Source organism: Fodinicola feengrottensis (genome assembly GCF_039530045.1).
GTDB lineage: Bacteria > Actinomycetota > Actinomycetes > Mycobacteriales > HKI-0501 > Fodinicola > Fodinicola feengrottensis.
Map to the genome: position 1 here is coordinate 1 of NZ_BAAANY010000013.1, position 56,906 is coordinate 56,906.

Annotated in this window: 51 protein-coding genes and 1 riboswitch; of the genes, 30 read left to right on the forward strand and 21 right to left on the reverse strand. The window is 66.5% G+C overall.

Features of this window, described 5'->3' with window-relative positions:
• The first annotated feature begins 229 nt into the window (after positions 1 to 229).
• Together ABD301_RS42460 and ABD301_RS42465 are read left to right on the forward strand one after the other, a co-directional pair.
• On the forward strand, positions 230 to 802 hold the full coding sequence (locus ABD301_RS42460; protein WP_425551961.1) for a hypothetical protein: 573 nt from the start codon (positions 230 to 232) through the stop codon (positions 800 to 802).
• The gene (locus ABD301_RS42465) at positions 703 to 1,134 is read left to right on the forward strand and encodes a transposase (protein WP_425551962.1); all 432 of its coding nucleotides are present in this window, start codon (positions 703 to 705) and stop codon (positions 1,132 to 1,134) included. The genes ABD301_RS42460 and ABD301_RS42465 overlap by 100 nt, the downstream gene beginning before the upstream one ends.
• Positions 1,135 to 1,152: 18 nt before the next feature.
• Here the strand turns inward: ABD301_RS42465 and ABD301_RS18660 are convergent, their stop codons facing one another.
• The 4 genes from ABD301_RS18660 to ABD301_RS18675 form a co-directional block, all read right to left on the reverse strand.
• Positions 1,153 to 2,061: a 2-dehydropantoate 2-reductase gene (locus ABD301_RS18660; protein ID WP_344311528.1), complete on the reverse strand. Its 909-nt coding sequence runs from the start codon at positions 2,059 to 2,061 to the stop codon at positions 1,153 to 1,155.
• A gap of 18 nt (positions 2,062 to 2,079) precedes the next feature.
• Positions 2,080 to 3,756 (reverse strand): DUF4091 domain-containing protein, encoded by a 1,677-nt coding sequence (locus ABD301_RS18665; protein ID WP_344311530.1) that lies wholly within the window; start codon positions 3,754 to 3,756, stop codon positions 2,080 to 2,082.
• Positions 3,757 to 3,834: 78 nt separating this feature from the next.
• Entirely contained in the window at positions 3,835 to 5,181 is a 1,347-nt protein-coding gene (locus ABD301_RS18670) for a 6-phospho-beta-glucosidase (RefSeq protein WP_344311531.1), read from the reverse strand.
• Positions 5,178 to 5,936, reverse strand: a complete 759-nt coding sequence (locus ABD301_RS18675; protein ID WP_344311532.1) for a DeoR/GlpR family DNA-binding transcription regulator — start codon at positions 5,934 to 5,936, stop codon at positions 5,178 to 5,180. The genes ABD301_RS18670 and ABD301_RS18675 overlap by 4 nt, the downstream gene beginning before the upstream one ends.
• 136 nt (positions 5,937 to 6,072) lie before the next feature.
• Between ABD301_RS18675 and ABD301_RS18680 the strand changes: the two genes are divergently transcribed.
• The 6 genes from ABD301_RS18680 (at position 6,073) to ABD301_RS42470 (ending at position 13,834) form a co-directional block, all read left to right on the forward strand.
• Positions 6,073 to 7,194: a carbohydrate kinase family protein gene (locus tag ABD301_RS18680; RefSeq protein WP_344311533.1), complete on the forward strand. Its 1,122-nt coding sequence runs from the start codon at positions 6,073 to 6,075 to the stop codon at positions 7,192 to 7,194.
• A 20-nt stretch (positions 7,195 to 7,214) separates the two neighbouring features.
• Positions 7,215 to 8,585 carry an ABC transporter substrate-binding protein gene (locus ABD301_RS18685; RefSeq protein ID WP_344311534.1) on the forward strand — a complete coding sequence of 457 codons (1,371 nt, stop codon included), beginning with the start codon at positions 7,215 to 7,217 and terminating at the stop codon, positions 8,583 to 8,585.
• A gap of 7 nt (positions 8,586 to 8,592) precedes the next feature.
• Positions 8,593 to 9,552, forward strand: a complete 960-nt coding sequence (locus ABD301_RS18690; protein WP_344311535.1) for a carbohydrate ABC transporter permease — start codon at positions 8,593 to 8,595, stop codon at positions 9,550 to 9,552.
• A complete protein-coding gene (locus ABD301_RS18695) occupies positions 9,549 to 10,370 on the forward strand; it encodes a carbohydrate ABC transporter permease (protein WP_344311537.1) in 822 nt (273 codons plus the stop codon). Before ABD301_RS18690 ends, ABD301_RS18695 begins: the two co-directional genes overlap by 4 nt.
• 50 nt (positions 10,371 to 10,420) lie before the next feature.
• On the forward strand, positions 10,421 to 13,087 hold the full coding sequence (locus tag ABD301_RS18700) for a sugar-binding protein (protein WP_344311538.1): 2,667 nt from the start codon (positions 10,421 to 10,423) through the stop codon (positions 13,085 to 13,087).
• 123 nt (positions 13,088 to 13,210) lie between these two features.
• On the forward strand, positions 13,211 to 13,834 hold the full coding sequence (locus ABD301_RS42470) for an alpha/beta fold hydrolase (RefSeq protein WP_163569357.1): 624 nt from the start codon (positions 13,211 to 13,213) through the stop codon (positions 13,832 to 13,834).
• 49 nt (positions 13,835 to 13,883) lie between these two features.
• On the opposite strand, the gene ABD301_RS18710 is transcribed toward ABD301_RS42470, so the two are convergent.
• The 3 genes from ABD301_RS18710 to ABD301_RS18720 all read right to left on the reverse strand — a co-directional run bounded on the left by ABD301_RS18710 (position 13,884) and on the right by ABD301_RS18720 (position 16,186).
• Complete coding sequence (locus ABD301_RS18710) at positions 13,884 to 14,585, reverse strand: fibronectin type III domain-containing protein (RefSeq protein WP_344311539.1); 702 nt, start codon at positions 14,583 to 14,585, stop codon at positions 13,884 to 13,886.
• A 4-nt stretch (positions 14,586 to 14,589) separates the two neighbouring features.
• A complete protein-coding gene (locus ABD301_RS18715; protein ID WP_344311540.1) occupies positions 14,590 to 15,192 on the reverse strand; it encodes a hypothetical protein in 603 nt (200 codons plus the stop codon).
• A 100-nt stretch (positions 15,193 to 15,292) separates the two neighbouring features.
• Positions 15,293 to 16,186, reverse strand: a complete 894-nt coding sequence (locus tag ABD301_RS18720; RefSeq protein ID WP_279580989.1) for a glutathione S-transferase C-terminal domain-containing protein — start codon at positions 16,184 to 16,186, stop codon at positions 15,293 to 15,295.
• Between the two features lie 217 nt (positions 16,187 to 16,403).
• Between ABD301_RS18720 and ABD301_RS18725 the strand changes: the two genes are divergently transcribed.
• The gene (locus ABD301_RS18725) at positions 16,404 to 17,444 is read left to right on the forward strand and encodes an NAD(+)/NADH kinase (protein ID WP_344311541.1); all 1,041 of its coding nucleotides are present in this window, start codon (positions 16,404 to 16,406) and stop codon (positions 17,442 to 17,444) included.
• A gap of 63 nt (positions 17,445 to 17,507) precedes the next feature.
• Here ABD301_RS18725 and ABD301_RS18730 read toward each other — a convergent pair whose 3' ends face one another.
• Positions 17,508 to 18,272 (reverse strand): hypothetical protein, encoded by a 765-nt coding sequence (locus ABD301_RS18730; RefSeq protein ID WP_344311542.1) that lies wholly within the window; start codon positions 18,270 to 18,272, stop codon positions 17,508 to 17,510.
• Between the two features lie 123 nt (positions 18,273 to 18,395).
• Positions 18,396 to 18,539: riboswitch (cyclic di-AMP (ydaO/yuaA leader) on the reverse strand.
• A gap of 270 nt (positions 18,540 to 18,809) precedes the next feature.
• On the opposite strand from ABD301_RS18730, the gene ABD301_RS18735 reads away from it, so the two are divergent.
• The gene (locus ABD301_RS18735; protein WP_344311543.1) at positions 18,810 to 19,352 is read left to right on the forward strand and encodes a MauE/DoxX family redox-associated membrane protein; all 543 of its coding nucleotides are present in this window, start codon (positions 18,810 to 18,812) and stop codon (positions 19,350 to 19,352) included.
• Here ABD301_RS18735 and boxB read toward each other — a convergent pair.
• Together boxB and boxC are read right to left on the reverse strand one after the other, a co-directional pair.
• On the reverse strand, positions 19,349 to 20,770 hold the full coding sequence (gene boxB / locus ABD301_RS18740; protein WP_163569364.1) for a benzoyl-CoA 2,3-epoxidase subunit BoxB: 1,422 nt from the start codon (positions 20,768 to 20,770) through the stop codon (positions 19,349 to 19,351). The two genes, ABD301_RS18735 and boxB, sit on opposite strands and share 4 nt — an antisense overlap.
• Positions 20,771 to 20,772: 2 nt before the next feature.
• Complete coding sequence (gene boxC / locus ABD301_RS18745) at positions 20,773 to 22,443, reverse strand: 2,3-epoxybenzoyl-CoA dihydrolase (protein WP_344311544.1); 1,671 nt, start codon at positions 22,441 to 22,443, stop codon at positions 20,773 to 20,775.
• Between the two features lie 187 nt (positions 22,444 to 22,630).
• Between boxC and ABD301_RS18750 the strand changes: the two genes are divergently transcribed.
• On the forward strand, positions 22,631 to 23,488 hold the full coding sequence (locus ABD301_RS18750; RefSeq protein WP_344311545.1) for a PaaX family transcriptional regulator: 858 nt from the start codon (positions 22,631 to 22,633) through the stop codon (positions 23,486 to 23,488).
• A gap of 48 nt (positions 23,489 to 23,536) precedes the next feature.
• Here the strand turns inward: ABD301_RS18750 and ABD301_RS18755 are convergent, their stop codons facing one another.
• Positions 23,537 to 23,686 carry a hypothetical protein gene (locus ABD301_RS18755; RefSeq protein ID WP_163569365.1) on the reverse strand — a complete coding sequence of 50 codons (150 nt, stop codon included), beginning with the start codon at positions 23,684 to 23,686 and terminating at the stop codon, positions 23,537 to 23,539.
• A gap of 29 nt (positions 23,687 to 23,715) precedes the next feature.
• Between ABD301_RS18755 and ABD301_RS18760 the strand changes: the two genes are divergently transcribed.
• On the forward strand, positions 23,716 to 24,930 hold the full coding sequence (locus tag ABD301_RS18760) for an erythromycin esterase family protein (RefSeq protein WP_344311546.1): 1,215 nt from the start codon (positions 23,716 to 23,718) through the stop codon (positions 24,928 to 24,930).
• A 68-nt stretch (positions 24,931 to 24,998) separates the two neighbouring features.
• Here the strand turns inward: ABD301_RS18760 and ABD301_RS18765 are convergent, their stop codons facing one another.
• The gene (locus ABD301_RS18765) at positions 24,999 to 25,517 is read right to left on the reverse strand and encodes a CGNR zinc finger domain-containing protein (protein ID WP_163569366.1); all 519 of its coding nucleotides are present in this window, start codon (positions 25,515 to 25,517) and stop codon (positions 24,999 to 25,001) included.
• Positions 25,518 to 25,554: 37 nt separating this feature from the next.
• On the opposite strand from ABD301_RS18765, the gene ABD301_RS18770 reads away from it, so the two are divergent.
• Positions 25,555 to 26,235, forward strand: coding sequence for a hypothetical protein (locus ABD301_RS18770; protein ID WP_344311547.1), 681 nt, complete (start codon positions 25,555 to 25,557; stop codon positions 26,233 to 26,235).
• Positions 26,236 to 26,281: 46 nt separating this feature from the next.
• Here ABD301_RS18770 and ptsP read toward each other — a convergent pair whose 3' ends face one another.
• From ptsP to ABD301_RS18785, 3 genes are all read right to left on the reverse strand, one after another.
• Entirely contained in the window at positions 26,282 to 28,645 is a 2,364-nt protein-coding gene (gene ptsP / locus ABD301_RS18775; RefSeq protein WP_344311548.1) for a phosphoenolpyruvate--protein phosphotransferase, read from the reverse strand.
• 111 nt (positions 28,646 to 28,756) lie between these two features.
• Entirely contained in the window at positions 28,757 to 29,410 is a 654-nt protein-coding gene (locus ABD301_RS18780; protein WP_344311549.1) for a response regulator, read from the reverse strand.
• Positions 29,407 to 30,573, reverse strand: coding sequence for a sensor histidine kinase (locus tag ABD301_RS18785; RefSeq protein WP_344311550.1), 1,167 nt, complete (start codon positions 30,571 to 30,573; stop codon positions 29,407 to 29,409). The genes ABD301_RS18780 and ABD301_RS18785 overlap by 4 nt, the downstream gene beginning before the upstream one ends.
• 130 nt (positions 30,574 to 30,703) lie before the next feature.
• On the opposite strand from ABD301_RS18785, the gene ABD301_RS18790 reads away from it, so the two are divergent.
• The 8 genes from ABD301_RS18790 to ABD301_RS18825 all read left to right on the forward strand — a co-directional run bounded on the left by ABD301_RS18790 (position 30,704) and on the right by ABD301_RS18825 (position 39,730).
• Entirely contained in the window at positions 30,704 to 31,195 is a 492-nt protein-coding gene (locus ABD301_RS18790; protein WP_163569368.1) for a YbaK/EbsC family protein, read from the forward strand.
• Between the two features lie 67 nt (positions 31,196 to 31,262).
• On the forward strand, positions 31,263 to 32,417 hold the full coding sequence (locus ABD301_RS18795; RefSeq protein ID WP_344311551.1) for a DUF6923 family protein: 1,155 nt from the start codon (positions 31,263 to 31,265) through the stop codon (positions 32,415 to 32,417).
• 34 nt (positions 32,418 to 32,451) lie between these two features.
• Positions 32,452 to 33,216, forward strand: coding sequence for a bestrophin-like domain (locus ABD301_RS18800; RefSeq protein WP_344311552.1), 765 nt, complete (start codon positions 32,452 to 32,454; stop codon positions 33,214 to 33,216).
• A gap of 192 nt (positions 33,217 to 33,408) precedes the next feature.
• Complete coding sequence (locus ABD301_RS18805) at positions 33,409 to 34,614, forward strand: helix-turn-helix domain-containing protein (RefSeq protein ID WP_163569370.1); 1,206 nt, start codon at positions 33,409 to 33,411, stop codon at positions 34,612 to 34,614.
• A 248-nt stretch (positions 34,615 to 34,862) separates the two neighbouring features.
• Complete coding sequence (locus ABD301_RS18810) at positions 34,863 to 36,275, forward strand: family 2B encapsulin nanocompartment shell protein (RefSeq protein ID WP_163569371.1); 1,413 nt, start codon at positions 34,863 to 34,865, stop codon at positions 36,273 to 36,275.
• A 3-nt stretch (positions 36,276 to 36,278) separates the two neighbouring features.
• Positions 36,279 to 37,676 (forward strand): family 2B encapsulin nanocompartment shell protein, encoded by a 1,398-nt coding sequence (locus ABD301_RS18815; RefSeq protein WP_344311553.1) that lies wholly within the window; start codon positions 36,279 to 36,281, stop codon positions 37,674 to 37,676.
• Positions 37,673 to 38,713, forward strand: a complete 1,041-nt coding sequence (locus tag ABD301_RS18820) for a family 2 encapsulin nanocompartment cargo protein polyprenyl transferase (RefSeq protein ID WP_344311554.1) — start codon at positions 37,673 to 37,675, stop codon at positions 38,711 to 38,713. The genes ABD301_RS18815 and ABD301_RS18820 overlap by 4 nt, the downstream gene beginning before the upstream one ends.
• A 33-nt stretch (positions 38,714 to 38,746) precedes the next feature.
• A complete protein-coding gene (locus ABD301_RS18825; protein WP_344311555.1) occupies positions 38,747 to 39,730 on the forward strand; it encodes a 4-hydroxy-3-methylbut-2-enyl diphosphate reductase in 984 nt (327 codons plus the stop codon).
• Here the strand turns inward: ABD301_RS18825 and ABD301_RS18830 are convergent.
• The 3 genes from ABD301_RS18830 to ABD301_RS18840 all read right to left on the reverse strand — a co-directional run bounded on the left by ABD301_RS18830 (position 39,714) and on the right by ABD301_RS18840 (position 43,922).
• Positions 39,714 to 40,721, reverse strand: a complete 1,008-nt coding sequence (locus tag ABD301_RS18830) for a sugar phosphate isomerase/epimerase family protein (protein WP_163569372.1) — start codon at positions 40,719 to 40,721, stop codon at positions 39,714 to 39,716. The genes ABD301_RS18825 and ABD301_RS18830 overlap by 17 nt on opposite strands.
• Positions 40,722 to 40,744: 23 nt before the next feature.
• Positions 40,745 to 41,929 carry a Gfo/Idh/MocA family protein gene (locus ABD301_RS18835; RefSeq protein WP_344311556.1) on the reverse strand — a complete coding sequence of 395 codons (1,185 nt, stop codon included), beginning with the start codon at positions 41,927 to 41,929 and terminating at the stop codon, positions 40,745 to 40,747.
• Between the two features lie 127 nt (positions 41,930 to 42,056).
• A complete protein-coding gene (locus ABD301_RS18840; RefSeq protein ID WP_163569373.1) occupies positions 42,057 to 43,922 on the reverse strand; it encodes a glycoside hydrolase family 127 protein in 1,866 nt (621 codons plus the stop codon).
• A 71-nt stretch (positions 43,923 to 43,993) separates the two neighbouring features.
• On the opposite strand from ABD301_RS18840, the gene ABD301_RS18845 reads away from it, so the two are divergent.
• Positions 43,994 to 45,037, forward strand: a complete 1,044-nt coding sequence (locus ABD301_RS18845) for a LacI family DNA-binding transcriptional regulator (RefSeq protein WP_344311557.1) — start codon at positions 43,994 to 43,996, stop codon at positions 45,035 to 45,037.
• Here ABD301_RS18845 and ABD301_RS18850 read toward each other — a convergent pair.
• Positions 45,011 to 45,895 carry an SAM-dependent methyltransferase gene (locus tag ABD301_RS18850; protein WP_344311559.1) on the reverse strand — a complete coding sequence of 295 codons (885 nt, stop codon included), beginning with the start codon at positions 45,893 to 45,895 and terminating at the stop codon, positions 45,011 to 45,013. The two genes, ABD301_RS18845 and ABD301_RS18850, sit on opposite strands and share 27 nt — an antisense overlap.
• A gap of 233 nt (positions 45,896 to 46,128) precedes the next feature.
• Here ABD301_RS18850 and ABD301_RS18855 point away from each other — a divergent pair, with 233 nt between their 5' ends.
• From ABD301_RS18855 to ABD301_RS18885, 7 genes are all read left to right on the forward strand, one after another.
• Positions 46,129 to 46,998 (forward strand): helix-turn-helix domain-containing protein, encoded by an 870-nt coding sequence (locus tag ABD301_RS18855; RefSeq protein WP_344311560.1) that lies wholly within the window; start codon positions 46,129 to 46,131, stop codon positions 46,996 to 46,998.
• Between the two features lie 229 nt (positions 46,999 to 47,227).
• On the forward strand, positions 47,228 to 47,467 hold the full coding sequence (locus tag ABD301_RS18860) for a DUF397 domain-containing protein (protein WP_163569374.1): 240 nt from the start codon (positions 47,228 to 47,230) through the stop codon (positions 47,465 to 47,467).
• 496 nt (positions 47,468 to 47,963) lie between these two features.
• A complete protein-coding gene (locus tag ABD301_RS18865; RefSeq protein WP_163569375.1) occupies positions 47,964 to 48,266 on the forward strand; it encodes a hypothetical protein in 303 nt (100 codons plus the stop codon).
• Positions 48,267 to 48,374: 108 nt separating this feature from the next.
• Entirely contained in the window at positions 48,375 to 48,719 is a 345-nt protein-coding gene (locus tag ABD301_RS18870; RefSeq protein WP_163569376.1) for a YciI family protein, read from the forward strand.
• Positions 48,716 to 49,957, forward strand: a complete 1,242-nt coding sequence (locus ABD301_RS18875) for an RNA polymerase sigma factor (protein WP_344311561.1) — start codon at positions 48,716 to 48,718, stop codon at positions 49,955 to 49,957. Before ABD301_RS18870 ends, ABD301_RS18875 begins: the two co-directional genes overlap by 4 nt.
• Complete coding sequence (locus tag ABD301_RS18880) at positions 49,954 to 50,265, forward strand: hypothetical protein (protein ID WP_344311562.1); 312 nt, start codon at positions 49,954 to 49,956, stop codon at positions 50,263 to 50,265. Before ABD301_RS18875 ends, ABD301_RS18880 begins: the two co-directional genes overlap by 4 nt.
• 79 nt (positions 50,266 to 50,344) lie before the next feature.
• Positions 50,345 to 51,475 carry a hypothetical protein gene (locus ABD301_RS18885; RefSeq protein ID WP_344311563.1) on the forward strand — a complete coding sequence of 377 codons (1,131 nt, stop codon included), beginning with the start codon at positions 50,345 to 50,347 and terminating at the stop codon, positions 51,473 to 51,475.
• On the opposite strand, the gene ABD301_RS18890 is transcribed toward ABD301_RS18885, so the two are convergent.
• Positions 51,450 to 54,278 (reverse strand): AfsR/SARP family transcriptional regulator, encoded by a 2,829-nt coding sequence (locus ABD301_RS18890; protein WP_344311564.1) that lies wholly within the window; start codon positions 54,276 to 54,278, stop codon positions 51,450 to 51,452. The two genes, ABD301_RS18885 and ABD301_RS18890, sit on opposite strands and share 26 nt — an antisense overlap.
• A 100-nt stretch (positions 54,279 to 54,378) precedes the next feature.
• On the opposite strand from ABD301_RS18890, the gene ABD301_RS18895 reads away from it, so the two are divergent.
• The gene (locus tag ABD301_RS18895; RefSeq protein ID WP_344311565.1) at positions 54,379 to 55,614 is read left to right on the forward strand and encodes a hypothetical protein; all 1,236 of its coding nucleotides are present in this window, start codon (positions 54,379 to 54,381) and stop codon (positions 55,612 to 55,614) included.
• Positions 55,615 to 55,651: 37 nt separating this feature from the next.
• On the opposite strand, the gene ABD301_RS18900 is transcribed toward ABD301_RS18895, so the two are convergent.
• Complete coding sequence (locus ABD301_RS18900) at positions 55,652 to 56,905, reverse strand: aminotransferase family protein (protein ID WP_279581013.1); 1,254 nt, start codon at positions 56,903 to 56,905, stop codon at positions 55,652 to 55,654.
• Position 56,906: the final 1 nt, after the last annotated feature.

Consider the following 56,906-nt stretch of genomic DNA (forward strand, 5'->3'; position numbering starts at 1 on the left):
GCCGCATAAACATCTACCTGGCCGCCGGGCACCACCACGCCCGGCGGCCCACAACCCTGCAGACGAGCCATCGCCTTCACACCTTTGTTGTATGGGGCCGTTCCCTGGTGCGGCCAGACGGCTTCTGAGCGCCGGAGCCACCGTGCCAAATAGCAGACCGACCACTAGATGATCTATTCCAAGGGGTGGCGCCGTGCGGACGTGAAGCGAGGGTGTCCATGATCGTTTTGTGACGAACAACCTGGACACCGTCGCGACCACACTCTATGTCAAGGTCGATGACCTGCTCAAAGAGTCCCCTGACCTGGCGCCTTGGCGTCCTGTGGTTGGTATTGCTCCCAAGCTCAGCGATGCCGAACTGGTCACTCTGGCAGTTATCCAAGCTTTGCGTGGGTTCACCTCCGAATCCCGATGGTTGCGTTTTGCCCGAGCCCACATGAGGCATCTGTTCCGGTACCTGCCTCAGCAGTCTGGCTACAACAAGCGGCTCCGCGCGGCAGCCGAGCTGATCAGGTCGGCGATCCGCGTGTTGTCCATGGACACCACGCTGTGGACTGATGACGCGTGGGTCGTGGACTCCACCCCGGTGGAATGCGGACGCTCGAAGGAAACGGTGAAGCGCTCGGACCTGGCTGGATGGGCCGAGTACGGCTACTGCGCCTCACATTCGCGCTACTTTTGGGGACTGTGCTTGCATCTGGCGTGCACCCTGGGCGGTTTACCGGTCGGATTCGCGTTGACCGGCGCGAAGGCCGACGAACGCCAACCCCTGCTGGAGATCTTCCATCTCGACCCACCTTGACCGCCGATCGCCCCAACCAGACCCTGATCGGGGACAAGAACTACTTCGGCACCGAATTTCGACATCCTGCTCAGCCAAGCAGGGCTGCGCCTGCTATGTCCCGCGCGCAAAGGCGAACCCGAACGAGCCGGTTCAGCCCCCTACGCCAAACTGTCGAATCGATCAACCAGACCCTCAAAGGCCAGCTTGACCTGGAACGACACCGCGGCCACACCCCCAACGGGGTGATCGTGCGAGTCCTACAACGCATCCTGGCCCTCACCACCGCAATCTGGCACAACGACAAGGCCGCACAACCCATCAAACGATCTCTGATCGCATACGACCACTGAACCCTCGGAATAGGTCATCTAGAGATGCCGGCCTTGATAGACGCGCAGAGTCAACGTGGTCATTTCCAGCACTGGCACTGAAACTCCGAGCCCGCGCGCACGTTCGACAAGGTCTCCGAAAATAGCCTCGACCTCAATCGAATTGCCGTCAACCAGGTCGCGATAAAGCGATGACGTGAAGGACGAGCCGGCCTGGGTCAGCATCGTACGGGCAAAGGCGGGATCGGCCGGATAGCCGGCGACGGCCGTTATCGCGAAACATTCAGCGATGACGGCTTCGACGAAATCGATCCCGCCAGGTGCTGCCACCACGTCGCCCACAGTTCCCCGCGGCAGGCCGGTCACCGCGCCCGCAGCTGCGATGAATGCCCATTTCGCCCACATGTCGGCATTAATGGTTTTCGACAACCCGGTCGGAAAGCCAGCGCCGCTCAGTTCCTTGTGTACGTCCGCCAATCGCGCCGGTGCCGGCTCGCGCCGTGCGCCGTATTCCAGGCTCTGCAGGTCTGCCAGCCGGACAATGTCACCATCCGGGCTGATGCTGGTCGCGACTTTCGCGACACCGCCCAGAACCGCATCCTCGCCAAACGCCGCGACGAGCGCATCGATATGCCTCATGCCGTTCAGAAACGGGATGATCAGCGTGTCCGGCCCAACCGCCGGGTACATGTCCGCTATCGCCGCGTCAAGCGCGGTCGCTTTCACCGAAACCAGCACCAGGTCGTACGGGCCGTCGATCTCGCCCGCCAGCACCAGCCGCGGCGTCACCACCGTGTCCTCGCCGAGGCCGGTGATCCGCAGGCCGCGGCCATGCAGAGTACGCGCGCGAGCCGCCCGTACCAGGAACGTCACGTCCCGTCCCGCCGCGGCGAGCCGACCGCCGAAGAACCCACCGGTCGCACCGGCGCCTACCACCAGAATCCGCATACCTGTGACAAACCGCGATCAGCGCCGGATTCTTCCCGACCCGGCCGCGACCCGCAGGGCCTTGCTCTGTCGCACCATCAGGTCGATGTCGTCGGAGAAGTTGTCGAAGCTGGGCACCAGCGATGCCGCGAGGCTGTGCGCGGTCGCCGGATCGCGCTCTCCGAGGATCCGCAGAAGCTCGTAATCCTGCAGACCGTCGCGTGTGGACAGCCCGCGGACACTGCTGCGCACGGTGTTGTGCGCTGGGTCCGGATAGACGATATAGCCGTCGCCGGGGCGCGCCTCATTTCCACCGGTGCCGGTGTATCCCGTCTCCGCCCAAGCGTTGTAGCCCCAGTGAAAGAAGCCGGTCAGGCCGGCCGCGTAATTTCCCCACGAAATCTCCTTCGCCGCGTAATGCGGCATGGTCGACATTCGATCCAGCCAGCCAGCGCCCGGATCCGCACAGTAACCGCAGGTATAACTCCAAACCTGCTCGCCGAGCGCCTGCCGGTCGGCATAGAAGCCGGGGTCTGAGGTGTAGTTCTGCACGCTGGGGATCCAGATGTCGACGCTTCCCGCGTACGAACCCTCGTCCGCGTTGATCGCGTCCTGAGTAGTGGCGATGCTGCCAAAATACGATCGATAGAGGTTCACAGTGGATGCGAACGCGGCCGGGTTGGCCGGTTCGTCGCTGATCGACTGATACCACATCGCGGTCCAGCCTTTCGTGTCCAAATGACTTTTGAGCGCTGGGATGTACTGGTTCAGCCAGCGGTTCGCGGCGGTCGAGCCGACCGGCGCGAGCACGATGTGGCGGTTGGCGTCAATGATCCAGACGCTCGAGGAATTTCCGCCCGGCCCGGCATTGAGCAGCGATCCTCCGCGCAGCGACCGGATCGATCCATCGGCGAGAAACGTCTGCACGAATCTGTCGAAAACCCTCCAGTCAAAGGAATACTTCGAGCCCACCAGCCGGGTCTGTCCACCCAGGAGCGTGTCGATCGGTACGTGCACCTGGTTCTGTCGCTCCGACTTCATTTCCCGGGCAATATTGCCGATCAACGTCCACCACTGATCCGAGTAGCGGGTGTAGCCGTACTGATTGTGGATGTCGTCACCAATCACCGAGGCGTCGGCATCGCTGTAGTCGTCGAAAAACGCGCTCCAGGTGCCGGAGGTGTACGTGCTGTCAATCGCATCCGGGACCGTCACGTCGTAGACCGTCAGCGCGATCGGGAAAGTGGTGTTCCCGCTGATTGTGTTCACCGTGACCGAGCCATTGTACGCACCGGCGGCCTGGTTCTTGGGAACATAGACCGTCACGAAGATACCCTGTGTGGTGTTCCCCGGCACCGTGACCCAAGGGTCGTTGCTCAGCGGATCAGGCACCGCCGTACCAGAACCGGTGGGATCGTAATACTGCTGGAGCCGGTAAGTGAGGTCGCCGCTCCCGATCGTCCCGGCGCCCGTAAGATCGGTGAAGGTCACCGACTGGATCGTGAACTTCGACGTTCCGCGCAGCAGAATCTGATACGACTGGAATTCGTTGCGAGCCGCATCCCAGCTAACCATGGTTGACGCCGCCCGGGGCTTTGCGCTCTGTTGCAGGACAGTCTCGTAGGGCGTAGCGGTCCACGACACCATCGCGGTCTGTGGTTGCACGCCCGAGAGGGACACCGCCGCGAGCGCAGTGGCGATCAACAGTCTCGTCATGATTTCTCCCCACTGGCGGTTCAGTCGGGGTGGATCATGCCGGTAAGCGCGACTGCGGACAAGAGCAGTTGTCAGTTTTCAGCGAGAGCGCAACACAGCCGCCACCTCGGGGATCCGGTTCCGGTAGCCGGAAAGCAGAACTTTGGCCGTGGAGACCGAATCCACCAGTGGATGAACCGCGAACGCCGTCAACGCCACCGATGCCGAACCACTGCGGGCCGCTTCGATCGTCAACTGCTCGGCCGCCTTCACCTGTTGCACCAAGCCCAACTGATCTCCGGCCAATGGGCTGGTCGCGAGCGGGTGCGGACCGTTCGCGTCGACGGTGCACGGCACCTCGACGACCGCCTCGGGCGCCAGTCCGGGCACCGCGGATCCGTTGCGTACGTTCAGAATCATCGCGGTCCGCTCGCCGCGGGAAATGGCCGCCATCAAGGCCAGCGCGACGCCTTCGTAGCCGCCGCCAGCGATGTCTTCCTTGTCCCTGCCCGGATCGGTCTCAGCCCGACTCTCCGCCATGTAGGTGGCGTCTCTTTCTTCCCTTACGCGGCGCCATTCGGCCAGCGCCTTGGACGGTTCTTTCGCCACCGCGTTGTAAAAGTCTCGCTGCTGGCGGAGCAGGAATTCACCGCGAGTAGCCGGCGAGCCCTTGATCGAGGCGACCGCGTCCCGGGTGAAGTAGTAATAGTAGAGATATTCGTTGGGAATGCAGCCAAGCGCGGCGATCCAGTCAGCGCCGAACAGCCGGCCCTCCTCGATGGTGGCCAGCGCGTCCGCATCAGCCACCAGAGACGGCAGCACATCGGCGCCATCGAAGGAAAGCCGGCGCAGCCAGCCGAGGTGATTCAAGCCGACATAGTCCGCCGTGGTCAGGTCAGGATGGAGATCAAGCGCTCGGGCGGCCCGCCGGCTCAACCCGATCGGCGAGTCGCAGATGCCCACCACCCGATCGCCCAGGACCTGTTGCATCGCCTCGGTGATCATGCCGGCCGGGTTGGTGAAGTTGATGACCCATGCCCGCGGACAAAGGGCGGCGACCCGCTCGGCCACCTGCAGGGCGACCGGCACGGTCCGCAGCCCGTACGCGAGCCCGCCCGGCCCGGTGGTTTCCTGGCCAAGCAAGCCAAGATCCAGCGCCACCCGCTCGTCCGCGGTGCGCCCTTGGAGGCCGCCGACCCTGATGGCGGAAAACACGAAGGTCGCGTCCCGCAACGCTTCGTCCACATCCGTGGTCGTTCGTACGACCGGCGGCTTTTCGTATTCTCGACCCATTTGGTCGAGCACCTGGCCGATCGCGGTCAGCCGATCGACGCTGACATCGTACAAAGCGACTTCGGTGACTCGCCGCTCATGGGTGTCTCGCAGCAAAGCGCCGTAAACCAGCGGCACCCGGAACCCGCCGCCGCCCAGAATGCAGAGTTTCATCCGGTCACAACCTCCACGCCGGCCGCGGCACACGTCCGTAACGTGGAATCGTCGGCACCCTCATTGGTCACGATCATGTCGATGTCAGCGGCTCCACAAACCCGCAAGGCGCCGGTGCCGGGAAATTTGTGTCGGTCCGCCAGCAGCACGGTTTTCTTCGCCGCGGCCACGATAGCCCGCTTCACCGGCACCTCGACCAACGTGGTGTCCAGGATCTGACCGTCCGGCCGGACCCCGCTGGTGCTCAGGAACGCGATATCGGCACTCACCTGCCGCAGCGCGTCCTCGGCCAGCACCCCCACCAGCGAATGGTACGGCCGGCGGACGAGACCGCCGAGCAGGATCAGCTCGATGTTCTCCGCCTCCCGCAACACATCGAAGGCGGCGAGGTTGCCGGTGATCACGGTGATCCGGCGACACATGAGCAGCTGCGCCAAATACATCGCAGTGGTGCCCACGTCGAGCAACACCACGTCACCGTCGGCGACCAGTTCGACGGCTCGCCGGGCGACCGCCTGTTTGTCCGCGGTGTCCCTGGCGGCGACCGCCGCGAACGGCATTCGCTCGTCGACGTCGTCGGCCACGTGCGCACCGCCGTGCACCCGGATGAGCGTGCCTTCCCGGTCCAACTGGGCGAGGTCGCGCCGGACGGTGGACGAACTGACCTTGAGCGACCGGGCCAGCTCCCGCACTTCCGTGGTGCCTTCCGCACGCAGCCGGCGGACGATCTCCGCATGGCGTTCGTGCTGCAGCATGCCGGCGACCATACCAGTCACAAACGCGCACAACCAGCCGCAGTCGCGCATGTACGCTCAGCAACAGGTTGTCACATTGCACGTATCCGGTTAGTGTTGCGCAAGTTCAAGAACATGAATGGAGAGTTGCCGGCCGATGTCCGAAGGTGCGTACGATCCGCTGGGCGACAGCCGCCACCCGGACGACCCGGACATCGACGTTTTCCTGTCCGGAACGGTCTTTCTCGACATCGTCTTCACCGGTCTGCCCAAGATGCCCAGCGCCGGCACCGAAGTCTGGGCCGAGGGCATGGGGTCCTGCCCGGGCGGGATCGCGAACCTGGCGATCGCGGCGAGCCGGCTCGGCCTTCGGACCTCGCTCGCGGCAGCTTTCGGCGACGACGACTACGCCGACTTCTGCTGGCGAACGCTGGACGAACAGGAAAGCGTGGACCTGTCGCGGTCCCGCCGGTTCGAGCACTGGCATTCGCCGGTCACCGTATCGATGGCCTGTGCCGGCGACCGAAGCATGCTCACGCATGGCCACGAATCGCCGCTGCCAGCCAATCTGATGATTGGTCAGCCACCGCGTTCGCGTGCGGTCATCTGCGATCTGACCGCACCGGACACCCTGGGCAGCGCGGCGGAAAACTCGTGGGCGGAGTTGTCCCGCACCGACGGCGCCCTGGTTTTCGCCGACGTGGGCTGGGATCCAACCGGTATGTGGTCCAGCCAGATGCTGGATCAGCTCGGTTACTGCCACGCTTTCCTTCCCAACGCTGGCGAAGCGATGGCCTACACCCGTACGGACAGCCCCCAGGAAGCGCTTTACACGCTGGCCGACCGGGTTCCGCTCGCGGTGGTCACCAACGGCGCCGAGGGCGCGATGGCGATCGATTCCACCACCGGCGAGGAAGCGCACGTGCCGGCGCCACGAGTGACCGCGCTGGATCCGACCGGCGCCGGCGATGTTTTCGGCGCCAGCATGGTGTTGGGCACGTTGTCGGGCTGGCCGCTGCAAAATCGGCTCGCGTTCGCGTCGGCCTGCGCGTCCCTGGCCGTCCAGCAGTTCGGCGGATCGCTGGCCGCGCCCGGCTGGGGCGACATCGCGGACTGGTGGCACAGCGTAAGAGACCACGGCAGCCGGGACGCCTATCACACGTCTTTGGTGCGCCGGTACGGATTCCTCGACGAGTTGGTGCCGACCGTGCCGGTCGGCGCGGTCCGGCGGGCCGCCGCGACCATCGCGCGCTACGCCGACGTTGCTCAGGTGCCGTAACCGCAGACGAAGGGAAACCCATGTCGCTGCAGCGAAAGATGCGACTGGCCGTGGTGGCTGGCGCCGCGATGGCGATAGCGGCGGCATGTGCTCCACCCGGCTCCGGCGGCCCCACTGGGCAGTCCTCGGACCGCCCGGCCGGCAGCATTTCCACTGACCCGGCCAAAGCCGGCCAGGTGACCCTGAACGTCTGGGACCAGGAAGTCCGCGGCGGCCAGAACGCCGAGGTCGCCCAGTTGAACAAGGAGTTCCAGGCAAAATATCCCAACGTCAAGATCGTTCGTACGTCCAAAAGCTTTTCGGACCTGAAAACGACTCTCCGGCTCGCGCTCTCCGGCAGCAATCCACCGGACGTCGTCGAGGCGAACCAGGGCTATCCAGACATGGTGACCTTCGTCAAGGCCGGCATGCTCACCTCGATGGACGGCTACGCCGGCGTTTACGGCTGGGACAAGCGATATCCGAAAGCACTGCTTGACCTCAACCGAGTGAGCGCGGACGCGAAGCACTTTGGTACGGGCAAGCTTTACGGCATCTCGCAGCAGGGCGAATTCGTCGGTGTCTACTACAACAAGGCGCTGCTGACCAGCCTCGGCCTGAAGCCGCCAACCACCTGGGCCGAGTTCACCGCGGATCTGGCGACCATCAGGACAAAAGGCCAGCTGCCGATTCAGTTCGGCAACCTGGACAAATATCCGGCGATTCACACGTACGGCGTGATCCTCAGTCAGCTGGCTGGCAAACAGTATGTTCGCGACCTGGTTTTGGGCACCGGCAAGGCGTCCTGGACAGACCCACGAGCCATCCAGGCCGCGCAGGTGCTGCAGACCTGGGCGAAGAGCGGCTATTTGACGCCCGGCGCCAACGGCCTCGGATATGACGACGCCGCCAAACAGTTCGCCGCCGGTAAGGGCGTTTTCCTGCTCACCGGCACGTGGGAGGCGGCCGACCTGAAAGGCCCGATGGGCGACAAGCTCGGCCTGATGCCACCACCACCGGCCAGCGCCGGCGGCCCGATCACCACCATGGGCGGCGAAAGTCTCGCGTGGGCCATCACCAGCAAGTCCAAACACCCGGACGTTTCCGCCGCATACCTGAACTTCCTGACCAACCAACACGCGTCCGACGTGATGACCCAGACCGGCAACCTGCCAGCGGTGCCCGGCCCGGCCGCCGCCGCGTTGCCCGCCGGCAGCCCTGAAGGACAGCTGGTGGCGGGTTGGCAGCAGATCAGTGCGAACGACGGGCTCACGCCCTATCTGGACTACTCCACGCCGACCTTCTACGACACTTTGACCGCCGCGCTGCAAAGCCTGATCGGTGGCCAGACGACGCCACCGCAGTTCACCCAGACGCTGCAGAAAGACTACGGCACCTTCCACCAGTCGTAAGGCGGCCATGACCGACACCGCGATTCCGGTCGCCGACACCGCAAAACCGCCGGCCCGGCCACCAAAGCAGTGGCTGGGCGGGCGGTATCGTCGGCGTGCGCCAGGTGAGCCGCGAGCCATCGGCTACCTGTACGCGGCACCCGCTCTCGCGCTTTTCGCCGTCCTCATCCTGGTGCCGTTCGGGCAGGCCATCTGGTATTCGCTCTATAACTGGGACGGCCTGTCGGTGGCCACCTGGGCTGGCGTGAGCAACTACACCGCACTGGTCACCGATCCCAGCCTGCGCGGACCGTTCGTACACGCGCTGATTCTGTTGATTTTCTATGCTCTGCTCCCCATCCTGGTCGGACTGCTGCTGGCCGCGGCGATGTCCAGGGTGCGGATCCACGGCATGACCTTCTTTCGGACCGTGCTGTTTCTCCCGCAGGTGCTGGCGATGGTCGTTGTCGCGCTGTCCTGGCGGTGGATCTACGCACCGCAGGGCCTGCTCAACAATGTTTTGGACGCGATCGGCCTGGGTGCGTTGGCGCGACCCTGGTTGGGCGACTTCCAGCTCGCCCTGCCGGCGGTGGGTCTGGTCGGTACGTGGGTCGAGTTCGGCCTCTGCATGGTGCTTTTCCTGGCCGGCTGCCAAAAGATCCCGCGGGAGCTGTACGAGGCGGCCCGACTGGACGGCGCCGGCCCGTTCCGCGAGTTCCTGGCCGTCACTTTGCCCGCGCTGCGCCCGGAAATCGCGGTGGCCGCGACCCTGACCATCGTGGCCGGGCTGCGCAACTTCGACCTTGTCTACATCACCACCGGCGGCGGCCCCGGCGACGCGACCGCGGTGCCCGCCTTCGAGGTTTACCACCGTGCTTTCGAAACCGGTCAGGTTGGCTCTGCGGCCGCCGTCGGGGTAAGCCTCGCGGCGCTGATTTTCGTGCTGACCGTGGTGGTTTCCCGGGCGATCGAGGGACGGCAGTCGTGACGGGCAGATTCGAGCGGGTGATGACGTACGCGATTCTGGCGGTCTTCAGCGCGATCGCGCTCGTTCCGGTGCTCGGTGTGCTGTCCACCGCCTTTTCCGACCCCCAGTCACTGAACACCGGGTTCGCGCTGCCCGATGGGTTGCACTGGGCCAACTTCGCGCAGGCCTGGACGCGCGGTCACTTCAGCAGCTATCTGCAGTCGTCCATCATCGTCTCGCTGACCGTGGTGATCGCCTCCGCGGTGCTGTCCACCCTCGCCGCGTACGCCTTCGGGACCATGCGTTTTCCTGGCTCCTCGGCACTTTTCTATCTCTTCCTGATCGGGCTCACCCTTCCCGAGGAAGCACTGGTCATCCCGCTCTATTACGACCTTCGAGGCTTCGGGCTCACCGACACGTACTGGGCGCTGATCCTGCCGCAGACCGCGCAGTCGATCGCCTTCGGGACCTTCTGGATGCGGGCGTTTTTCCGCGGTTCGCACGGTTCGCTGGTGGAGGCCGCTCGCATCGACGGTGCCAACAGCTGGACAACACTGTGGCGAGTGCTGGTGCCGGCCGGTCGACCAGCCATCACCACCATGGTCGTCATCACTTTCATGTGGACCTGGAACGAGTTCCTGCTGGCCCTGGTGATGGTCACCTCGGACAGCCTACGGACCGTCCCACTCGGCCTGGTCTTCTTCCAAGGCCAGCACAGCTCCGACTTCTCGCTGCTGGCCGCGGCCGCCGTCCTGGTCGCCTTGCCGGTAGTCGTCGTCTACATAGCACTCCAGCGCCGATTCATCGAAGGCATGCTTTCCGGCGCTGTCAAGGAATAGGCACCGCAGTTTCATCCACATAGCAGCATTTCGGACGCTAGGAGTCTCGGATGCGTGTGCCCAAAAGCCTGTTGACGGCTGCCCTCACCACAGCTGTCCTCACCCTCGGCTTGCCCGCCGCGGCAACAACAGCGGCGGCCAGCCCCCACCATCCCGGCCACGTCGACGTGCTCTTCATCGGGGCACACCCCGACGACGAGGCCGGCAACCTGGCCACTTTCGGTCAATGGAAGGAAAATCAGCATGTCACGACCGGTGTCATCACCGTCACCCGCGGCGAAGGTGGCGGGAACGCGGTCGGCCCCGAAGAAGGTCCGGCGCTCGGCCTGATCCGGGAAGCAGAGGAACGCAGGGCGGTCGGGATGGCCGGCATCACCGACGTGCACAACCTCGACAAGGTCGACTTCTACTACACCGTTTCGGCGCCACTGAGCGCGACGGTGTGGAACGAGCAGCAGACCTTGGAGAAGATCGTCCGGCTGGTACGGGAAATCCAGCCAAAAGTAATCGTCACGATGAACCCGTCACCGTTCCCTGGGCAACACGGCAACCATCAGGAGGCTGGCCATCTCGCCATCGACGCCTTCTACGCAGCCGCTGACCCGACGGCGTTTTCCAGCCAGCTCAGCAAAGAGCGGCTCAACACGTGGCGGACGGCGCGGATCTTCAGCGCTGGCGGCGCTGGCAGCGGCCCAGCAGGTCCCAGCTGCGCTGCGACCTTCGTCCCGACGGATCCGACCGCACAGATTTTCGGTGTCTGGACAGGCACTCAGTCTCCGGCGCACCGGAAAAGCTGGGCGCAAATCCAGCGAGACGCTTCCCGCCAGTATCTGACCCAGGGCTTTGGCACCCAGCCACCGACCGTTTCGACCGATCCCACCCAGCTGGGCTGCGAAACCTTCACCCAGATCGACTCACGGGTGCCGTACGACCCGCACAGCACCGCGACAAGCGCGATGCTGCAGGGAGCTACCCAACCGGCGCCCGGAGGATTGCCACTGGGCACCGAGTTTTCCCTGACCACATCGACCTTCCAGGTCTCCCCCGGCAGGCCTTTCACAGTCACCGCACACTTTTCTCCGCTACCGCACGCGAAAGTGAGCCTCACCTTGCCGGCCGGTTGGACCGCGACCACCACCGGGGCGACGACTTTCACCGTTACCCCGCCGGCAACCGCGGCTGTGAGCACCCGGGCCACCATTGGCGGCACGCTGACTTCGGGGCGTACGAGCGGAACAACCGCCCGAGCCGTCGCGGTCACCGCGGCTGTCACGGCGACCCAACAACTGCTCCCCCAGGTCGCGGATTTCCAGGCCTGGGCCACCAAAACCGGCGTTCCGCAACTGCTCGGCTTCGTCAAGCCAGTGCTCACCCTGGCCAGCGGCGGCAGCCGGCCGGTGGCGATTTCGGTGACGAACAACAGCACCAGCGTGCAGTCCGGCACGGTGACCCCGCAACTGCCGGCCGGATTCACCGCGGACGTACCGTCCAAGCCGTACGGCAACCTCGCGCCAGGCGCCACTGGCACGGTCACTTTTGCCGTACGGAACAGCGATCCGAGCCTGCCCACCGCCAACCGGGGCGGTGTCGGTGGCGACTATGACTACCCGATCACCACGTCGTCGTCCGGTGCGAGCGACACCGCACACGCCGCGCTCGAGCTCGTACCCACCACGACAATCCCGCAAGCGAGCAGCACACCCACCGTGGATGGGAGCGCCGAACCGGGTGAATATCCAGGCGCCACACTGGATCTTTCTCGCCGCTGGGAAGGTGACGCCTGTACGTCCGCGGCCGACTGTTCCGGCAGCGCACAGGTTTCGTGGTCCAATGACGCGCTGTATTTCCTCGTCCACGTCACCGACGACACGCTCGGAAAACAAGTGGACCCCACCGACTGCAAGCGGCACTGGCGGACCGACTCGGTGGAAATCACCCTGGATCCGCGCGGCACCTCGGAAAACACGTCCACCACTTTCAAGAGCGGCATCTTCCCGGTCACCAGCGGTGGCCCGGCCTGCTTTGAGCGGGACGCCGACAACCATCAGGGGCCAGGGTCCGACACCGCGCCCGGAATGCAGGTCGCCGCGAAGATTTCCAGCCCGTACAACGGCTACACCCTGGAAGTGAAGATCCCACTGGCCGACCTGCCGGCCGCGGTGGACCCGGCGCACCTCGGGATGAACATTCTCATCTATGACTCCGACACCCAGGACCTCACTGGCCAGACCCGGCTGGCGTGGTCACCTTTCGGTGGCGTACAAGGAGATCCATATCGCTGGGGAGTGGCCACAGTGGACGGTTACACCGCACCGCCGGGCCGCCCGATCACCCCGACCCCGCCGGTGATCCCGGCCACCGCTGCCTCCAGCCTGGACTCACCGCAGTCGATCCTTCAGTCGGCCACCATCGGCGTCCCCCTGGCCGGCGGCCCGGCCGCGGCTCGCTCGCGATCCGCCCAGACCGCCTTCCTACGAAAAGACACGGTGACGGCGCTGCTGGCCCCCACCGGCGCGGGCACCGCACACATTTTCGTCTATGACCCCACGCACGGGACTCTCGCGTCGACGACGATCGCTGTTTCCGGTGCGGGCGTACGAACCGTCCGCCTCCCGGTCACGCCGGCCAAAATCACCGCGCAAACCCGTGTCCTTGTCGCCTTCGACGCCGGCACATCCGGCACCACCAGCAGCGCCCTCAGAATTTTCAGAACCTAGGGCGTGTCTCCTCATTCCAGGTGGATGAGGGTCGAGATCCAAGCGTCGTCTGCCGGTGCCGGGCGGTCGCCTTCATACCGTTGTTGTATGGGGTGATCGCCCGGTGCCGGGTAGCGTGGGGGCATGACCGACGTGATCATTCTGCATGGAGCTTGGCATCAACCCGCTCACTTCGATGCCCTTGTCGGGCTGCTGCGCTCACGAGACCTGAGCGTGGAGGTGCCTGACCTCTACGAACTTTCGCTGGACGACAGCACTGGCCTGGTCGAGGACATCGTCGCTGCCGCCAACCGGCCGCCGCTGGTGCTCGGACATTCTTTTGGTGGCGTCACCGCCGGAACGGTCAACGGTGCGCAAAAACTGATCCTGCTGGCCGGTTGGCTTCTCGATGTCGGCGAATCGCCGGCCCAGCTCATCGCCCAGGTCGCGGCGAAACCGGCGCCCCGCCGGCGGGACTTGTCGCGACGCCCGACGAAAACGGCCGGCTCCGGCTCGATGTCGCCGATGCCAGGAAGAACCTTTACGGCGACGTCGACGAACCCACCGCTCAGCGCGCGATCGAACTGCTCCGCCCGGAGCCGCCGTCCATTTTCGGGGCTACCCCGAGCCGCGTCAGTTGGCACGACACTCCGTCGCTCTATGTGGTGGGAAGCGACGACCGTGCATTGGCCGCGCCCCTTAGCAGCCGTTTCGCGGCCCGTTGCACAATTTCCGAGACCTGGGACACGAGCCACTCGCCCTACCTGAGTCATCCGGTCGCTGTCGCCGAACTGGTTCAGCGACAGCGGCAAAGGACCTAGGCCAATGTGATTTGGCTTGCCGTGTTGGACGAAGGGCCGTAGACAAAGGCGCGTACGCGATAGGTGGCGGTCTTCTCGTTCGGGAGGATCACCACCCCGCATGAGTTGATGTTCTCCTCGAGCACCTGGACGACCCGAAAATCGGCGCTGCCAGCGGGTTTCACCTCCACCAAATAGCCGGACTCGTCGCTGGCGCGGTCCGTCCAGGTGAGCTTGATGCCGTTCGCGTTCATCACGGTGGCCTTCAGATCCGTCGGCGCGCCGCCGCCCTGGACCGACCGAGGGGCCACCGCTGGCTGCCGCACGGTCCGTGGCTCGGCCCAGATGTGGTCCTGGGCTTGGGTTTTGTCGTCGTAGTCACCCGGCGGGAGCGTACGAGTGATCGCCGCGGTGGTCGGCCCGTAGTACGGCACAACGCGATAGTAAAACGCCGTCTGCGGGATGAGGTCCCGATGGTCGTACGACATTTGGCCGGGTGGCAGGAAACCCAGGATCGTGTACGGGCCGGCCGCCGCGTTCGCGAACTCGACAATGCGGCCGGCCGGGGTCGGACCACGGTCGCGCCAAGCCAGCTTGATGTCGACGGGCGGGACCAAAGTGGCGGTGAGCGACACTTTCGGTGCGGTGGTGGCCGTGTCGGCGCAGCCCGCCGTCACGGCCACCACCAGCACGAGGGCGACTGCCCAGAGTCGAGTCATGTCTTTACTGGTAGGCAAAAGCCAGGTTGCTCCACACCACGGTGATGGGTCCACTGCCGCTGGAAGTGCGGTAGGCACCGACCTTGTCGTAGTAATTGCCACCATCGGGCGCCGACTCGGTGAACTTCAACGATCCGTTGATGTAAACCTGAAGTTTGCTGCCCACCGTGTGAATCGTCTGCACCGCGACTGTGGTTCCCACGGTGGCGCCAGAAGCGACCGTGGCACCACCCTCCACGGAGTAGAGTCGGCCGCCGTTTTCCACCGCCAGCAGAAAGAACGGCCCAACATCGTCGTGGAAGGTCTGTTTCAGGCTGATCCGCGAACCACCCATGCTGGTGATCCGGAAGGAGCCCTGGAACCGGCGTTGGCCGCTGGAATAGTCGACATACCGCCGCTCGGCGCGATCGTATCCGCTGGTCGACGTGCAGCTGAGGTGGAAGGTCAGGCCGCTGACCGTGCCACAGCCCTGCTGCTGGACCGTGTACGACGGCGAATAGGTCGTCCAGGCAGGTGCGACCGCCGCCGCGGCGGCGGCTGGCGCGACCACCAGAACCAGACCAAAAGCCATCATGCACGCGACCACTGCGCGTTGCTTCACCGACATTCGTTCCTCCTTGAGCCCAGTAATGTTCACTTACGTGAATGGCTTCGCAGATAAGAACGTGTTCAATGGAGCATTAAGCTACTTGTGGCATATGCCTCTGTCAACGCCCAATAACCGCGTACGAGCGCTCGACCACCAGATCCCAGTCCGGCACGGTCGCTTCCGGGTCGGTGAAGGAGTCAAATCTTGTCGTCTGTTGGAAAGCCGGCAGTTGGTAGAGCTCGCGCGCGTACGCCCAAAGATGCGGATATTCCGGCAGTCCCGGGTTGATCGTACGAGCTGCGTTCGCGCCGGCGTCGTACCGAACCAGCGTCACCCACAGCCGGATGTCCGCTTCGGTGAGCTGGGATCCCAGCAGGTAGCGCGATTTCGCCAAGCGCGCGTCGAGTTCCGCGTACGCGTCAAGCAAAATCGTACGAGCGGCCGGGTCTGTGAGCGCCGCGCCAACGTTCTTGTTCACCGCTGGCCCGAGCCAGCGATCTAATTCCTCGATTTGTTCGCGAAGCGACTCCGGATAGGTTTCGACGCCATTCGACCACTGCCCGAACTGGGTGGCGAAGTCGACGCCGATCGTGGCGAAATTGTTGCTGACAAGGCGATTCGTGCGCCGGTCCCACAGCGCCGGCACTGAGACGTGCCCGTCGAAACCGGGTTCGGTCGCCTCGTACGCCTGCCGGAGCAGGGTGAATCCGTTGACTGGATCGGGGCCGTGCTTTTCCCGGAAGGCCCATCCCCGGGCGTCCCGCTCATCGTCCACATAGGACACGCTGACCACGTCCCGCAGGCCGAGCAGGGCCAACTCGATGGTGGTGCGCTGCGCCCAGGGACAAAACCAGCCGGCGTAGAGGTGATAGCGGCCCGGCTCGGCGGCGAAGCCGCTGGAGCCGTCGGCGGTGATGCGGCCGGTGAAGCGATACAACGGCCGGGCGCCACCAGGCGGCACGCGGTATTCCCCGTAAGTGGCGACATCGACCGGACTCGCGAACCCAGGCACGCCGTTCCCCTCCCAGTTGGGACCCCACCGACCACAACCCGGCCGACCAGCGCGGCTATTCCGGATCGCTACCACGATCGCGCGCCGACACCGCCGCCGCGGGTCCGACGCGCCGGCCGCTACCGAAGTCGCGGCGAGCGGGAACCACTTCACCCACCAGCGCCGGTCATCGGCAAGACTGGTGGGACCGTACGCACGCGCAGAGAAAGCGAGAACCATGGGAGACCGGCGCATCGGCCTGGTGGTGCACGAGGGCCGCGAGGCGGCGGTGGATGCCGCCCACCTGGTGCATGCGTGGGCGAAGAAGAACGCCATCGAGGTCATCGAGATCGACGTGTGGCGCCTGGACAACGGCCATCGGCCGCGCCGCAACGCGAAGGACGAGGTCGAGGCGGCAGGGCATCCGTCGCTGATCGTGACCATCGGCGGCGACGGGACGTTCCTGCGTGGCGTACGGGTGGCGGCGTCCGACGACGTGCCGGTGCTCGGCGTGAACGTCGGGCGGGTCGGGTTCCTGACCGAGGTCGAACCCGCCGAGATCGAGTCGGCGCTGGAGGCGTTCTTCTCCGGGAGCGCGCGCATGGATGAGCGCATGATGCTCACCATGCGAGCGTCGCGGCCGCTGGAGATCCCGGACGGGATTCAGGCGTTGCTGCAGTACGGGCGGGGTCCACTGCTGCCTCCGCCGCCGCGCCGGATGGTCAGCCAGGACAACGTCAGCCAGGACCAGGCCGCGGGCATGGAACTGGACGTGACCGCGCTGAACGACGTGGTCTTCGAGAAGCTCGCGAGGGACCGGCAGGCGAGCCTCGCGGTCTACCTCGGCGAGTCGGTTTTCGCGTCGTACTCGGCGGACGCGCTGATCGTGGCGAGCCCGACCGGCTCCACGGCGTACAACCTCTCGGCCGGCGGGCCGGTGCTGTCGCCGAGGCTGAAGGGTCTGGTGTTTACCCCGGTGGCGCCGCACATGATCTTCAACCGCAGTGTCGTGCTGGCGGCCGGCGAAGCCGCTTCGGTACGCGTGCTGGACCGCTCCGGCCAGGTCGCGGTGAGCGTCGACGGGCAGCTGCGCGGCGTGCTGGACCCGGGCGACTGGGTGACCGTCCATCCCGCCGAGCACCCGGCCCGGTTGGTACGCCTGCGCCCATCCGACTTCTACCAGCGGCTGCGCAACCGGTTCTCGCTGGCGGACGCACCGGCGGCGCTGGCCGACGGCGGCGAACCGGCCGGCTGCCCACCGCCCGCCGACATGTACTAGGCCCGACGTTTCAGGGCGAAATTGCCCCCATTTCGGACCTACAACGTCACCCTCGCGAGGGGTTTACATCGCGAAAGCGGGCCGGAAGCCGATCGTCATCGCGCCGCGGCGATGCCGGCCGGTGGTGTGTCGATGCTTGCCGGCCGGCGCGGCGATGCCGCCGGGCCGCCGGATGCGGACGAACATGGCCGCCGCGCCGATGCCGACCATCGCCGAGACCACGCTCGCCGGCGCGACCACCGGGTCGGCGACCAGCGCATGATGCGAGGCGACGCCGACCACGGCGCTGGTGTTGGCGTCCGCGACGACCGTGTGCTCGACCAGCGACTGGCTCTTGGCTGGGCCAGTGACCGGTGGCACCACGGTGGGCGCTGGCAGGTTCGGCCGGGAGTCGTGCACTCTCCAGGCGCCGGTGGAGAACGGCTCCGGCAGGCCCTTCACGCCGGTGCCGGTGCCCCACTCGGTGATCACGTACGTGACCTGGATGTGGCCCGGCCCGAAGCCGTCGACCAGGTGCGTCTCGGTGTTCCAGTGGCCGCCGGTGAGCTGCGCGTACGTCTCGCCGTCAATGTCCAGCATGATGCCGTGGTCGGACGGGAAACCGGGGCCGCGGTCACCGATCATGAAGTCGGCACGACGCCCGTTGTAGAGCACGTATCCCTGGGTGCCCAGCGGCCAGCTCGGGCTCGCGAAGATGCCCTTGTGCATGCCCTGCCCGCCGGCGGGGTTGCCGGTGTCGCCGGAAAGGCCGGAGCCGTCGTCCCAGAAGTACGACGCCATTGTCGAGCCCTGCAGGCAGGTGCTGGGTGGTGGAGTGGTGTCAGGCACGGCGTTAACCCACTACCCGCACGTCACCATCCGGATCCGGGGTCGGTCGCACGGCGGCCAGCGACGCTGGCCGACGGACGTGTTCGGGGCATGACCAAGAGCATGGAACAGCACCACGCGGTGCTCCTCTCCTTCGGCTGCCTACCGGGTTAGCTGACGGGTTCGGGCCAGGAGACGCCCTACCGCAGCGCGCGAACGCACTGCCGATTCACCCCAAGGACCTGGGTCCCCGGCTCCCTCCGAAGAGGGATTCGGCGGTCGTCCGGCTGCCTTCCTGGTGAAGCGCAGGTAAACCGAACGAACGCTAAGGACTCTAACCGGACCCCCGACGGATCCTTCGCGGGGTCAGCATAATCACAACCGTGTCGTTACCATTCAGTGCGTACCCCGGAAAACCGGCATGCCTATCGTGCCTGGTCAGAGCCTGAAATCACGCTTCGCGCCGAGGCTGTGACAGCGACCGCATGGGGGCAATTCCAGCCGCGCATGCTCCGGCGTGCCAAGGTGGGACGTAGGACACGACCGGGGAGAGACTGGATGCTGTACGTGGCATTGGCATGCCGGCTGCTGATCGGCGTGGTTTTCGTTGCCTCGGCGGCGACCAAGCTGGTCGGAACATCGGCATTCGGGGATTTTGTCGCGTCTGTCCGGCAGATGCGGGTGTTGCCCAGGGCTTGGTCGCGACCGGTCGCCCTGGCGGTGGTGATCGCCGAAGTCCTGACCGTGGTGCTGGTCGCGATCCCGCTCGCGGCCTCGGCGATGGCTGGTTTCGGCCTGGGGGCAGCCCTGTTGGCCGCCTTCGCGGTCGGCATCGTGATCAGCGTGCGAAAAGGCGAGCGCACCCCGTGCCGCTGCTTCGGGAAATCCACCACGCCGCTCGGGCCGCTTCATGTCGTACGCAACGTTTTCCTGATCTGCGTGGCGTTGCTGGGTGCCGCTGGGGCACTCTCGACCGGCAGTCTTGACCTGGGTGCCGCCGCGGTCGCCGCGGTCGCCGGCCTGGTGGTGGGCGGCCTGGTCATCGTGCTGGACGACATCGTCGACCTGTTCCGGCCGGTCAAGCCAACCCCTGCTCGTTAGGGAAAACGCACGTACTCGTAGTCGAATGGCTGGCCGTTGATGCCGTTGCGGGGTGGCGCGATCCAGGCGGCGATCTTGCCGCGCTCGTGCACCGGCCGCATCAGGGATCGTACGTGCGTCTTGTCCACCTCGGTCGGCAGCCAACTGCCCTTGCGCAGTGCCCATTCGTCGGTGGAAATCTTCTCGCCGTCCGGGGTCGCCTCGATGCCGGAGAAGGCGCCGACCTTGCGGTTGAAGGCCTGGTGCGGGAGCTTGAGTCGGTGCGAAAGCCCGGCGCTGTCCAGAATCTTGTTCCAGCGGTTGACCCCGCTTTGGCAGTCCGAGACATATTCGCGCCGCAGGTCGGCGTTTAGCCCCACCAGCGCGGAAACCTCGGCCTGCCCGATCTCGCCGTCCGGGTCGAGCGCGTCGACCATGATCGACTCCTCAGTGAGCCGGTGGTCGTCCTTGCGACGGTCCTCCATCCAGCGGCCCTTCAAACCCGCGGTGAAGTAGTTCGCCACGTTGGTGGAGGTCTCGCCGCCGAACAGGTCCAGCGAGACGCTGTAGTGGAAGTTCAGATATTTCTGGATGACTTTCAACGGAATCCCACCGAAGGACGCGATCTCCTCGGTGTCATTCTCCTTCATCAGCTGGACCGTACGCTCCACCACCCGGTCGATGCCGGTGGTGCCGACCATCATGTGGTGCGCTTCTTCCTTGAGCATGAACTCGCACGTACGGGACAATGGGTCGAAGGCGCTTTCCTTGAGCGTACCGAGCTGGTATTTGCCGTCCCGGTCAGTGAAATACGTGAACATGAAAAAGGACAGCCAGTCCGGCGTCTCCTCGTTGAAAGCGCTGAGGATGCGCGGCGCGTCCTCGCTGCCGGAGTTGCGGTGCAGCAGCTCTTCGGCCTCTTCCCGGCCTTCCCGGCCAAAATACGCGTGCAGGAGGTAGACCATCGCCCACAGGTGCCGGCCTTCCTCCACATTCACCTGGAAAAGGTTGCGCAGGTCGTAGAGGCTTGGCGCGGTGGCTCCGAGGTTTCGCTGCTGCTCCACCGAAGCTGGCTCGGTGTCGCCCTGGATGACGATCAGCCGCTGCAGCTCGGCCCGATACTCCCCCGGGACCTTCTGCCAGACCGGCTCGGTCCTGTGTTCCCCGAAGCCGATCCGCCGGTCCGCGTCGCGCTCGGCCAGGAAGATCCCCCAGCGGTAGTCCTTCATCGCCACATGACCGAAATTCGCCCAGCCCTGCCGGCCGACGTTGATCGCCGTCCGCAGGTAAACGTCGTGGGTGGGCAGGGTCGGGCCCATCGATTCCCACCAGCTGAGGAAGTTCGGCTGCCAGGACTCCAACGCGCGCTGCAGCCGACGGTCCTCATGCAGCTCGACGTTGTTGGGGATTTTCTCCGAATAATCTGCCCTGTCCGGCATGCTCAGACCCGTTTCCTGTCGAATTCCGCGCGTTGCCCGGTGCCGAACTTGCGAAGCGCCCCATACTCGCCGGACGCGTTCGGCCGTACGAAGATCCAGTTCTGCCAGGCCGTCAGCCGGCCGAAAATCTTGGTCTCCAACGTTTCCGGTCCGGTGAAACGATAGTTCGCCTCCAGGCCGGTCAGCGCGTCCGGACTGAAACTGCCCCGTTCCTCCACCGCGATCCGCACCTCGTCGTCCCAGTCGATGTCGTCCGGCGCGAAGGTCACCAACCCGAGCTCGGCGGCCGCGTCGGCCCGCAGCGGCTTGTCCATTTCCCCGCGAGCGGCTTCCAGCGCCGGCTCGTCACCGTAGAATCGCGTCTGTACGCGGGAAAGTCCGTTGCCCATCGGCAGCACGCCGAAGTTCATCTCGGTCAGGTGCAGTGCGGCCGGCTCGGCATCGGGGTCGATGTCCTCGAAAACCCCGAAAAGCTGGTATGACCGGTCGGCGGCCAGCGCGAGTTCGAGCAGGGAGCCAGCGAAACAACTGCCCGGGTCGATCAGGGCCAGCAGGCTGCGGCTGGTGACGTCCAGCCTTTTGAGCGTACGTTTCAAATAATGCAGGATCTCGTTGACCAGCCAGTCGTCCCGGTTCGCGAGCAGCAGCCGATCGTACGCCAGCACCTTGTCGCTTTCCCCGCGAGTCTTCAAAATCCACGTGCCGGCGCTGAGTTCGTTGGTCCGCAGGTCCAGAATCAGGTCGTCAACCTCGCGGGTGACCGCCAACGTCCAGAAATCCGCGCCCTGCGCTCGTACGCCAGCAACATCGGTTGGTGCGTCCGCGGTGGGGCCGGCGACGGTGATCTCGACCGTACCGGCTTCCCGGTCCAGCACCGCCGTCACGTGCTCGTACGAGATCCGGTCGTCCTCTCGCTGCTTTTCCAGCGGACTGAGCGAAATTCCGGTCGCGTCCGTCGGCCGACCAGAGCGCTCGGCCAGTTCCAGAGCGCGAGCGGCCACCGCCTGCAGCCACTTCGGCCGCGGCACGACTTCGTCGACGAGCCGCCACTGGACAGCCTTCTTGCCGCCAATTCCCTCCGAACGGGTGGAAAAGTAGTCGGCGAGGTCACGCCGCACGTGCCGCTTGTCGACGACCCTCGTCAGGCCACCGGTGCCCGGCAACACGCCCAGCAACGGCAACTCCGGCAACGAAACCGTGGACGAGCGGTCATCGATCAGCATCAGATGCTCGCAGGCCAACGCGATCTCGTACCCGCCACCGGACGCGGTGCCGTTCAAGGCCGCCACATATGTCTGTCCGGAATTCGCCGTCGCGTCCTCAATGCCATTGCGGGTTTCGTTGGTGAACTTGCAGAAGTTGACCTTCCAGGGGTGCGGCGAAGCGGCCAGCATCCGAATGTTGGCACCCGCGCAGAAAATCTTCTCCTTGCCGCTGGTGATCACCACCGTACGCACCTCGGGGTGCTCGAACCGGAGCCGTTGCACGGCGTCGTAAAGCTCAATGTCGACGCCCAGGTCGTACGAGTTCAGCTTCAACTCGTAGCCGGGGCGCAGGCCGCCCTGCTCGTCCACGTCCATGGTCAGCGTCGCCACCGGCCCGTCGGTGGCGATCTTCCAGTGCCGGTAGTCGACCGGCCGGACCCGGAACTCGACGCGGGCTGTTGCGGTCACGCCAGGGTGGATCGATGTCATAGTCGACTCCGCAGTGTTCACCCGGATCCTCCCAGCGACCGATGCTCTCATGTTCTACAACTCCATGTGAGCCTGTCAAGTTCTTGTAGAATATCGCAACTGGTGATGACCGACCACTCACCGTCAGGAAGAATTGGCCACTACGGCAAATCAGACGAAGGACGCGATGACCATCAGCGACCCGGCACCGGGCGAGCGGGCCCCCACGCTGTCCCGTCGGCACGCCGCCGGCGCGTCCAGCGCGCGCGGCCTGCTGTTCACCGTGTTGGGCGAGTTCGCGCTGGTAGCCGAGCGGACCGCCTGGACTTCAGCGTTGATCGAGGTGCTGGGGCAGCTCGGGGTGGACGAGAAGGCCACCCGACAGGCGCTGATGCGAACGGCCGCGGACGGCTGGCTGCGCGCTGAGCGAATCGGCCGGCGCACCTTGTGGCATCTGACACCGAACGCGGAGCGGCTGCTCACCGATGGCGCGCAGCGGATTTACTCCTTCACCGGCCCGGCGCAGGGCTGGGACGGCACCTGGCTGCTGGTGTCCGTACGAGTGCCGGAAAGCGACCGGCGAGCCCGGCACCTTCTTCGTACCCGCCTCAGCTGGGCCGGTTTCGGGTCGCTCGGCGCCGGCCTCTGGATCAGTACGCATCCAGAGCGCGAGGCCGAGGTCGCCGAGGTGCTGCGCGAGGCCCGGATCGCCGACGACGCGCACGTTTTCATCGCGACCCGGCCGGGCATCGGGGACGTACGGGCGATGGTCCAGCAGGCCTGGGACCTGGTCGCCGTGGAAGAGCAGTACGAGGACTTCATCGCCGAGTTCTCCGACCCGGCCCGCAAGAACGCGTTGATCGACCAGATCGAGCTCGTCCACGCTTGGCGGCGGTTTCCGGCAATCGACCCTGCCCTGCCCCGCGAGCTGCTGCCCAGCCGCTGGTCCGGCGTCAAGGCCGCCACCCTGTTCGGCCAGCAACACACCGCCTGGGCGCCCGCCGCACGTACGGCCTGGGAAGCCCTCAACCCACCGCGGACCTGACGTTTCACTGCCGACAGCAGCGAGAACGTCAGGTTCGCGGAGGTTCGGTCAGCCCGCCTTGGAAGCGGTCAGGTCGAACGAGCCAGCCAGCCTGGTCGCCGACCAGGTCCGGCCGCCGTCGGAAGACTTGGCGAGCCAGTAGTCGGCCGGCAGACCCGGGCTGCCGAGCCCGGGTGCGCGATAATCATTTCCGCCCATTTGCCGCGCAGAGACGAACAGAGGTCACCGTGACATTGCCCGACACGATTCGCCGGTTGCCGATGGACGATCTGTCCTCAGTCGCCGAGCTGGTCGGCGATGCGCACCTGGTGGCAATCGGCGAGAACAACCACCACATCCGCGAGTTCGGCCTCCTGCGCGACCGCATTCTGCGCTTCCTGGTGACCGAGCTGGGCTTCGGTGTCCTCGCCTTCGAGTCAGGTTTCGCCGAGGGCCAGCTGGTCGACGACTGGATTCGCGGCGGTGCCGGCGATCTCGAGACGATCGCGCGGGAAGGGTTCACGTTTCGTTTCGGCGAGGCCACCGAAGTGCGGGACATGCTCGGCTGGCTGCGCGCGCACAACGCCGACGGCGGCCGGGTCCGGTACGCCGGTGTGGACGTGCCCAGCTCGGGCGGCTCGGTGGTGCCGGGCCTTGCGCTCGTACGGGACTACCTCGAAAAGTACGCGCCCACCGAAGTGTCCTATGTGGACGATGCTGTCACCGCCACCGAACCGTACGTCGCGGCGAACAACGCGGTGGCGTCCGGGCGTTATGCCGAGCTGAGCACAGCAAGCCGCGACGCTGCTGCCGCCGCACTCTCCAGGCTGGCGCTCCGGCTGGACGCACTGGAGCCGGGTTCGGACCCGTACGACCACAAAATCGCCCGCCATCACGCTCTCGGAGCGCTGCGCCTGGACGAACAGCTGCGTGAGTTCGTCGCGCTCGGCCAGCCCAACCCGCCCGCTCTGGTGGCGTCCTCGCGCGACATTTACCAGGCGGCGACGGTACGTTTGCTGCGCGAGGTGTTCGGGCCGGACGAGCGGATCGTGCTGATGGTGCACAACGGCCACGCCCAGCGAGTCCCGATGGAACTGATGCCAGGGGTGCGAACACGTACTGCCGGCAATTATCTCGCCGCCGATTTCGGTACTGACTATGTCGTTCTCGGGATCACCGCCGGCACCGGCAGCACCACTGACCTTCGACTGGATGCGAAGGCTAACCAGGGTTTCGAGGTGTTTTCCCGGCCACTGGACGAGCCCGCCGATGGCAGTGTGGAGCAGGCCGTCCACGCCAGCGCGCCAGTCCTGCTGGATTTTCGTTCAGCGCAAGGGATCGCTGGCCCGTCGAGCATTCGACACGCGTACACGACCATGCGAGTCGACGTGCTGGCCGCCTTCGACGGCCTGATCTACCTGCCCACCATGAGCCCGAGCTCGTTCGTCGCTCCTGATCACTAGTGTGGCGAGGTCGCTTCTGGCGCTGGAGAAGGCAACGAACCTCGGACGCGGGACTCCAACGGACTTTGCTAGGAGTTTCTCGCCGCCCGGGCCCGATAAGCCGCGACCGTCGTCCGGCTCGCGCACGCGTTGGAGCAGAACCGGCGCGTCCGGTTCCGTGACTGGTCCACGAAGTAGTTTCCGCAGCCGGTCGCGGCGCACCGCCCCAGCGTCACCGCCGGATCCCCGGCCGCGACCAAAGCCAATTTGGCGGCGATCTGCTGGCCGAGCCACTGTTTGGCTGGGGCGCCGTTGCGGCTGAAGTGAATGTGCCAGCCGCCGAGGCCGTCGTGGTCGGACAGGTGCATGTCCGGCGGGTAGTCGCGCAGCAAGCGATGGACAGCGGCGGGGGCGACGCCGTCGACCAACTGCGCCAGGGCCGTGCGTACCAGGTCCGGCAGTGCGCCGAAATCGCCGTCCGGCGGCGGAGTGATCTCGTGCTCCGCGAAGAACGCGGCGACCAACTCGCCCTCCTGGTTGAGGGTGCCGGTATTGGCCAGCTCGACGGCGAGCCGCGTTACGTTGCCAGTGTAGTCATCGTAATTCATTTGACCACCTACATCGATGCTGTTTACAGTAGGTTCCATGATAACCGATGACACCTACATAGCTCGTCGCCTGCAGTTGCTCGGGGAGTGGGACGCCGCGCTCGCCGTCTTGGGCCCAGACGCCGATCTCGAGCTGCGCGCAGAAATTGCCGTCGATCGCTGGTTCTTCCAGATCCAGGGCCACGAGGAGGCCAAGAAGGCGGTCGCGGCGCTGGATCCCGCATCGTCGACCGCGCACTTGCTCACGGCGCGACTGGCCTACAGCCGCCTGTTGTTCGGCCGCGACCCCCGCGCTGACGACCGCGCCGTGGCCGAGGCCGAATACAGTGCGGCGGCTGAGAGCGGTGACGAGAAGCAGCGCGGTTGGGCCGAATACCACTGGGGTGTCCTGCTGGACAACATCGACGAGGACACGGCCGGTGCCCTCCCACGCTACGAAATAGCTCTCGAGATCGCGACGAAGTCCGGCGACGACTACTTCGAGTCCTACATCATCCGGCACCTCGCACATCTCAAGGAGCCCGCCGAGGCCACCGCGCTGCTGCGCCGCTCACTCCACCTGCGCGGCGCACTCGGCGCCCGGCCGCAGACAATCGCCGCCCAGGCCGCCCTCGCCGAGGACCTGCCCGAAGACGACCCCGAACGCGCCGAGCTCGTCCAGATTTCCCGCGCGGGTGCGCGAGAACTGCGCATCGGCTGGCTCCTGTCCGACAGCTAGGGTGGGTGTTTCCGGACAATCAGATCAAGTGAGCAGACGCAGGACACTAGAGGCGACCGCAAAGGCCGCGGACGGCCCGCGCGCTGGACTGCTGGAGAGCCCGTTGGGCAAGTGCGGTCGCGGCGGCCATGTCGACCCGACGGACCGCCTGTTTCACCAGTGGAATAGCCGCTGCGGCCACACTCAGCTCACGGACACCGAGGCCGACCAGCAAGGGGACCGCGAGCTCGTCCGCGGCCAGCTCGCCGCAGACCGCCACGTCAATCCGGTCGCCGGCGGCGCGGGTCACGCAGTCGATCAACCGCAGGACGGCCGGATCGTACGGGTCGGCGAGGCCCGCCACCGCGGCGTTGCCGCGCTCGGCGGCCAGCGTGTACTGGGTGAGATCATTGGTGCCGATGCTGAAAAAGTCCACGTGTGGGGCGAGCGCCCGGGCATTCAGGGCAGCCGACGGGACCTCGACCATCACCCCCACCCGCAGCCCCTGGGCGCGAGTCACCGCTGCCAGCGCGGTGGTCAGCTCGTCCACTGTGGACACCATCGGGAACATCAGGTCGACCGGGTGGTCGCTGGCCACCCGGGCGATCGCGTCGAGCTGGTCGTGCAGGAGTTTGGGCCGGGCCAGCGCGAGCCGGATGCCACGCAGGCCAAGGAAAGGGTTCGCCTCGGCGGCGGTGGCCACATAGGACAGTGGTTTGTCCGCGCCGATGTCGAGCGTACGGAAGGTGATGCGGCGGCCCTGGAAGGTCTCCGCGATGGACCTGTACGCGGCCTCCTGCTCGTCAACGGTCGGCGGCTCCATCCGACCCAGGAACAGGAACTCGGTGCGGATCAGGCCGGCCGCGTCGGCACCGACCTGGCGGGCGGTCACCGCGTCCGCCACCGAGCTGAGGTTCGCGGCCACCACGATATGGGTGCCGTCGGTCGTACGCGCCGGCTCGTCCGCCACCGCGATCGCGTCGGTCTGAGCGGCGTCAAATTTTCCGGCCCGCCAAACGAAACCAGCCAGGGTCTGGGCCCGCGGGTCAATCACCAACTCGCCCGTCGCACCATCCATCGCGACGATTTTCCCATCCGCGCGGGCCATTGTGTCCAGGCCAGCAGCGACCACCATCGGAATGCCACGAGCCCGGGCCAGGATCGCGTTGTGCCCGGTCGGACTGCCGGCGGCGAGCACGATGCCGGTGACCAGCTCAGGATCCAGGCCGCTCACGTCCGCCGGAGTGAGGTCCTCGGCGAGCAGAATGCCTGCCCTGGAAGCAAAACCAGTCGGAGTGCCGGCGAGCTGGCGCAGGACCTGGTCGCCCACTGCCCGTACGTCCGCGGCCCTGGCCCGCTGGTAACCGTCCGGCAACGCGGCGAGCTGGTCGCTCATCACCTGCACCGCGCGGTCCCACCCAACCTGCGCCGAACGGCCACCGTCCAGCTGCCGGCGAGCCTGGGCGAGCAACTCGATGTCCTCGAGAAAGAGCAGGTGAGCGGCGAAAATATCGGCCTGGCCGGGGCCTAGCTCGCGCTCGACCTGGTCCCGCCGGCGAATGGTGTCGGCGCGTACGGCCGCGACCGCGTCGGTCAGTCGCAGCCACTCAGCAGTCGGATCACCGGTTGGCTGCGCCGAGACCTGGGGCACCGGGTGCTGGGGCGTCCAGGCCGGGCCGATCGCGATGCCCGGCGCGGCAGCCAACGGTCCGGCCCGCTTCGTCCCAGCCCCGCCCCGACCGTCGGTTTCGTCGAAGTTTCGTTCCGCCAGCGCGACAACCGCCATCACTGCGTCGGCGGCCTGCGGTCCGGTGCCGGTGACCTCCAGCAAATCCCCCTGCGCGGCCCCGATCCCGGTCACCTGGCTGAGGCTGGCCGCCGGGGCCGGCGCGGACTCGGTGGTGAGATCACGGATCCGCAGGTCCGCCTCGAAACTGAGCACCAGCGCGACCAGCTTGGACGCCGGACGCAAGTGCAGGCCGTGCTGATTACGCAGCGCGAAAGTCCCGCGGGCCACTGGTTGCGTGTGCTCGGCGACAGGTTGTTTCGCCGCCAGTGCTCCCAACGCCTGGACCTCGACGGCGTCCAACGACAGCCCTGCGCCGGCCGCGGCGACCGCCACCACCAGCCCTTCCACCAGCGGCGCCGGACACAGCCTCACCCGTACGCGCGTGTCGTGTTCCAACAGCTCCAAGGCCACCTTCGCGGCGATCACGGCGCTGCCCAGATCCGTCAGGACCAGCACGCCTTCCGGGTTGTCCGCCTTCTCGATGGCGGCCGCGATCGACGAAGCGTCGGTGCCATAGGTGTTGTTGTCGAGGCCGGCGGCGATGGCGATCGTGACCGCCTGGCCGTTCGGCATCTCCCGGGCGAACGCCACCGCGGCCTCGGCCAGTGCCCGGCTGTGCGTGACAACGACGATGCTGATCATCACGATCAGCCTACCCAGCGCTACGGCGTCAGACGCGGCTGCCAATGACACGGGTTCGCGGCCCAGCCACCGACCGGTTCTGGGTCGCGGTACCGTCCAGGAAGCTTGAATCTAGTTCGCAAGACCTGACTGGTAGGCGAAAACCACTAGTTGGGCGCGGTCGCGGGCGCCCAGTTTGGTCATCGCTCGACTCACGTGAGTACGGGCAGTGGCCGGGCTGACGACCAACCGCTCGGCGATTTCCTGGTTGCTCAGGCCTTCCGCGACCAGGCTGACCACCTCACGTTCCCGGTCGGTGAGGGTGTGCAGGTACGGGTGCGGCTTGACTGGCCGGGAGGTGTGCGAGACAAACTCGCTGACGACTTTGCGAGTCACCGAAGGCGAAAGCAGCGCGTCGCCGGCGGCCACCAGCCGGATCGCCCGGAGCAGCTCGGCGGGTTTGGTGTCCTTCAACAGAAAACCGCTGGCGCCATGCCGGAGGGCCTCGAAAACGTACTCATCCACTTCGAAAGTGGTGAGGACGATGACCCGAGTGTGTTCCAGTGCCGGGTCGGCGCTGATCCGGCGGGTCGCCTCCAGGCCGTCGACGCCGGGCATCCGGATGTCCATCAGGACAATGTCCGGCCGGCTTTCCTTGGCGGCGCCGACCGCGGCCAGACCGTCGGCCGCCTCGCCAGCGCAGCTCATGTCGTCCTCACTGTCAATCAGCGCGCGCAGGCCGATCCGGACCAGTTCCTGGTCGTCGACGATCAGTACGGTGATCACTCTTCTCCTCCGGTCGGCAGGCTGGCGTGCACCTCGAAGCGGCCGTCATCGGTGGGCCCGGCGGCAAAACTGCCGCCAAGCGCGATGGCGCGCTGACGCATTCCCGGAATGCCCAGCCCGCCGCCCTTGCCCGGCGACCCGTTGACCGCGTTCGTGACGTCGATCACCAGTTCTTCGGTCTGGTAGGCAATCTTGACCGTGGCCTGCCCCGCGCCACTGTGCCGCAGCACGTTTGTCAACGATTCCTGGACAATCCGGTAGGCGGTCAGGTCGACGATGGCCGGCACCGGGCGCTCCGGACCGACGAGATCGACTTCCACGTCGATGCCCGCCTCGGCCATTCGCCGTCGCAAATCCGGCAACCGGGCCAAAGTCGGGGCCGGCGCGCGGGCCGCCTCGGCGTCGGTACGCCGTACGACTGCCAGCGTCGCGCGCAGTTCCTCCAGCGCCTCGCTGCTGGTCCGGCTGATCGCCTCCAACGCCAGCTGCGCCTGCTCGGGTTTCTTGGCCATCAAATGCAAAGCCACATCGGCCTGCATCTTGATGGCGGCGAGGCCGTGCCCGACAATGTCGTGCACCTCCTGGGCGACCAACAGGCGCTCCTCGTCGACGTGCTGTCGCAGCGCCTCGGCTCGGTCCCGTGCCACCGACTCGCGCCACTGCCGTACGACGAACCCGCCGGCGTACGGGACAACCACCCACGCCGACACCGGCATCAACCCGAGCAGGTTCTCAATAGCGCCCTGGCGTACGAAAATGTCCAACATCAGCAGCACGATCGCGGCCAGCGCGGCCGGCAGCGAGCGGACCAACGGCAAATGCCGGGCCACCGTGTAGACCACGACAAAAAATGACAACAGGATCGGCCCCAGCACGAAACCGAGCATCAGGTACGCGGAGGTCAGCACGGTGACCGCGGCGAACGTGATCAACGGCCACCGCCGCCGGACCACCAGCACCAACGCGGTGACGATCACCAAGGCGAGGCCGAGATGCCCGGCTGGTGCACCGATGGACGACCATGGGTCGGGGCCGGTGTGCGGCCACGGACCGGAGCCGCCCGGCCGGTGCGCCCCGCTGAGGATAGCCGTGACGGGGACCCCGACCAGGGTCAACGCAAGAGCCAGCGCAAGATCGCCGACCAGCGATCTCGTCACTCTCATGCCCACCCCGATCTCACCGCTACAGCCTGCCTGACGCGGTCGTCGCCGGCATCCTCTCGTGGGCGGCCACGCCCGTACGACACTGGGCGTAGTCGTAAGGTCGAGTGATCATCCAGAGAGAGGCAGCGCCGTGTCCGAGGAACCGACCGCGTACGACCGGCTGCTCGCACTGCTCGACGAGGGCGGCGCGCAGTATCGCGTGCTCGAGCACGCGCCGGAGGGGCGTACGGACGTGGTCAGTGGCTATCGTGGCAACCCCGTCGAGCAGGCCGCCAAATGCCTCGTCGTGATGGTCAAAATCGGTAAGAAGACCAGCCGCTACTTCCTCGCGGTGGTGCCCGGCGACGCTCGGGTGGACCTCGCGGGCCTGAAGGAAAGGGCCGGCGGCACGTACGTCTCCTTCGCTTCCACCGATCGCGCCGAGGCGCTCGCCGGCAGCGTCAGCGGGACCATCCTGCCGTTCGCCTTTCATCCTGATCTCGAGCTCCTGGTCGATCCGGCTTTGCTGGAGCATCAGGAAATCTTCTTCAACGCGGCCCGACTGGACCGGTCCCTGGCGCTGAACACAAAAGACTACATGCGGCTCGCCCAGCCGCGAGTCCAGACGATCACCGCGGCCTGACTCCAACTTAATTTGCCCACAACACAGTTGTGGCCGGTTACCGAGAGCACCCTTAGCGTGATCGACCGTGCCGCTTCACTCGTCATACCGGGTGGTGGCCGCGGTTGTGCTGCTGGTCGCGGTCGGGTTGTTCCCGCAGGCCGGCGTCAGCAGCACAACAGCGGTCATCGGTGACACCGCGCCAAAAACCAGCCAGCCGGCGGTCTGCGAAGGCGGCTTCTACGTGGTCCGCGGCCGGCAGCTGATCCGCTTCGGCTCGGACGGGGTGCAGCACCGGACGATCAGCCAGCTGCCACTGGAAGTCAACGCGCTCGCGTACGCACGAGACCAACACCTCTTCTATGCGATCGGCACCGATCGGCGCGGTGCCCGGGTCATCACCATTGACGAGGCCGGTCACGCCCGGGACCGGGGGCCGGCGCCGCGCGGCACCCGGGACGCGTACGCCGGCGCCATCAGCGGCAGTCATTGGTACGTCCGTGGCGGTGGCGACATGGCCGTGGTCAACATCCAACCGGGACACGGGTTTCTCACTGTCAGCAGGAAAGTACGCCTCTCGGCGCACCCCTATCTGGGCGACTGGGAGATCAATCCCGCGGACGGCGACCTCTATGGGATCGACACGGCCGGCTTTGGCGCCGGCCGGCTCGTCAAGGTGAGTACGAGCAGCGGCCGGGTCACCGTGGTGGCCAAGCCCCAAGGCCTGCTCGGCAACGGATACGGCGCGGTCGCGATCTACGGTGGAGTGCTGCACGCGTTGCACAACGCGACCGGTCGAATGGTCCATATTCCGTTGGGCAGCCCGCAAAAACTGACCTGGTCGACGGTCGGGCTGGCCGGCCTGAACGCGGACGCGGCGAGCTGCCCGCGACCGGCTGTGCCACCACCGCCGCCCGTACCACCGCCGGCCTCGCCCGCACCGTCACCGCACCCCAGCCCTTCCCCCAAGCCAAAACCGCGGCCCACCCCGACGCCCCAACCGAGACCGAATCCCGCGCAGACCTACTACCAGCCCGACCCGACCGAGCCGCCGGCCACCAGCCCGGCGCCGCCCAGCCCGAGTCCGAGCCACCGTTTTCTGGTACGGGTCACCAAACCGTTCCCCCAGCCGCGTTCCCAGCTGCCGCTGACCTTCGCGGTCTTCCTGGGCCTGTTGGTGCCGGCGCTGATCGTGGCGGCCCGCGGCGCGGCGCACGTGGCGTCCGCCCGGCACCGCCGGTGACCTCGCACCCCACCGACCCGAAAGGACGGCAGCCATGATCGTTCTGTTCACCGGCATCGGCGTCGTAGTTCTCGCCGCGGGCATCTCCGTCGTGGGTTTTCTGTTGATTTCCAAGTACGTTCCCGAGCGTTGGCTGGTCGCCGACGCGGACGCGGCCGGTGCGCTTTACGCCAGCATCGGCATGGTTTACGCGATCCTCATCGCGATCGCGGCGATCGCGGTCTGGGAGCCGCACACCGACGCGCGCGAGGCGACCAGTCAGGAAGCGGCTGACCTCATCGAAATCCAGCAGTTGTCGTCGCAACTGCCGGCCGCGAGCCGGCCGGCGATCCACCGGCTGACCGTCACTTACACCGAATCGGTAGTGGCCAGCGAATGGCCGGCACTGCACGACACGCATGCGCAGAGCCCGGAATCCGCCGCGCTTTTCCAGCAGCTACGGACAGCCATCGAGCAGGTCAACCCGTCCAGCAACCAGGAGCAGAGCGCGTACGACGCGGTGCTCGGCCGGATTTCGGACGCCGCCGACGCGCGTCGTACCAGGATTTCCGCGGCGGACAAGTCAATGCCGCCACTGCTGTGGCCGGTGCTGATTATCAGCAGCCTGGTCAGCGTCGGTTTCCTCTATCTTTTCGGGCTGGACCGGACTTTCCCGAATGGCATCATGATGGCCACGGTGGGTGGCATGATCGCGCTAGTGCTGTTCGTGATCTTCCAGATCGAGTATCCGTTCAGCCGGGCGCTGGCCATCGACCCGGCGCCATTCATCCTCGCCCTCCAGCAGATTGGCGGATCGTAGGACCATCCGATGATTACCCACTGGTATCGAACAAGTACCACAAGTGATGATTGATTACTACCGGCTATTTGGCGGATACGCCGTGGTACACCCAGCTCCTACAGTCGGTGGCGTCAATCGCCCACGACGTCCGAAACACAGCAAAGGGCGTGTATTGGGATATTTGCCGAAAATAGCCCCAGGGGTGAGAAGATGGTCTCCGATCTCGACGTGCCACTGGGGAAACGGATCGAGCTGGCACGCCGCCGGCGCGGCCTGTCCCGGGCCGTGCTGGCCGGGCTGGTCGGCCGCAGCGCGGAGTGGATTCGGCAGGTCGAGCGGGACGAGCGGGCAGTGGACCGACTGTCCATCCTGCTTCGGCTGGCCGAGGTACTGAAAATCTCCGACGTGTCCGGTTTTCTGGGCAGCGCGGTGCCACTGGCGCCCCGCCGGAACCTCCCGCGAGTGCCGGTGAACGAGCTGCGCGAGCTGCTTTTCCAGCCGGAACTGACCCACCAACCACACCATGCCGTGGACAACGGCCAGCTGGAAAGGCTGCGCCGGGACGTGATCGACACGTGGACCGGGTGGCAGGATTCGCCACATCGCTACACGATGACGCTGCAGCGGCTCCCGGGTTTGCTGCGTACGCTGGCAGAACTCGGCGAGGCACCGGCCACCGACGGGCTGGCCGCCTGCACGTACCGGCTGGTGTCGGCGGTGCTACGACGGATCGGCGACCAGCCGCTGGCGCTGCTGGCCATTGAGCGCTCGGTGCAGGCGGCCCGCCGGACCGGCGATCCGCTGGCCGAGATCGCCTGCGCCGGCGGCTTCGCGAGCACCCTGCTCAGCCTCGGTTTTCCAGACCGCGCAAGGCAACTCTGTCTGGAGCTGCTGGAAGAGTTGCGTACGAGGGTGTCGTCCGAGACCGTCGAGGAGATTTCGGTGTACGGCGCGATGCAGCTCACCGCCGCCGAGGCCACCGCGGCCGACGACGACCAGGTGGCCGCCGAGCGGCTGCTCGACCAGGCCAGGGCCACCGCCGGCCGGCTGACCGAGGACCGCAACGACCTGCGGACCGGTTTCGGGCCCACTGACGTGGAAATCCATGCCGTCCGGATCGCGCTCACCTTCGGCCGGGCCCGACATGCCTTACGGATAGCCGAAACCGTGGACACCGGGAAGATCCACGCCCGCGAGCGCCGGGCCCGGCACTACATCACCGTGGCGCAGGCGCACGGTCGGGAAAGCAACACGTTCGGCGCGATCTTCAGCCTGCTGAAGGCCGAAGAGGCGTGCCCGGAGGAGATCCGGTTCAGCGCCGAGGCCCGCGATGTGGTGCAGGACCTGCTGGCCCGCGACAATGCGCTCGTACGCACCGACCTGTGGGCTTTGGCGGAGCGTTCCGGCCTCGCCTGAGTTCCCACCGAAGTCGGACGACATGGCAGTCCATAGTGGACATTCATGGCAAGCCGACGATGTTAATGCCGTTTACCGACCGGTGCCGCAACTAAATTTGGAACCCAGCTCGCGCGCCAGCCGATCGGCAAACCGGCTTGTCTACGTACAGCTCCGCCCTCAATACGCTCCGTTTCGTCGTTGTTCCTGAATGGAGTCAGGGCGGCGGCGTCGATTTCGACTTCCGATCGCGATGGGTGGTGTCGGCAGTGACCGTGACGGACCCCGATCTGGGGACTGACCAGGATAAACCGCAGCTGAGTCTGGGGACCGCGGCAGCCCGGAATCTGGCTACCACGACCAAGTCCACGCCGCAGATGCAGGCGATCACCTCGCGGTGGCTGCTGAAAATGCTGCCGTGGGTGCAGGCGGCCGGTGGTGTCTACCGGGTCAACCGGAGGCTGAGCTACACGGTCGGGGACGGCCGGGTCACGTTTGTCAGCACCGGCGCGGACGTACGGGTGATCCCGCAGGAACTGCGCGAGCTGCCGGTGCTGCGGGCCTTCGACGACGAGGCCGCGCTGACCGCGCTGGCCGGGCGTTTCACCCAGCGGGAATTCGCGCCCGGCGAGGTGCTCGCCGAGTTCGGCCACCACGCCGACCAGGTTTTCCTGATCGCGCATGGCAAGATCAACAAACTCGGCACCGGCAAGTACGGCGACCAAACCGTGCTGGGCGCGCTTGCCGACGGCGACTACTTCGGCGACCAGGTGCTGACCGACGAGCAGAGCATCTGGGAGTTCACCGCCAAAGCGGTCACCACCTGCACGGTCCTCGCGCTGTCCCGGCAGGCGGTTTCCGAGCTGCTGGGCCAGATCCAGCCGTTGCGCGAGCATATCGAGCAGGCCAGCACGGTTACCGAGCGAGCACAGAACCCGCAGGGCGAGGCGGAAATCGAGTTGGCGTCCGGGCACGAAGGCGAGCCCGACCTGCCCGGCACCTTCGTCGACTACGAAACATCTCCGCGGGAATACGAGCTGAGTGTCGCGCAGACCGTGCTGCGCATTCACAGCCGGGTCGCCGATCTCTACAACGAGCCGATGAACCAGGTGGAACAGCAACTCCGGCTGACCATCGAAGCATTGCGTGAACGCCAGGAACACGAGCTCGTCAACAACCGTGATTTCGGCTTGCTGCACAACGCCGACCTCCAGCAGCGCATCCAGACCCGGACCGGCCCACCCACCCCCGACGACTTCGACGACCTTATTTCCACCGTGTGGAAGGAACCCACGTTCTTCCTCGCGCACCCACGGGCGATCGCCGCCTTCGGCCGGGAATGCAGCCGTCGTGGCGTCTACCCGTCCAGTGTGGACATGGGCGGGCAGCTGGTCCCGTCCTGGCGCGGCATCCCGGTGCTTCCCTGCAACAAGCTGGAAGTCAGCTCCACCCGGACCACCTCTATCATGCTGATGCGGGTTGGCCAGGAGCAGCAGGGCGTCATCGGCCTGCACCAGATCGGCCTGCCGGACGAATATCGCCCCGGACTTTCGGTACGGTTCATGGGCATCAGCGAGAAGGCGATCCTCTCCTATCTGGTGAGCGCGTATTATTCGGCGGCCGTGCTGGTGCCGGACGCGCTTGGCATTCTGGAGAACGTGGAAACCGGCCGGGAGGACTGACCCGTGTCGGTTTCCGAGTCCGACCTTGAGGTGGACGAAAAACCCAGACTCAGCCTCGGTACGGCTGGCGCCCGGGCCCTGTCCACGACCACCAAGTCCGTTCCGCAGATGCAGGGCATCACCCCGCGGTGGCTGCTGAAGAAGCTGCCGTGGGTGCAGGTCTCCGGCGGTGCGTACCGCGTCAACCGACGGCTCACCTACACCGTCGGCGACGGCCGGGTGACCTTTGTGAGCACCGGCGACCAGGTCCGCGTGATTCCGCAGGAACTGCGCGAATTGCCGCTGCTGCGTGATTTCACCGATGACGGCGTGCTCGGCGCACTGGCCAGCCGGTTCGAACAGCGCGCGTACGCGGCCGGTGACATCATCGCCGAGGCCGGCCAGCCGGCCGACCGGGTTTACCTGATCGCGTACGGCAAAGTCAGCAAGCTCGGGACCGGCCAGTACGGTGACGAGATGCTGCTGGGCGGGCTCGCCGACGGCGACTACTTCGGCGACCAGGCCCTCGCCGGCCCGGCGATCTGGGAGTTCACCGTGAAAGCGGTGACACCGTGCATCCTGCTGGAGCTGCCTTTCCAGTCCTTCCAACAGATGAACGGCCAGTCCGAACCACTGCGGGCGCACATCCAGGACGTGCTGTCCCAACCGCGACCGGCCCAGAATCCCCGCGGCGAGGCGGAGATCTCGCTCAGCTCTGGGCATTCCGGCGAGCCGGACCTGTCCGGCACGTTCGTGGACTACGAAACCTCGCCTCGGGAATACGAGCTGGCGGTCGCGCAGACCGTGCTGCGCATCCACACCCGGGTCGCCGATCTCTACAACCAGCCGATGAACCAGGTCGACCAGCAGCTGCGGCTGACTGTTGAGGCACTGCGGGAAAGGCAAGAATACGACCTCATCAACAACCGCGATTTCGGCCTGCTCTACAACGCGGATCTCAGCCAGCGCATCCAAACCCGCAATGGTCCACCGACCCCGGACGATCTCGACGATCTGGTGTCCCGGCGGCGCAAGACGCGGTTCTTCCTGGCTCATCCACGAACCATCGCCGCCTTCGGCCGGGAATGCACCAGTCGCGGCCTTTACCCCGACCCGGTGGAAGTGGATGGCCGGATGATGATGGCTTGGCGGGGTGTGCCGATCTTCCCGTGCGACAAGATTCCGATCACCGAACAAAACACCAGCTCGATTCTGGCGATGCGGACCGGCGAGGAGAGCCAGGGCGTGATCGGGCTGCACCACGCCGGCCTGCCGGACGAGCGCGAGCCCGGGTTGAACGTACGTTTCATGGATATCAGCGAGAAAGCCATCCTCTCGTACCTGGTCAGCGCGTACTATTCGGTTGCCGTGCTGGTCCCGGATGCCTTGGGGGTCCTCGAAAACGTCGAGTTGGGCCGATGACGATCGTCGAGGTCACGGCGGCCGGGCGGTCCGCGCACGAGATGCTGGACGCCGCCCGGCACACCGTCGAGCCGACCCTGCGGGCGGCGGTGGGGACGCTGCCCGCGTCGATGGCCCGAATGGCCGGCTATCACTTCGGGTGGTGGGACGAATACGGCACCGCGGTCCGGGCCGGTGGCGGGAAAGCGTTGCGGCCCGCACTCGTACTGGCCGCCGCCAAAACCGTCGGCTGCACCGGCCCGGACGCGGTGCCAGCGGCCGCCGCGGTGGAACTCGTCCATAACTTCTCGCTGGTTCACGACGACGTCATCGACGGCGACGAGACGCGTCGGCACCGAGAGACGGTGTGGAAGGTTTTCGGTGCCAGCCCAGCGATCCTCGCCGGTGACGCGCTGCTGATGCTGGCCCTGGACGTGTTGGCCCACTGCGAGCATCCGGCTACCCCGCAGGCGATGCGGACACTCGGCGCGACCGTCATGGAGCTGTTGGACGGGCAGAGTGCCGATCTCGCGTTCGAGTCACTGTCCAATGTGGACCTCAGCGAATGCCTGACGATGGCGGAGCTGAAAACCGGGGCGCTGCTCGGTTCTGCCTGTGCCCTCGGCGGTCTTTACGGCGGGGCAACGGCACCACAGCTCGGTCACCTCACCGCTTTCGGGCGGCAGTTGGGCCTGGCTTTCCAGCACGTCGACGACCTGCTCGGCATCTGGGGAGATCCGACGGTCACCGGCAAACCGGTCTTCTCGGATCTGCGCAACCGCAAGAAAAGCCTGCCGGTGGTCGCGGCGCTGACCTCCGGCACCCCGGCCGGCGACGAACTTTCCCAGCTCTACCACCGGGAGCGGCCACTGACCGAGGCCGAGCTGAACCGAGCCGCGCAGCTCGTGGACCTGGCCGGTGGCCGGGACTGGAGTCAGGACCAGGCGGACGACCTGCTCGTCCGAGCCCTGCACGACTTACACGCGTGTGCCGCCCAAAACCGGGCGGACGCGGACCTGACCGCGCTCGCCCAGCTGGTTGTCCAACGCGATCGCTGAAGAATATCGCTGAAATCCGGAAGAGGAGGGCCCATGCCCACGCTCGTCGACGTGGAAAGCCCGGCCTGGCAGGCCGTCGCTGGGCCGCGGACCGTGCTGCTGGCCGCACCGCGGTCCTTCTGCGCCGGCGTCGAGCGGGCCATCGAGATCGTGGAATGCGCGCTGGCGCAACGAAAAGGCCCGGTCTACGTGCGCAAGCAAATCGTCCACAACGCGCACGTGGTGGCCGATCTGCGGGAGCGCGGCGCGATCTTCGTCGACGAGCTCGACGCCGTACCAGACGGCGCCACGGTCGTCTTTTCCGCCCATGGCGTGTCCCCGGCCGTACGCGCCGAGGCCGAGCGGCGGGCCATGACAGTGATTGACGCGACCTGCCCGTTGGTCACCAAGGTGCACGCGGAGGCTCGCCGGTTCGCCGCCCGCGGCGACACCGTGGTCCTCATTGGACACGCCGGCCACGAGGAAGTCGAGGGCACCGTTGGCGAGGCACCGGACCGTACCGTACTGGTGCCCGAGGTGTCCGATGTGGACAGTCTGGAGGTCGAGGACCCGAGCCGCGTGTCGTATCTGACCCAGACCACCTTGGCGGTGGACGAAACCACCGAAGTGGTGGAGGCGCTGAAAAAACGGTTCCCGCAGCTGCGTGGCCCCGCCTCCGACGACATCTGTTATGCCACCACGAACAGGCAGGAAGCGCTGAAAGCGATCGCCGACGAGGCCGACCTGGTGCTGGTGGTGGGCTCGCTGAACTCCTCCAACTCACGCCGGCTGGTGGAGCTCTCGCTGCGCCGTGGCACCCGTGCCCACCTCATCGACGACGTGGGCGGCCTCAGCCCGGACTGGCTCGCCGGCGTACGGGTGGTCGGCCTGACCGCCGGCGCCTCGGCTCCCCATCACCTCGTCGACCAGGTCATCGACACTTTGTCAGCACTCGGCCCGACCACCGTCGAGGAACGCGAGACCACTCGCGAAACCGTCCACTTTGGACTCCCTCGCGGGGTCAGTCGCCCGAGCTGAAAGCACTGTCGAAGGAGGTCGCGGACGGCTCGATCTTGGTGAGTCTACGGACGAAAGCCAGTGCGTCCGGCGCACCCGCCAGCCGGTCCATGCCGGCGTCCTCCCACTCCACGCTGATCGGGCCGGTATAGCCGATCGAGTTGAGCATCCGGAAAACTGGCTCCCATGGCACGTCTCCATGCCCGGTGGACACGAAATCCCAGCCGCGCCGCGGATCGCCCCACGGCAGGTGCGAACCCAGCCGACCGTTGCGGCCATTCAACTGCTTGACCGACTCCTTGCAGTCCACATGGTAGATGCGATCCTTGAAATCCCACAGAAAACCGACCGGATCCAGGTCCTGCCAGACGAAATGACTGGGGTCGAAGTTCAGCCCGAAGGCTGGCCGGTGCCCGATCGCCTCCAACGTCCGTACGGTGGTCCAGTAGTCGTACGCGATTTCGCTGGGATGCACCTCGTGCGCGAATTTCACGCCGACCTCGTCGAAAACGTCCAGGATCGGATTCCACCGGTCCGCGAAGTCCTGGTATCCGCGCTCGATCATCTCCGGCGGCACCGGCGGGAACATCGCCACGGTGTGCCAGATCGACGAGCCGGTGAAGCCGATCACCGTGTCCACGCCGAACTTCGCGGCGGCCCGAGCGGTGTCCTTGATCTCGGCGGCGGCGCGCTGCCGCACGCCTTCGGGATCACCGTCGCCCCACAGCCGGGCCGGCAGGATGTTCTGGTGCCGCTCGTCGATCGGATGGTCGCACACCGCCTGCCCGATCAGATGGCAGGAGATCGCCCACACCTTCAGGCCGTGCTCCTGGAGCACGGCCTTTTTTCTTTCCACGTACGAATCGTCGGCGAGAGCCTGATCCACCTCGAAATGGTCACCCCAGGTGGCGATTTCCAGGCCGTCATAACCCCACTGCGCGGCGAGCCGGCAGATCTCGGCGAACGGCAGGTCGGCGAACTGCCCGGTGAACAGGGTGACGGGGCGCGGCATGAGCTCTCCTGTCGATGATTTTCTTACGTCAGCGGAATATCGACCCACAGCGATCGGCTCTCGGCACTGTCCTGGACCGCGGCGAGCACCCGCTGGATGCCCAGACCGTCCTCAAAGGACGGTGCCGGATCCGTACCGCTTTCCACCGCCAGCAGGAAATCCCGGATCTCGTGGGTGAAGGTGTGCTCGTAGCCGAGGCCGTGACCGGGCGGCCACCAGGCACCGATGTACGGGTGGTCCGGCTCGGTCACCAGGATCCGCCGGAAACCGGCCTCGGCGGCCGGCTCGGTGCCGTCATAGAAATGCAGCTCGTTCATGAACTCGAAGTCGAAGGCGAGACTGCCGGTCGACCCGTTCACCTCGATCCGCATCGCGTTCTTGCGTCCGGTCGCGAACCTGGTCGCCTCGAAACTCGCCAGCCCCCCGCCATCGAGCCGTCCGAAGAAAAGCGCCGCGTCATCCACCGTGACCGCACCCTTTTCGGTGCTACCGGTGCCAGACAGGCCAGTCGCCGCACTCGGCAACGGCCGCTCCTTCACGAAAGTCTCGGTGAGCGCGGAAACCCCGGTGAGCCGCTGCCCGGTGACGAACTGGGTCAAGTCGATGATGTGCGCGCCAATGTCGCCCAGCGCCCCGGACCCGGCCGATTCCTTCCGCAGCCGCCACACCAGCGGGAACTCCGGATCCACGATCCAGTCCTGCAGATACTGCGCCCGTACGTGCGCGATCCGGCCCAGTCGACCGGCCGCGATCATGTCCCGCGCCAACGCCAGCGCCGGCGTCCGCCGATAGTTGAACCCCACCATCGCCCGAACCCCACGCTCACGCGCGGCCCGAGCGGCGGCGACCATCTCCTCGGCCTCTTGAACGGTGTTCGCAAGTGGCTTCTCACACAACACGTGTTTCCCGGCCGCCAGCGCCGCGATCGCGATCTCCGCGTGAGTGTCCCCTGGCGTACAGATGTCCACGATGTCGACATCATCGCGGCCAAGGACCTCGCGCCAGTCCGTGCCCGCCTGCGCCCACCCCAGCTTGCCGGCCGCCGCCTCCGCCGCGTCCCGGGTCCGCCCGTACAACACCTTCATCTCGGGCACCACCGGAACGTCAAACGCCCGATGCACGGTGCGCCACGCCTGCGAATGCGCGGCCCCCATGAACGCATACCCGACCATCGCGACCCCGAGCGTCTTCTTCCCCGCCAAGCTCACTTGTCCTCTTCTGGTCGTCTTTCGCTGCGTTATAGCGGATTCCCGCTCTCATCGTTTCGCGCTGTACCGATCATGTCAAGGATTCCGCAGGGTCCGCGTCCAAAGTCCGCAACGCCCCGCACTTGCGTCACGTCACCGGAATCCAGACTCGCATGGCGCCCAGTTCCCTGTTGCCCCAAGCGAAATACGGCACCGCCAGGAGCGAGACCCGCTCCCCCAGCTGCGACCGCACCCCGTAGGGCCAGCCCGAAAAATCACCGCGCTCGCGCACCCATCCCGCGGCGGCGACCGTCACCACACCACCCAACACATCCGGCTGCCACTGCGTTTTCGTTGCCACATCGAGAACAACGTCGTCAAGTCGGACGCCTGGAGGCTGATCGACGGCTTCCAGGCAATAGACGATCGGCCCGCGTTCCAGCGCCGCGCATCCACGTACCGCATCCACCCGGGAGTCAGCCACCGTCGTACGCACCAAAAGCTGGAAATCAACGACCACGACATCGCCGGCGGTCCAGCCACGCGTGACCCGCAAATACCCGTCTACCGGCTCGATATCGAGAGGGACCCCGTTGACCACAATGGACGCTCGACGGCACCAGTGTGGCATCCGCAGGCTCAATGTCCACGGATCGTCGCTGGTGTGGGAAACCTCCACCGAAACCGTGCCCTCCCAGGGATAGCGCGTACGCACTCGCACCTGGGCAGGCCCTCCGCCGTACGAGCCGGTTGCGTACTGGTGGAGTTGCAGTCCGGACTGGTCCGAGGTGGCCGCGTAGTGGTCCACCGTGGACAGCAGCCGCATGATGTTCGGCGGGCAGCAGGCGCACTTGAACCACGGCTGACGGCCGGTGACCGGATGGTCATCCCGGACCTGCAGCGGGTTGACGTAGAAATAGCGTTTCCCATCCAGCGAAACACTGCCGGCGAATCCGTTGTAAAGAGTTCGCTCGATCAGGTCGCCGTAGCGAGATCGACCGGTCAGCAGCAGAAGTCGCCAACTCCACTGGATCGATGCGATGGCCGCGCAGGTCTCGCAGTAGGCCCGCTCCGGCGGCAGCTCATACGGATCGCCGAAGGACTCGTCGTCGTGGTGGGCGCCGACGCCGCCGGTGAGGTACGTACGGGTGGCGACCATATCCTCCCATTGCCGCTCCATCGCCTGCCCGAGCTCGCCGTCGCCAGTCTCGATGGCGATGTCGGTGACACCGGCATTGAGATAGAGCTGGCGTACGGCGTGGCCGGCCACGGTTTTGGCCGTACGCACCGGTTCATGGTCCTGGTAGTAGCTGGCCGGGAAGGACCTGTCGCCGATCAGCCCGTGCCCACGCCGGTCCACCAGGATCCTGGCCAGGTCGAGATATCGAGTCGTGCCGGTCTGCCGGTAGAGCTCAACCAGCGCGGTCTCGATTTCCGAGTGGCCGTCGATGCCTTCGCGGCCGTCCGGACCGAAAACCGTGTCGAGATGGTCGGCCAGCCGGCAGGCCACCGCCAGCAGTGCCATTCCGCCGCTGGATCGCGCGTCGGCCACCGCGGCCTGGATCAGGTGCCCCGCGCAATAAAGCTCGTGTCCGAAGTCGAGTTCGGCGAACCGCGCCTGCGGCTTGAAGACCTGGTAGTACGAGTTCAGGTATCCGTCTGGTTGCTGGGCTTGGGTGATCAGCTGGACGAGATGGCCAGCGTGCGTCTCAAGGCTGGGCCCGAACTCCCAGGCCGCCGCTTCCAGCCATTTGTGCACATCTGAGTCCTGGAACGGATATTTTCCGCGGTACGCCCCAGTCGTTCGGCCAGCGGCGAGCCGCAGGTTGGCCAGGTTGCCGGCCTGCTCCAGCTGGCGCAGCCCCGCCGGGATACCGACCTCGCGATTGGCGCGCTTTCGCCGCGACCAGAACCCCCCGAGGATCCGGGCCTCGGTCATCGGCCGTAACGTGGCACGGGCCGCCGGGCCGAGCAGCACCGGCCCTGTGCTGACAAAAAGATCGCTATCCGACATAAGCTCCCCTGTCGGGCGGTAAACTGGCGCGGCAAAGGTTTTCCGCAACGAACCTAGCAGGGAACGGACAGATGGCTGAGCGGCGGCAGCAGGCCACCATCACCGAAGTGGCCGCCAAGGCGGGCGTTTCGGTGGGAACCGCCTCGAAAGCGGTGAACGGGCGTGGCCAGTTGCGGCCAGAGACCCGGGCCCGGGTGCTCGCCGCGGCGGCCGAACTCGGTTTCGAACCCAATGCACTGGCCCGCGGCCTGTTGTCCGGTCGCAGCTACACGGTGGGGCTGCTGACCAACGACAGTTTTGGCCGTTTCAGCATGCCGGTGATGCTGGGCGCCGAGGAGGCGCTCGGAGCCGGCCAGATGTCGGTTTTCCTGTGCGACAGCCGAGGCGACGCCGAACGCGAGCGGCACTACATCCGTACGCTGCAAGCCCGCCGAGTGGACGGCATCGTGGTCACTGGCCGGCGGATCGAGCCGCGACCGCCGATCGACACCGTGGTGCCGGTCGTCTATGCGATGGCGCCTTCCACCGACCCGCGGGACGTGTCGGTGACCTCCGACGAGGCCGGCGGCGCGCGGCTTGCCGTCCAGCACCTGATCGACTCCGGCCGGCGCCGGATCGGGCACGTCACCGGACCGGCCGGCCACCTCGCCGCGCGGCTGCGGGCGAGCGCCATTCAGGAGGCGCTTTCGGCCGCTGGACTGCCATCGGGACCCGATCTTGTCCACTTCGGACAGTGGACCGAGGAGCACGGCCGGCGGGCCGCCGAGCGGCTGGCCGGTACCCATCCGGACCTGGACGCCATCTGCTGCGGCAGCGACCAGATCGCCCGCGGGGTGACCGACCACCTGCGCGAATCCGGCCGTCAGGTGCCGGCCGACGTGGCGGTCTGCGGCTTCGACAACTGGGACGTGATGGTGTTCGCCAGCCGGCCGCCACTGACCAGCGTGGACCGCAACCTGCACGCGGTGGGACGCAGAGCCGCGCAGTGCCTACTGGAGACGATCGCCGGCCAGCCGATCACCGGTCCGCGGCAGCTCCCGTGCACCCTGGTCGTACGAGAGTCGTCCCTGCAGCCGCTGCCAGATGTCCTAGGTCTTGCGGCCGACCGCTCCTAACAGGACTCGATCCACGTCGGTGGCTGGCTCCAGGCCCGGTCCTTCCGGCCACCACTGGCTCAGGTAGGTCAGGCCCGGTTCGACCAGCTTCAGCCCACCCAGCAGCGACATGATCTCTTCCCGGTCCCGGAACCGCAGCCGGGTGAAGAACGACCGCGCGGCCGTCTCGATCTGCCCCGCCCGCACTCCTTCGAGGCTGCTGTCGTGCGGGTTGTACGGGTGCGTGACGATCACGTACGACCCCACCGGCAGCGCCGCGACGTACGTCTCCATCACGTGGCGAGCCACCGCGAGGTCCGAGATTCCCTGCAGGGTGAGGCACTGCAGCATGACAATCGGCCGGTCGAAGTCCAGGTTTCGGCTCACCACCGGGTCCGCCAACACCTTCTCCGCCATCGACAGATCGGCCTGGATGAAGTGGGTCCGGTCGTTCTCCTCGAGCAGCGCCCGCCCGTGGGCGACCACCACCGCGTCACGGTCGATGTAGACGACGCTCGCCTCCGGGTTCACCTCCTGGACCACCTCATGGACGTTCTCGGTGGTGGGCAACCCGGAACCGCAGTCCAGGAACTGGTCCATGCCGACATCGCGGGCGAGCCAGCGGCACGCCCGAAGCAGCCACTTTCGGTTCGCCATAGCGGCCTCGGCGATCTGCGGCGCGATCGCCGACACCCGGTGGAAGACCTGCCGGTCGATCTCGAAGTTGTCCTTGCCACCGAGGGCGTAGTCGTACACCCGGGCGTCGCTCGGGCGACTGGCGGCAGCGACCGGGGCGGCATGGTCGATGTCGTCCGGCTGCCGGATCCCTGACATGTCGGTGGCCTCGCTCACGGTTGGCTCGGCGACGACGCTGAGCACCTAGAGTAGGGGATCGGGCAGCAGACGCCCAGTGCGACCCGCAAATATCCCGGTCAGGGAGTTCTGTCAGTTTCCGCATTCCTATCCAGCCGGTCAAAGACGTGCAACGAGGGGCACTGAGCGTGTACCTTGCGTGACCAACGAGGCTTCCAGGACTAGGATCAGACTCCGCCAGGTCCCTGGCGAGTCCGCAACTAACGTTGGTGTCGATTGGCTCGGGGAGGTTCGAGGCAGTGGCGATCGCTGAGTCCTCTGATGGCGGTTCCACCGCCCAGCGGATGATGCTCGGCAGTCAGCTGCGCAAACTCCGCGAGAGCAAGAACATCTCCCGCGGCGACGCCGGCAAGAAGATCCGCGGCTCCGAGTCCAAGATCAGCCGGATGGAACTCGGCCGGGTCAGCCTCAAAGAGATCGACGTCGAGGACCTGCTGACCCTCTACGACATCACCGACGAGAACGAGCGCGACGACGTTCTTCAGATGGTCCGCGACTCCAACCAGCCAGGCTGGTGGATCCGGTTCGGCGAGCTGGTGCCGAAGTGGTTTCACAACTATGTCGGCCTGGAAGAGTCCGCGTCCCGGATCCAGACCTTCGAGCTGCAGTTCGTCCCGGGTCTGCTGCAGACCGAGTCGTACGCCAAGGCCGTCATCGCTCGGGGCATCCCGGACTCCCCGCAGGAGGAGATCAACCGCCGGGTGACCGTACGGATGCAACGCCAGCGACTGCTGTCGCGGCCTCGCTCGCCCCGACTCTGGGCCGTCATCGACGAATCCGCGCTCTACCACCTGGTCGGCAACGAAGCGGTCATGCACGAGCAGCTGGAATACCTGCTCGAGGTGAGCCAGTCACCGACGATCGCCGTCCAGATCGTCCCGTTCAAGCGGGCCACCACCGGCGCCGAGGTGCCGTTCTCGCTGCTCCGGTTCGCCGAGCGCGAGCTACAGGACGTCGTCTACATCGAGTATCCGACCGGCGCGCTCTATCTGGACAAGCCCGCCGAGGTCGAGCTCTATGTCAAGGTCACCCACCGGCTCACGGCCGAGGCCGCCACGCCGGAGGAAAGCCGCGAAATTATCCAGGAAGCGCTCAAGAAGCACTACTGACCGTTTCCGGTCACAAGACTGCCCCACCATCGGTGTATCCGCCCCGATCGGGTTTCTAGCACCGTTTTTCCAGGTCACCTGCCCTCTGTCCCGGCAAGCTCCTCACTCAGAGTAGCTGCACGTGCATTGGCGCGTGCATTGACACGGGCGCCGTGCAAATGCACACTCAGATGCACGTGCAAATGCACGCTGTGTGGCATACACTCCTAAAGGCAAGGGGGGACCAGCAGTGAAAGAGATCAGCAACGGTGTTCCGGCCCAGGATCTGGGTGCGGTTGCTTGGCGCAAGAGCAAGTTCAGTGGCGCGCAGGGCAACTGCCTTGAGGTCGCGGGTCTGGACAGTGGACAGATCGCGGTTCGCAACTCGCGGGACCCGCACGGTCCGGCGCTCGTCTACACCGTGGACGAGATCGCCGCGTTCCTTGCCGGCGCCAAAGAGGGCGAATTCGACTACCTGCTCAACCGCTAGGCGTTCAGCACCACCAAAACCAGATATTTGCCCAGTCACGGATGCCAACGACTGACACGGAGGCAGGGATGACGAGACAGGAGTCTTCGAGACTCCGGCCGTACGGCCCCATGGCGGTGTCGTGCGGTTCCTCGTCCAGCCTGCGGTCGTGGGGGGCTCCGGGCCCAGCTGGGTTTCGGACCGGTCTTTCCGGTCCGAAACCCAGTTCAGGCACCGAAATCCGGGACGATAGCTCCACCGATCTTGACCTGCTCCATCAGTTTCGTCGCACGACCCGCCAACGACTGTCGGGCCGCCGGGCGAGACCAACCGCCGCCGCGCCGGATCAGCGCGGCGGTTCGCACAGGCCCGGGGCCGATCCGCAGCTGATCATTCGAATCCTGCGGATCGGCCCTGCTCCATTCCGTGTTGCCCGGGATGGATCGGTGCCTCGGGGAGACGGGCTTCAACCGCAGGTAATGGGTTCGATCGATGCGATGACGGGAGCGCTGCCGGCATGAGCCTGAACATTGACTGCCCGCACGACGTATGGCAACCGTGGCGGATTGACGCGGTCGCGATCGTCGAAGGCCACGCCGATTTGCTGGGCGGGGTTTGCCAGCTGTGCGGCCAAACCCTGGTGTGCGTGGATGCCGGCAACGCGCCCCAGCGCTGGCACCCGGTGTCGCTGGTGGTGGCTCGTACGCGCCGCTACAACACCAATCCGAGCCGGGCCGACTCGGACAGCCGCTCGGTGCGCCGGGACGGTGCCATCTACGCCGAGGCAGTCGCCGCCGAAATGGCCGTCAGCTCGCTCTGAGAAGCCCTGTGGCTGGCGTCACAGTATGGTGGTGTCGGTCTCGGAGACGGCCGTTCGTGACTCCTGTGAACGGCCCGACCGGGCCCGCAGACGCCAGGAGCCATCGCCATGGAATATCTGATCCTGATCTATTCAGCCGAGCTGACCGCCGACGCCCAGGCGGCGGCCATCACCGCCGCTGGCCTGACGGACTATGAGGTCTACTCCAACGATCTGGTGGAAGCGGGCGTGATGCGGGGCGGCAAACGTCTGCAGGGCACGTCCACCGCGACCACGGTTTCGGTACGTGACGGGGAAACCCTGATCACCGACGGCCCGTACGCCGAAGCCCGGGAACAGCTCGGCGGCTTCTACGTGGTGGAATGCGCCGACCTTGACGAAGCGCTGAAATGGGCCAGCCGCTGCCCCGGCGCCGGGCACGGGACCATTGAGGTTCGTCCAGCCTACGGATGACAGATCTCGCCCAGGTTTTCCGAGACCATCACGGCCGCGTGCTGGCCCGGCTGATCAGCGTCCTCGGCGATTTCGACCTCGCCGAGGACTCGCTCAGCGACGCGTACGCGACGGCCGCCGCCAAGTGGCCCGCGAACGGTGTTCCCGCCAGCCCGGGCGGGTGGCTGGTGACCACCGCCCGCCGCCGCGCCATCGACCGGATCCGGCGGGATCGTACGTACGGCGAGAAAGTCCGGTTGCTGGCGGCTACCCCGGTGACCCCGGCCGGTGCCGACGACGAGCCGGTCCCCGATGACCGGCTGCTGCTTTTCTTCGCCTGTTGCCATCCGGCGTTGGCCCGGACGGCTCAGGTGGCACTGACCCTGCGCTGCCTCGGCGGCCTTTCCACCGCCGAGGTGGCCCGGTTGTTCCTGGTCCCGGAGGCCACGGTCAGCCAGCGGATCGTGAGGGCAAAAGCCAAAATCCGGGACGCCGGCATCCCCTACCGGCTGCCGGCGGCAGAGGACCTGCCGGCCCGGCTGCCGGCCGTGCAAGCAGTCATCTACCTGCTTTTCACCGAAGGACACACCGCGACCACCGGTGACCGCCTGATCCGCGCTGAGCTGTGCGCCGAGGCGATCCGGCTGGCCAGGATCCTGCACCACCTGCTGCCCGCCGAGCCGGAAGTGCCCGCGCTGCTGGCGTTGTTGCTGCTCACCGATGCCCGGCGAGCGGCCCGTACGGACCGGGATGGCCGGCTGGTGACCTTGCCCGAACAGGACCGCGATCTCTGGGACCGGGCGCAGGTCGCTGAGGGCCGGGAACTGTTGGTCGGGGCGCTGCGCTCCGGGGCGGCCGGGCCGTACGGCCTGCAGGCGGCAATCGCCGCCGTACATGCCGACGCGCCGGCCGCGGAGGCGACCGACTGGAAGCAGATTTCCGGGCTTTACCAGCTGCTCGCGACGGCCACCGCCTCCCCGATGGTGCACCTCAACCACGCGATCGCGGTCGGCATGGCCGATGGACCGGCGGTGGGCCTGCGGCTGCTGGCGGATCTGGACGCAGCCGGCCGGTTGCCGCACAGCCACCTGACCGCGGTTGCCCGAGCCGATTTCCTGTCCAAAGTGGACCGCGCGGCCGAAGCGGCCGTCGCGTACGAAGAAGCTATTGCACAGGCCGAAAACACGGTCGAGCGCGACTTTCTGATCGATCGCCGGGATGCTCTCCTGCGATCCGCACCTGAGGGGAAAAATCCATGACCGCTGACGAGGTTTTCGATGACATCGTGGACGACCTGGCCGGCCGCGGGGTGAGCGCCGGCAAGATGTTCGGCGCCCGCGCCATCATGCTGGACGGCAAGGCCATCTGCTGTCTCAAGCGCGCCGAGTTCGGGGTCAAACTCGGCGCCGGCAGCGCGGCTCACGAGAAGGCGCTGGCGCTGCCCGAAGCGGTGCTTTTCGACCCGGCCGGCAAGGGCCGCCCGTTCAAGGACTGGGTCGCGCTGCCGGCCTCGCAGTCCGAGCACTGGCCCACTCTCGCCCAGGCGGCCGTCCAGGCCGCTCACTGAGTATCCAGAGAACATCCAGAATCCGGCGCCATCATGAGGCCGCGAGCAGTCCAGCTCGCGGACCGACATGGGGGTGTCCATGGGAAACAGAACTTCGTGGCGGATAGCCGCGGCGGCCGGCGCGGCCGCGATCGTGTGTGTAGTGGGAAGTACGCCGGTGCAGGCGAGCGTCCCACTGAGGTATTCGACCAGTTTCACCGCCAGTGGGTGGTTCAAACAGAACTGCCCTCCTCGCGGCAGCCAGGACTTCGCCGGCGGCAATCTGGAGGCCATCGGGGTCCAAACGTCAGCGGATATCGGCAGCTGGCAGTACGCCTATCCCGCCGGCAACACGTGGTCCGGGCCATCACCAGTCGGCATTCTGCCGCCCTCTGACCCGCCGGCGTCACCGCAGCTGATCATCACTGCGAGCTGCGCGAGCCACTTGGTGGTCTACCGCGGCCAGGCCAGCGGTGGGCTTTTCTTCCTGAGCGGCTATTCCGTCACCCCGACTTTGGTGACGTCCACCAAAACCGTTGGGTCCCCCGCATTCGTGGAAAGCGACTACGGCGACGGCGGCGGCGCGCGCCTGGAAGTGGTGGCACCGCTGGCCACCGGCGGCCTGAGCCACTGGAGCACCAGCGCGGGCAGCCCGGGCAGTCCGTGGACCTTCGACGAACATTTCGCCGGCGAGGAGAAATACGACGCGGTCGCGATGATCGAGAGCAGCTGGGGACATCTCGAGGTGATCGCCAGGACCACCGGCGGCAACCTGCACGAGTGGTACGAGCAAGCCGGGGTCTGGTACGACGACGGGCTCATGGTCGCGGACGGTTCCACCATCAGCGACATCAGCGGGCCGCCCGGGCTCATCCAGAGCACCTACGGGGCGACCAGCATCGATCCGAAAACCATCGGCAATTTCGAGCTGGTCACCCCATTGGCCAGCGGCGGGGTAGCCGAATGGTGGCGGGACAACAACACTGCCGGCTTTCCCTGGCATATCAACCGGATCGCCGACCAGGGTGCTTGGAAGAGCCTTAATCCACCGGTATTTGTGCCGCATCACTACACCAACGCGGCCATTATCGAGGATAACCGGGGCTTCGCCGGCGGCATTTATTACGTCGTAGGCCAGACAACCGGCGAGGTCAATGGTTGGTCAGACGTGACCCTCACTCCGTTGCCGAACACCAAGCCGGGATTCAGCGGACTGTGGCCCGGCTACTGAGGGCGTCCAGGTGATCGCGGAGGTCGGCGGCCAACGGGGAGTTGAGGCTCTCGGCGATAACCAGGGCCTGCCGCCAGTGGTCCGCCGCCTCCGCGAACCGATCCGTGACGCGGTAAATGCGCGCGAGGCAGTCCAGGATGACCGCCTCGCCGTACCGGTCGCCGGCCGCCCGGCAGGTGACCAGCCCCTGGCGCGCGTACGTGAAAGCGAGATCGAAGCTCCGCAACGAAAGGTACGCCCGCGCGAGGTTGTCCAGCGCGACGCCTTCCAGCTGCCGGTCACCGGCCGCACGGCACATCCGCAACGCCTGCTCCTCGCACCGCACGCTTTCCTCGAAACGACCGGCATCGCGGTAAATCTGGCCGAGGTTGTTCAGCGCGATCGCCTCGCCCACACTGTCGCCACCCTGCCGGCTGATCTCGACCGCCTGCTGATGACAGTCGACGCTTTCGGCCAGCCGGCCGACATGCCTATAGGTATTCCCAAGATTGGTGAGGACACCGGCCTCACCGCTGCGAAAACCCGCCGCCCGCATCAAAACCCGCGCGGCGAGATAGTGCTCGATCGCCTCGTCGTAGCGGCGCAGGTCCTTTTTCGCCACCCCGAGCCCGACCAGGATCCGGGCCTGCGCGAGCTGGTCGCCGACCTCGCGCGTACAGGACAGCGCGATCTCGTGGCTGGCGATCCAGTCCGCCCACAGCCCGCGAGCCTCGAAGAAACCCCACAGATAACGGGAAATCCGCCACGCCTGGTCCGGAAAACCGTGCTCGGCGGCGGCCCGCACCATCGGCACCAGGTTCGGGCGCTCGGAGTCCAGCCACCTGAGCGCGTCGACCCGGTCAGCGAGCGGTCGTACGACCGTGCCCGGCGGCGGCTCGGCGGCCCGGTCCCGCCGAGCCGGGCGGATCAGCTCCTCGGCGTTGTTGGTGCTGTGAACGTAAAAACCGAACAGCCGCAACCGTGCGGCTCGCTGGTCTTGGACACTTTCCTCGGCCTGACACCGGCGGGCGGCGAAAATCCCGAGCAGGTCGTGCAGCCGGTAGCGGCCCGGCTCCGGTTCGTCCACCAAATGCGCCTCGAGAATGTCCTGCAGCGCGCGATCGACGGCACTCACGTCCGTACCGGCGAGTGCGGCCATCGCGTGAATGCCCAGTCCCAGCCCGGGAAACAGCCCGAGCAGCCGGAACAACCGCTGACCGGCGGCGTCGAGCGACCGGTACGACAACGAAAACGTGGCGGCCACACTCAGATCGTCGGCCCGCAGCTCGGAAAGCCGGCTCTTCTCGTCGTCGAGCCGAGCCAGCAGGTGGGCCGCGGTCCACCCCTCGCGATGTCGCATCCGGGCTGCCGCGATCTGCACGGCCAACGGCAAGCAGCCGCACATCCGTACTACCGCCTCGGTGGCGGCCGGCTCGGCGCCGGCCCGGTCCGCGCCCACGATCGCCGCGAAAAGCGCGACCGCGTCACGGCCTGGCAACACATCAAGGGTGAGAAACTCGTCCGCCTCCAGCCCCACCAGCCGGCGGCGCGCGGTGATCAGCACGAACGACCCGGCCGCGCCCGGTAGCAGCGGTCGGACCTGGCCGGCGTCGGCCGCGTTGTCCAGCACCAAAACCGCGCGCCGGCGGGCCACCTCGGCGCGCCACAGCCCGGCCCGGTCGTCAAGATCGGCCGGAATGCGCTCGCCCGGAATGTCCAGCGCTCGCAACAGTTTGTCGAGTGCGGCGGTCGGGCTCATCGGCCGTGTGCCGGCGGTGTGAGCATGCAAATCCAGGTAAAGCTGGGCGTCCGGGAACCGGCCGGCGAGCCGCTGGGCGAGGTGGACGGCCAGGCTGGTCTTGCCCACTCCGCCCATCCCGTCGATCGCGCACACCGCCGATGCATCCGGAGGTGGCTCGGCGGCCAGCCGCAGGATCGTCTCGACCTCGGGGTCCCGGCCGATGAAATTCCTGGTGTCGCGCGGAAGAGTGCGTTGGACCCGGGTCGCGGTGGCGGCCGCGACCAGCGCCGGTACGGGCCGGGACAGCGTCGGGTCGCCGGCCAGGATCCGCTGCCGCAACTCGGTCAGCATCGGCCCGGGATCCAACCCGAGCTCGTCCGCGGAAATGGCCCGGGCCTGGTCGTACGCGGCGAGCGCGGCGGCCTGTCGGCCGTCCCGATAGCGCGCCAGCATCAGCTGCGCCCACGGCCGCTCGCGCAGCGGATGGTCCCGGGTGAGGGTTTCCATCTCCCCGGTCGCCTCGGCGTGCCGGCCCTGCGCCAGCAGAATGTCGATGCGGTCCTCGACCATCGCGAGGCGCAGCTCGCTGAGCCGGTCACGTTGCGCCGCGGCGAACGGTCCAGCCACATCCCCGAGCACCACGCCGTCGAAAAGGTCCAGCGCCGCCTGGAAAGTCGTGTTGGCGTCGGCGTACGCGCCGTCCTGCCAGAAGCGCCGGCCATCCTCCCGGAGCCGCTCGAATTCGGCCACATCCACTTGACCGGCAGGCACATTCAACCGATAACCGGAGCCGTACGACTGCAGGACGGTGCCAGGCGAGCGGCGGGTTCTGCCTGGTTCCAACACCCGGCGCAGGCCTGCCACATAGGTGTGGACGCCACCTTTGGGGCCGCCAGGGAGATCCTCGCCCCACACTGCGTCGATCAGCTGGGTGGTAAAAACGACCTGATTGAACCGTAGCGCCAGCACCGCGAAAAGTGCGCGCTGCCTCGGCGGCCCGAGGGCAATGTCCTTGCCGTTGACCAAGGCCCGCGGTGGTCCCAGCAGCCGGACCGACAGGGTGTCCGCTGCCCTATCGGTCATCGTCACCCGCCTTTTCGGTCCTGGCGTCCAGAGGCCGTCCAGAGCATCGTGACAGATTTCGCCGCTGGAGAACCACCGCTTATAAAGAGGACGGGAGATCATGACGCGACTACCAGGAAACCCAAGACGGCGATGGCGCGTACGCGCACTGTTGGCGGGGACGTGTGCGGCGGTGCTGGGCACGCTGTGCCTTATCGCGGGCGTTGGGGCGCCACAGGCCTCGGCGAGCCAGCCGGAGGTCCATTCCGCTTTCTTCATCGACTCCAACGGCGCGGTGGCCAGCTTCGGCCAGGCCGCCGACCACAGCTGGAACACCGCAACGGAGATCACCGCCACGAATGTGGCGCCACCGGGCGGCGGGATCACCGCCGTCCGCAGTGCAAGCGGCACGGCGGTCGCCTACTTCGTCGGGAACAACGGCTCGATCTACCGGGTTTGCTCGCTCCTGTCGGGGCAGGCGACGCCGATCACGAATCCCGGCACCGCGGTCGCCGGCGGCCCGATCGCGGCGGTGCTCGCCGACGGGCAAATCCGGTTGATGACCGCCGCCAGTGACGTGAGTACGCCACGGATGGTGCTGGCTCCGGGAGATGGCAACGATCCCTGCAAGGTCGAGGCGACTACCTCATCCGCATCGATGGCCCTCCCGGCAACCCCACCCGTGACCCTGCCCGCCCCCAACCTCCCGGCGAAGGCAACGATCACTGCCGTTGGACTGTCAAATGGGGACTTCGGCGTCTTCTACGTCGATTCAAACCACGCGGTGCACGCTTCCTGGACCCACCCCAATGGCAGCGGAGCGACGGACCTCGTCCTCACCGGCGACGGAACTCCCGCACCCGGCGGTGGTATCACGGTCACCCCGAACGCGAACGCCGACCCGACCCCCGGGTCACTGTCCCTGTTCTATACCGGCAAGGACGGCCGCGTTTTCCTCGCCCGGCCGGCTCCTTTCGGTCCCCTCATCGCTGAACCCAACCCGCAACCGTGGACGACGAGAACGCCGAGCGGGGCACCGCTGGCTGCCGCCGTCTCCCCCACCGGCAGCGCGGTGTCCTATGTGGCGATCGACGGTAAGGTCACCGCGCTGCCGGTCGACGCGACTGGAGCGTGGGACACCGTGACCGGTGCGGTCGCCGCGACCAACGCGGGTGCGAGCCCACCCGGCTCCGGTATCGGTCTCGTACCCAACGGTGACTGGGAAGAGGGGATCTGTGGGCCCGTCACGAATCGGCCGGGCCACCTCCCGATCCACCCGCCTGGCGGTCCCGGCACCATCGTGCCGGTCAGCACGGTCATCATGGTCGTGACGACCACGATCTACACCGCGGTCTGACCGGACATTCGTGAGGCGTACGGCGGTGTCGTACGCCTCACGAAAGGCTGTCGAGAGCGCCGTCGAAAGCCTGCCGAATGATCGTGAAATGGTCCTCGGTGGCGGTCAGTGGCGGCGAGACCGCGAGCGAAGTGTTGAGCGTACGCAGCAAAACCCCGCCTTCGTTACGTGCGTGCGTGGCGACCGCCGCGATCGCCGCCGGGTTCGCGGCCAACGCGTCCGGGTGCAGCTCGACGGCGGCCAGCAGGCCGGTGCCGCCCCGCACCTCAGCCACCGCCGGATGCTCGGCGAGCGACCGCAAAGCGTCGTGCAGCGGCCCTTCCAGCTCCTCGCCGCGCGGGATGAGATTGTCATTCTCCAGCACGTCAAGGTTGGCCAGCGCCGCCGCGCAACAGGTCGGGTGGCCGGCATAAGTGGCACCATGCCGCAAAACCCGGCCGCCCTCGTCCCAGAACGGCGCCGCCACCTCGGCGGAGGAAATCACCCCACCGAGCGGCAAATAGCCACTCGTCACGCCTTTCGCGAACGTGATCAGGTCGGGCACCACCCCGAAACGCTCGATGCCGAACCAGCGACCGAGTCGTCCGTACCCGCAGATCACCTCGTCCGCGACGAAAAGCACCCCGTATTCCTTGGCGATCTGGGCGGTCTGCTCCAGATATCCGGGCGCCGGCGGGATAACACCACCGGCACCGATCACCGGTTCGGCGAAGAAGGCGGCCACTTTCTCCGGCCCGATCCGCTCGATTTCCTTGCGCAGCGCGGCCGGATCGTCATGCGCCACTCGCTCGGACTCTCGTACGTACTCACCAAAGCCGTCCCGGTTCGCGGCGATGCCGGCAAGGCCGGTCCCGATGCCGTGGGTGCCGTGGTACGAGTTCGTCCGGCTGATCATGTGGGTACGCTCCGGCTGCCCCTTGGCGTGCCAGTAGCGGCGGGCGATCTTCGCGGCGGTGTCAATGGAATCGCCGCCGCCGGAGGTGAGGAACACCTTCGCGGCCGGCATCGGCGCGTACGACGCGACCCGGGCCGCGAGGTCCCGGGCCGGCGCGTTGGTCATGTTCCCGAAGATGCCGTACGCCTCGAGTTTGCCCAACTGCGCGACGATCGCGGCGGCGATCTCCGGCCGGCCGTGGCCGATGTTGGAATACCAGAGCGAGGCGGTGGCATCGAGGTAGCGCCGGCCCGCAGTGTCGTAAACCCACACGTCCTCGCCGCGTTCCAGCACGAACTCGGCGCCGCGCACGGCGTGCATGTCGGCGAACGGATGCCACAGGCTGGTGTCGGTCACA

What these genes read in the sequence shown, in the direction of transcription:
- ABD301_RS18725 (WP_344311541.1), top strand. Translation starts at nt 16,404, where the DNA reads ATGGGAGACCGGCGCATCGGCCTGGTGGTGCACGAGGGCCGCGAGGCG.
- ABD301_RS18870 (WP_163569376.1), top strand. Translation starts at nt 48,375, where the DNA reads ATGGAATATCTGATCCTGATCTATTCAGCCGAGCTGACCGCCGACGCC.
- ABD301_RS18800 (WP_344311552.1), top strand. Translation starts at nt 32,452, where the DNA reads ATGATCGTTCTGTTCACCGGCATCGGCGTCGTAGTTCTCGCCGCGGGC.
- ABD301_RS18765 (WP_163569366.1), bottom strand. Translation starts at nt 25,517, where the DNA reads ATGAATTACGATGACTACACTGGCAACGTAACGCGGCTCGCCGTCGAG.
- ABD301_RS18750 (WP_344311545.1), top strand. Translation starts at nt 22,631, where the DNA reads ATGACCATCAGCGACCCGGCACCGGGCGAGCGGGCCCCCACGCTGTCC.
- ABD301_RS18755 (WP_163569365.1), bottom strand. Translation starts at nt 23,686, where the DNA reads ATGGGCGGAAATGATTATCGCGCACCCGGGCTCGGCAGCCCGGGTCTG.
- ABD301_RS18805 (WP_163569370.1), top strand. Translation starts at nt 33,409, where the DNA reads ATGGTCTCCGATCTCGACGTGCCACTGGGGAAACGGATCGAGCTGGCA.
- ABD301_RS18845 (WP_344311557.1), top strand. Translation starts at nt 43,994, where the DNA reads ATGGCTGAGCGGCGGCAGCAGGCCACCATCACCGAAGTGGCCGCCAAG.
- ABD301_RS18685 (WP_344311534.1), top strand. Translation starts at nt 7,215, where the DNA reads ATGTCGCTGCAGCGAAAGATGCGACTGGCCGTGGTGGCTGGCGCCGCG.
- ABD301_RS18895 (WP_344311565.1), top strand. Translation starts at nt 54,379, where the DNA reads ATGACGCGACTACCAGGAAACCCAAGACGGCGATGGCGCGTACGCGCA.
- boxB (WP_163569364.1), bottom strand. Translation starts at nt 20,770, where the DNA reads ATGCCGGACAGGGCAGATTATTCGGAGAAAATCCCCAACAACGTCGAG.
- ABD301_RS18880 (WP_344311562.1), top strand. Translation starts at nt 49,954, where the DNA reads ATGACCGCTGACGAGGTTTTCGATGACATCGTGGACGACCTGGCCGGC.
- ABD301_RS18670 (WP_344311531.1), bottom strand. Translation starts at nt 5,181, where the DNA reads ATGAAACTCTGCATTCTGGGCGGCGGCGGGTTCCGGGTGCCGCTGGTT.
- ABD301_RS18700 (WP_344311538.1), top strand. Translation starts at nt 10,421, where the DNA reads ATGCGTGTGCCCAAAAGCCTGTTGACGGCTGCCCTCACCACAGCTGTC.
- ABD301_RS18660 (WP_344311528.1), bottom strand. Translation starts at nt 2,061, where the DNA reads ATGCGGATTCTGGTGGTAGGCGCCGGTGCGACCGGTGGGTTCTTCGGC.
- ABD301_RS18875 (WP_344311561.1), top strand. Translation starts at nt 48,716, where the DNA reads ATGACAGATCTCGCCCAGGTTTTCCGAGACCATCACGGCCGCGTGCTG.
- ABD301_RS18690 (WP_344311535.1), top strand. Translation starts at nt 8,593, where the DNA reads ATGACCGACACCGCGATTCCGGTCGCCGACACCGCAAAACCGCCGGCC.
- ABD301_RS18675 (WP_344311532.1), bottom strand. Translation starts at nt 5,936, where the DNA reads ATGCTGCAGCACGAACGCCATGCGGAGATCGTCCGCCGGCTGCGTGCG.
- ABD301_RS18785 (WP_344311550.1), bottom strand. Translation starts at nt 30,573, where the DNA reads ATGAGAGTGACGAGATCGCTGGTCGGCGATCTTGCGCTGGCTCTTGCG.
- ABD301_RS18680 (WP_344311533.1), top strand. Translation starts at nt 6,073, where the DNA reads ATGTCCGAAGGTGCGTACGATCCGCTGGGCGACAGCCGCCACCCGGAC.
- ABD301_RS18865 (WP_163569375.1), top strand. Translation starts at nt 47,964, where the DNA reads ATGAGCCTGAACATTGACTGCCCGCACGACGTATGGCAACCGTGGCGG.
- ptsP (WP_344311548.1), bottom strand. Translation starts at nt 28,645, where the DNA reads ATGATCAGCATCGTCGTTGTCACGCACAGCCGGGCACTGGCCGAGGCC.
- ABD301_RS18820 (WP_344311554.1), top strand. Translation starts at nt 37,673, where the DNA reads ATGACGATCGTCGAGGTCACGGCGGCCGGGCGGTCCGCGCACGAGATG.
- ABD301_RS18885 (WP_344311563.1), top strand. Translation starts at nt 50,345, where the DNA reads ATGGGAAACAGAACTTCGTGGCGGATAGCCGCGGCGGCCGGCGCGGCC.
- ABD301_RS18715 (WP_344311540.1), bottom strand. Translation starts at nt 15,192, where the DNA reads ATGTCGGTGAAGCAACGCGCAGTGGTCGCGTGCATGATGGCTTTTGGT.
- ABD301_RS18710 (WP_344311539.1), bottom strand. Translation starts at nt 14,585, where the DNA reads ATGACTCGACTCTGGGCAGTCGCCCTCGTGCTGGTGGTGGCCGTGACG.
- ABD301_RS18735 (WP_344311543.1), top strand. Translation starts at nt 18,810, where the DNA reads ATGCTGTACGTGGCATTGGCATGCCGGCTGCTGATCGGCGTGGTTTTC.
- ABD301_RS18890 (WP_344311564.1), bottom strand. Translation starts at nt 54,278, where the DNA reads ATGACCGATAGGGCAGCGGACACCCTGTCGGTCCGGCTGCTGGGACCA.
- ABD301_RS42470 (WP_163569357.1), top strand. Translation starts at nt 13,211, where the DNA reads ATGACCGACGTGATCATTCTGCATGGAGCTTGGCATCAACCCGCTCAC.
- ABD301_RS18830 (WP_163569372.1), bottom strand. Translation starts at nt 40,721, where the DNA reads ATGCCGCGCCCCGTCACCCTGTTCACCGGGCAGTTCGCCGACCTGCCG.
- ABD301_RS18825 (WP_344311555.1), top strand. Translation starts at nt 38,747, where the DNA reads ATGCCCACGCTCGTCGACGTGGAAAGCCCGGCCTGGCAGGCCGTCGCT.
- ABD301_RS18840 (WP_163569373.1), bottom strand. Translation starts at nt 43,922, where the DNA reads ATGTCGGATAGCGATCTTTTTGTCAGCACAGGGCCGGTGCTGCTCGGC.
- ABD301_RS18665 (WP_344311530.1), bottom strand. Translation starts at nt 3,756, where the DNA reads ATGACGAGACTGTTGATCGCCACTGCGCTCGCGGCGGTGTCCCTCTCG.
- ABD301_RS18770 (WP_344311547.1), top strand. Translation starts at nt 25,555, where the DNA reads ATGATAACCGATGACACCTACATAGCTCGTCGCCTGCAGTTGCTCGGG.